The sequence below is a fragment of the Streptomyces misionensis genome (assembly GCF_900104815.1).
GTDB classification, from domain to species: domain Bacteria; phylum Actinomycetota; class Actinomycetes; order Streptomycetales; family Streptomycetaceae; genus Streptomyces; species Streptomyces misionensis.
Genome location: NZ_FNTD01000004.1, coordinates 7,313,837 through 7,371,507, shown reverse-complemented (window position 1 = coordinate 7,371,507; position 57,671 = coordinate 7,313,837). Strand labels below are relative to the sequence as shown.

Annotated in this window: 5 protein-coding genes (2 of these 5 running past the window's edge); all 5 read right to left on the bottom strand. The window is 74.2% G+C overall.

The window, feature by feature from the left end; all coding sequences use genetic code 11:
* Positions 1–4,409: the beginning of a type I polyketide synthase gene (locus BLW85_RS34325; protein WP_074995148.1), read on the bottom strand. 5,755 nt of this gene lie to the left of the window's left edge; 4,409 of the gene's 10,164 nt are visible here — the first part of the coding sequence; it begins with the start codon at positions 4,407–4,409; its stop codon lies off the left edge, out of view.
* A gap of 46 nt (positions 4,410–4,455) precedes the next feature.
* Positions 4,456–22,971, bottom strand: coding sequence for a type I polyketide synthase (locus BLW85_RS34320; protein ID WP_074995146.1), 18,516 nt, complete (start codon positions 22,969–22,971; stop codon positions 4,456–4,458).
* 34 nt (positions 22,972–23,005) lie between these two features.
* Positions 23,006–28,480, bottom strand: coding sequence for a type I polyketide synthase (locus BLW85_RS34315; protein ID WP_143060490.1), 5,475 nt, complete (start codon positions 28,478–28,480; stop codon positions 23,006–23,008).
* Positions 28,481–28,511: 31 nt separating this feature from the next.
* A complete protein-coding gene (locus BLW85_RS34310; RefSeq protein ID WP_074995144.1) occupies positions 28,512–39,203 on the bottom strand; it encodes a type I polyketide synthase in 10,692 nt (3,563 codons plus the stop codon).
* A 71-nt stretch (positions 39,204–39,274) separates the two neighbouring features.
* Positions 39,275–57,671, bottom strand: partial view of a type I polyketide synthase gene (locus tag BLW85_RS34305; protein ID WP_074995142.1) — the 3' portion only. It continues 4,814 nt past the right edge of the window; the window shows 18,397 of its 23,211 coding nt (coding positions 4,815–23,211); its start codon lies off the right edge, out of view; it ends in the stop codon at positions 39,275–39,277.

The window sequence follows — 57,671 nt, the reverse complement described above, 5'->3', positions numbered from 1 at the left end:
TCGACGGCGCCCGCCGTGCGGTGGCCGAGGACGGCGGCGGCGTGCGTGCGCACGAGCTCCACCAGGGTGCGGGTGCGGTCCTCGGGCGGCAGTCCGGCGAGGTGCTCGGCGAGCGCCCCAAAGCCGTGCCCCTCCTCGGGGGCGTCCTCGGCGAGCGTCGCGCGCACCTCGGGCAGGTCGCCGAGGAGCGGGCTGGGCCGGCCGAGGGTGAACGGCACGATGAAGCGGGCCCAGTCGACGTCGGCCACGGTCAGCTGGGTCTCGTCACGGTCGAGCGCGCGCTGTAGCGCCGTGATCGCCGCCGCGGGGGGCATCGTGCGCAGGCCGCGGCGGCGAAGCCGCTCCTCGTCGTCGCCGTCCTCGACCATGCCGCCGTCGGCCCAGGGGCCCCAGGAGACGGCGGTGGCGGTCAGGCCGCGGGCGCGGCGCCGCCGGGCGAGGGCGTCGAGGAAGGCGTTGCCCGCGGCGTAGGCGCCCTGGCCGCCGCTGCCCCAGACGCCGGAGATGGAGGAGAAGAGCACGAAGGCGTCGAGTTCCCGGTCGCCCAGCAGTTCGTCCAGGTGTGCCGCGCCGCCGGCCTTGGCGGCGAGCGCGGCGGTGAAGGCGGCCGGGGTGGTGGCGTCCACGAGCCCGGCGTCGGCGACCCCGGCGGCGTGCACGACGGCGGTGAAGGTGTGCCCGGCGAGCAGGGCGGCGACGGCGGCGCGGTCGGCGATGTCGCAGGCGGCGAGGGTGACCCGGGCGCCGAGCGCCTCCAGTTCGCCGCGCAGGGCGGCGGCGCCCGGGGCGTCCGCGCCCCGGCGGCTGGTGAGGACAAGGTGTTCGGCCCCGCCGCGCGCCAGCCAGCGGGCGACATGGCTACCCAGCGCGCCCGTGCCGCCGGTGACGAGGACGGTGCCGCGGGGCTGCCAGCGGCGGGTGGCGGCGCGGGCCGGCGCGTGGGCGAGCCGCCGGGCGTGGACGCCGGAGGCGCGGACGGCGAGCTGGTCCTCCGCCCACCGGCCCGTCCGGCCCGCGGCCCGTGGGCCTGTCCCGTCGCTCTGCCGTCGGGTCGTCAGCGCGCGTCCCAGTACATCGGCGAGGTGTCCGGCGGCCTGGGCGTCGAGGGTCTGCGGCAGGTCGATCAGGCCGCCCCAGCGCCGGGGCTGTTCCAGGGCGACGGTGCGGCCGAGGCCCCAGACCTGGGCGTGCCGGGCGTCGCGTACGGTGTCGGAGCCGCCGACGGCCACCGCGCCCGAGGTGAGGCACCACAGCGGGGCGTCGGTCCCGGCGTCGCCCAGGGCCTGGACGAGCAGCAGGGTGGGCAGCACCGGGTCATCGGTGAGGAGCAGGGACAGCACGCCGTCCACCGGCCCGATCTCCGCCAACTCCCGTGCCAGTGCGGTCCGTTCATGTGTCGCGTCGACGACCAGTGTCTTCAGGGTGGCGCCGCGAGCGGTGAGCACGGCACGGACGGCGGCGGTCTGCTCGTCCTCCTCTTGCGGCAGGGCCAGCAGCCAGGTGCCGCCGGGGCCGGTGGGGGCGAGCCGGGGCAGGCGCTGCCAGGACTCGTGGTAGCGCCAGCCGTCCACGGCGGCTCGCTCCCTGCGCTGCCGCCGCCAGGACGAGAGCCTGGGCACCACCTCGCCGAACGTGTCCCCCGCATCGACGTCCAGCGTCTGCGCGAGGGCCGCCAAATCCTCACGCTCCACCGTCTCCCAGAACTCCGCCTCCACCGGGTCCACCACGGCGGCGACAGGCTCCGGCGGCTTGACCCAGTACCGCTCGTGCTGGAAGGCGTACGTCGGCAGACCGGTCCTGCGCGCACCCGCGAAGAACACCTTCCAGTCCACCGGCACGCCACGCGTGTGCAGTTGGGCCAGGCCCGTCACCAGCGCCGACCGCTCAGAGCGGTCACCACGAAGGAGGGGCACGGTGACGACGTCCTCCAGGCAGCCCTGCGCCATGCCGCTCAGGACTCCACCCGGACCGATCTCCACATAGACCCGGACTCCGAGGTCGTGCAGGGTCTCGATGCCGTCGGCGAACCGGACCGCCTCACGCACATGCCGCACCCAGTACTCCGGGGTGTACGACTCGACCAGAGCACCCGTCAGGTTCGAAACGACAGGAACCTTCGGTTCGTTGAACACCAGCCCGCCGACGACGCGGGCGAACTCCTCCAGCATCGGCTCCATCAGCGGCGAGTGGAACGCGTGACTGACCTTCAACCGGGACGTCTTACGGCCCTGTCGGGCGAAGTCCCCGGCGATCGCCAGGACCGCCGCCTCGGTCCCGGAGATCACCACCGAGGAGGGCCCGTTGACGGCGGCGACGGTCACCTCCTCGGTGAGGTGGGGCAGCACTTCCGCTTCCGTGGCCTGTACGGCGACCATCGCGCCGCCCGCGGGCAGGGCCTGCATCAGCGCGGCGCGCGCGGAGACCAGCTTCGCCGCGTCGTCCAAGGACAGCGCACCAGCCACGTGCGCCGCCGCGATCTCCCCCACGGAGTGGCCCACGACGACATCGGGCCGCACCCCCCAGGATTCGAGGAGGCGGAACAGCGCCACCTCCACCGCGAAGAGCGCGGGCTGGGCACACCCGGTCCGGTGCAGCGACTCGGCATCCACATCCACCGGTGCGTCCAGACGCGCGCACACCTCGTCGTAGGCGGCGGCGAACACGGGGTACGCCGCGTACAGTTCGCGCCCCATGCCGAGGCGTTGTGAGCCCTGGCCGGAGAAGAGGAAGCCGGTCTTGCCGCCGGTCGGATGCCCCCGCAGCACCCGTGCCGACGGGGTTCCGCCGGCCAACTCCTCAAGTGCGGCGACGAGTTCTGCTCGGTCCTCGCCCACGATCGCGGCCCGGTGGCGCATGGCCGCGCGGGTCGTGGCCAGCGACAGCCCGATGTCCTGCGGCGGGGCCTCAGTCCGCGCGAGGGTCAGCAGCCGGGCGGCCTGGTCCCGCAGTGCCGCGTCGCTCCGGGCGGAGAGCACCCACGCCAGGGGGCCGTCGGCGGGGCTCTGGTCGGGCTCCTCGAACGGGGTCGGCGGTGCCTGTTCGAGGATGGTGTGGGCGTTGGTGCCGCTGACCCCGAAGGACGAGACGGCGGCCCGGCGCGGGTGGTCGGTCTCCGGCCAGTCGACGGCCTCGGTCAGCAGCCGTACCGCGCCCGCCGACCAGTCCACGTGCGGCGACGGCTCATCCGCGTGCAGGGTCCGCGGCAGCACTCCGTGCCGCATCGCCAGCACCATCTTGATCACACCGGCCACACCCGCGGCCGCCTGCGCGTGCCCGATGTTCGACTTCAACGAGCCAAGCCACAGCGGCCGTTCACGGTCCTGGCCGTAGGTCGCGAGGAGTGCCTGCGCCTCGATCGGGTCGCCCAGCGTCGTGCCCGTGCCGTGCGCCTCCACGGCGTCGACCTGGGCGGGAGACAGACCGGCCGAGGCCAGCGCCTGCCGGATCACCCGCTGCTGCGCGGGACCGTTGGGCGCCGTCAGACCGTTCGACGCACCGTCCTGGTTCACGGCGCTGCCCCGCACGACGGCCAGTACCTCGTGCCCGTTCCTGCGGGCGTCGGACAGCCGCTCCACCAGGAGCATGCCCACGCCCTCCGCCCAGCCCGTGCCGTCCGCGCCGGCGCCGAACGCCTTGCAGCGGCCGTCGGGGGCCAGCCCGCGCTGCCGGCTGAACTCCACGAACGCGGTCGGGGTGGTCATCACCATCACGCCGCCGGCGAGCGCCATCGAGCACTCGCCGCCGCGCAGCGCCTGGATCGCCCAGTGCAGGGCCACCAGCGAGGACGAGCAGGCCGTGTCGACGGTGACGGCGGGACCCTCCAGGCCGAAGGTGTAGGCGATGCGACCGGACATCACACTGGCGGAGTTGCCGGTCCCGAGATGGCCGTCGGACTCACCGCCCAGCCCGACCAGGAGGTTGACGTAGTCCTGGTAGCCGGAGCCGACGAAGACACCGGTACGACTGCCCCGCACCGACTCCGCGTCGATGCCCGCCCGCTCGAACGCCTCCCACGTCGTCTCCAGCAGCAACCGCTGCTGCGGATCCATCGCCACGGCCTCGCGCGGACTGATCCCGAAGAACCCCGCGTCGAACTCCCCCGCCTCGTACAGGAATCCACCCCGGCGCGCGTACGTCTTCCCCGCCGCTGCCGGGTCCGGGTCGTAGATGCCGTCCACGTCCCAGCCGCGGTCCGCGGGGAAGTCACCGACCGCGTCGCCGCCGGACACCACCAGCCGCCACAGGTCCTCCGGCGACCGCACCCCACCCGGATACCGGCACGCCATGCCGACGATCGCGACGGGGTCCCGGTCCTTCTCCTCGACCTCGCGCAGGCGCTCCCGGACCTGTCGCAGGTCTCCGGTGACGCGCTTGAGATACTCGAGAAGCCTGTCTTCGTTGCTGCTCATTCGCCTCATCCGTCCTCGGCTGTCGTCAAAGGTAGAGCGCCAAGAACTAGGAAATTTCTAGATCTTGATCGATCAGGTCGAAGATGTCGTCGACCGTCGCGTCCTGGAGCTGCCGCCGCGCTTCGGCCGATTCCGCGGGCTGTTCCTGGGCGGAGTTCACGAGGGCCAGCAGTTCCTGAAGCCGCCTGCGCACCCCGGACCGGACCGTCTCCTCGGCGGCGGTGGCCGTCGAGATGACCGACTCCAGCCGGTCCAGCTCGCTGAAGACCGAGATCTCGTCGGCCCTCGCGTCGCCGGCGAGTTCGGCGTCGAGGTGGCGGGCGATCGCCTCGGGGGTGGGGTGGTCGAAGACCAGCGTCGCGGGCAGAGTCAGGCCGGTGTCGGCGGTGAGCAGGTTGCGCAGCTCCACCGCGGTGAGGGAGTCGAAGCCGAGGTCCCGGAACGCCAGGTCCGGTTCGACCGCGCCGGGTCCGCCGTGGCCGAGTACGGCGGCCGCGTGCGCGCGCACCGTGTCCACGAGCAGGCGTCGCCGTTCGTCCTCGGGCAGCGCCGCCAGCCTCTCCCTCAGGGCCGACGGTTCCGCGGTCCGCTCCCCGGCATCCTCGGCGGGCCGCCGCGCGAGGGCCTCCCCGACCTCGGGGAGATCGCCGAGCAGCGGGCTCGGCCTGCCGAGGGTGAACGGGACGACGAACCGTGCCCAGTCCACGTCCGCCACGGTGAGGGTGCCGTCCCCGCCGCTCAGCGCGCCGTGCAGCGCCCGGAGCGCGCGGTCCGGGCGCAGCGCGGTCAGCCCGCGTCGGCGCAGCCGTTCCTCGTCCCCGGTGTCGGCGACCATGCCGCCCTCGGCCCACGGCCCCCAGGCGATCGAGGTCGCGGCGAGGCCCCGGGCCCGCCGGTGCTGCGCCAGACCGTCGAGGAAGGCGTTCGCGGCCGAGTATGCGGCCTGTCCGCCGCCTCCCCACACCCCGGCGATGGAGGAGAAGAGGACGAAGGCGTCCAACTCCCGTTCACCGAGCAGTTCGTGGAGATGCGCGGCCCCGAGGGCCTTCGCGCCGACCGTCGCCGCGAAGTCGCCGAGGCTCGTCTCGGCGAGCATGCCCGCCTCGGCGGTGCCGGCCGCGTGGACGACGGCGTTCACCGGGTGCTCGGCGAGCAGCGCGGCCAGCGCGGCACGGTCGGCGACGTCACACGCGGCGACGGTCACCCGCACGCCCCCCTGTTCCAGTTCCGCGACCAGCTCCGTCGCGCCCGGCGCGTCGAGGCCCCGGCGGCTGGTGAGCACCAGGTGCTCCGCGCCCGCACCCGCGAGCCAGCGGGCGACATGCCCGCCCAGCGCACCCGTACCCCCCGTGACCAGCACCGTGCCGCGCGGTGACCAGGAGCTGTTGCCGCGGGTCGCGGGCAGCCGCGTCAGGCGCCGCGCGAACACGCCGTGGGCGCGGACCGCGACCTGGTCCTCGGCCGACTGGGCGAGCACCGCGGCGAGACGACCGGCGACCCGCTCGTCCACCGTGCCCGGCAGATCGACCAGCCCGCCCCAGCGCGCCGCGTGCTCCAGCGCCGCCACCCGGCCCAGACCCCAGACCTGGGACTGGTACGGCTCCGCCACCTCGTCGGCGGGGTCCACGCCCACCGCGTTCCGGGTCGCGCACCACAGCGGTGCGTCGATGTCCGCGTCACCGAGTGCCTGGACGAGCAGGACGGTCAGTGCGACACCGACGGTCAGCCCGGCCGCCGCCGGGGCGGCCTCTCCGTCGACGGCGAGCAGCGACAAGACGCCCGCCACGCTCTCGTCGCCGGCCGCGTCGGCGAGTCGGGCGGCCAGGTCCGTACGGTCCGTGGCCGGCTCGACCGGGACGGGCAGCACGGTCAGGCCCCGCTCGGTCAGCGCGCGCAGGCACGCGCCGGCCCAGTCGTCGCCGAGACTCCCGGCGCTCACCGGGACCAGCCAAATCCCTTTCCTTCCGGGCCCGTTGAACGCAGTGTCGGACAGCGCCTTCCAGGTGATGTCGTAGCGCCAGCCGTCCACGGCGGCTCGCTCCCTGCGCTGCCGCCGCCAGGACGAGAGCCTGGGCAGTACCTCGCCGAACGTGTCCCCCGCCTGGACGTCCAGCGTCTGCGCGAGGGCCGCCAGATCCTCACGCTCCACCGTCTCCCAGAACTCCGCCTCCACCGGGTCCACCACGGCGGCGACAGGCTCCGGCGGCTCGACCCAGTACCGCTCGTGCTGGAAGGCGTACGTCGGCAGACCGGTCCTGCGCGCGCCCGCGAAGAACACCTTCCAGTCCACCGGCACGCCACACGTGTGCAGTTGGGCCAGGCCCGTCACCAGCGCCGACCGCTCAGGACGCTCCGCTCGCAGCACCGGCACGGTGACGACGTCCTCCAGGCATCCCTGCGCCATGCCGCTCAGGACTCCACCGGGACCGATCTCCACGAACGTGGTCACACCAAGGCCGTGCAGGGTCTCGATGCCGTCGGCGAACCGGACCGCCTCACGCACATGCCGCACCCAGTACTCCGGGCCGTACGACTCGACCAGACCACCTGTCAGATTCGAAACGACAGGGGTGCGCGGCTTGTTGAACACCAGCCCGCCGACGACGCGGGCGAACTCCTCCAGCATCGGCTCCATCAGCGGCGAGTGGAACGCGTGACTGACCTTCAACCGGGACGTCTTACGTCCCTGTCGGGCGAAGTCCCCGGCGATCGCCAGGACCGCCGCCTCGGTCCCGGAGATCACCACGGACCGGGGCCCGTTGACCGCCGCGACACCGACCCCGTCGGACAAGTGCGGCAGCACTTCCTCCTCCGTCGCCTGCACGGCGACCATCGCACCGCCGCGAGGAAGCGCCTCCATCAGTGCGGCACGCGCCGACACCAACCGCACGGCATCGTCCAGCGACAACACCCCGGCCACGTGCGCCGCGGCGATCTCCCCCACCGAATGACCCGCCACATAATCCGGCCGCACACCCCACGATTCCAGCAGCCGGAACAACGCCACCTCGACCGCGAACAACGCCGGCTGCGCACACCCCGTCCGATGCAGCGACTCGGCATCCACATCCACCGGCACATCCAGACGCGCACACACTCCGTCGTACGCATCGGCGAACACGGGGTACGCCGCGTACAGTTCGCGCCCCATGCCGAGGCGCTGCGAACCCTGGCCCGAGAACAGGAAGCCGACCTTGCCCCCCGGTCGGCCCTGGACGACTGTGGGGGACGGTGTTCCGTCGGTCAGGCAGCGCAGCCCGTGGCGGAAGTCGTCCAGGGTCTCGCCGATGACGGCGGCCCTGTGGCGCAGGGCGGTGCGCGTGGTGGCCAGCGAGAACCCGGCATCGGCCGGTGAGGTGCCGTCGTCCAGGAAGGCCAGCAGTCGTCGTGCCTGGTCGCGCAGTGCGGTGCCGGTCTTGGCGGAGAGTACCCAGGGCACGAGGGCCGGGCCGGTGGCGGGCTCCTCGAACGGGGCCGGCGGTGCCTGTTCGAGGATGGTGTGGGCGTTGGTGCCGCTGACCCCGAAGGACGAGACGGCGGCCCGGCGCGGGCGGCCGGTCTCCGGCCAGTCGACGGCCTCGGTCAGCAGCCGTACCGCGCCCGCCGACCAGTCCACGTGCGGCGACGGCTCGTCCGCGTGCAGGGTCCGCGGCAGCACACCGTGCCGCATCGCCAGCACCATCTTGATCACACCGGCCACACCCGCGGCCGCCTGCGCGTGCCCGATGTTCGACTTCAACGAGCCCAGCAGCAGCGGCCGTTCACGGTCCTGGCCGTAGGTCGCGAGGAGTGCCTGCGCCTCGATCGGGTCGCCCAGCGTCGTGCCGGTGCCGTGCGCTTCCACGGCGTCGACCTGGGCGGGAGACAGCCCGGCCGAGGCCAGCGCCTGCCGGATCACCCGCTGCTGCGCGGGACCGTTGGGCGCCGTCAGACCGTTCGACGCACCGTCCTGGTTCACCGCACTGCCCCGCACGACGGCCAGCACCTCGTGCCCGTTCCTGCGGGCGTCGGACAGCCGCTCCACCAGGAGCATGCCCACGCCCTCCGCCCAGCCCGTGCCGTCCGCGCCGGCGCCGAACGCCTTGCAGCGGCCGTCGGGGGCCAGCCCGCGCTGCCGGCTGAACTCGACGAAGGCTCGTGGGGTGGACATGACCATCACGCCGCCGGCCAGGGCCATCGAGCACTCGCCGCCGCGCAGCGCCTGGATCGCCCAGTGCAGGGCCACCAGCGAGGACGAGCAGGCCGTGTCGACGGTGACGGCGGGACCCTCCAGGCCGAAGGTGTAGGCGATGCGGCCCGACATGATGCTCGCGGAGTTGCCCGTGCCGAAGAAGCCCTCGGAGTCGTCGACGGCGTGGAAGGCCTGGGCGGCGTAGTCCTGGTAGCCGGAGCCGACGAAGACACCGGTACGGCTGCCCCGCACCGACTCCGCGTCGATGCCCGCCCGCTCGAACGCCTCCCACGTCGTCTCCAGCAGCAACCGCTGCTGCGGATCCATCGCCACGGCCTCCCGCGGACTGATCCCGAAGAACCCCGCGTCGAACTCCCCCGCCTCGTACAGGAATCCACCCCGGCGCGCGTACGTCTTCCCCGCCGCTTCCGGGTCCGGGTCGTAGATGCCGTCCACGTCCCAGCCACGGTCCACGGGGAAGTCACCGACCGCGTCGCCGCCGGACACCACCAGCCGCCACAGGTCCTCCGGCGACCGCACCCCACCCGGATACCGGCACGCCATGCCCACGATCGCGATGGGGTCGTCGTCCGCGGCGGGCGCGGCGGCCGTCTCGGGTGTGGTCGTGGCGGTGCGGCCGGTGAGTTCGGTGCGCAACTGCCGTGCCAGGACGTGGGCGTTGGGGTGGTCGAAGACCAGGGTGGGCGGGAGGGAGAGGCCGGTCGCCGTGTTGAGCCTGTCGCGCAGTTCGACGGCGGTCAGGGAGTCGAAGCCGAGGTCCTTGAAGGCGCGGTCGGCCTCGACCTCGCGGGCGCCGCTGTGGCCGAGGACGGCCGCCGCGTGGGTCCGGACGAGGTCCACCAGCAGGGCGTGCTGTTCGGTCTCGGGCATTCCCGCGAGGCGGTCGGCCATGGGTGAGGCGGCGGCCGTGCCGGGTTCGTCGGGGGTACGGATCTGCGCGGCCTCCGGGAGGTCGCCGAGCAGGGCGCTGGGCCGGACCACGGTGAAGGGGGGCAGGAAGCGTTCCCAGTCGACGTCGGCGACGGTGGTGGTCGCCGCGCCGGCGTCCAGCGCCTGTCGGAGGGCGGCCACGGCGAGCGCGGGGGGCATCGGGAGCAGGCCGCGGCGGCGCAGTCGTTCGCCGGCGCCGTCGCCCTCGGCCATGCCGCCGCCGGCCCACGGGCCCCAGGCCACGGCGGTCGCCGGCAGGCCCTGGGCGCGACGGTGTTCGGCGAGCCCGTCGAGGAGGGCGTTGGCCGCGGCGTAGGCGGCTTGGTGGCCGCTGCCCCACACTCCGGCGATGGAGGAGAAGAGGACGAAGGCGTCCAACTCCCGTCCGGCGAGCAGTTCGTGGAGGTGGCGGGCGCCGGCCGCCTTGGCGGACAGCACGTCGGCGAAGGCGCCCGGGGTCATGGTGTCCAGCGGCTCCAGGTGGTCCATGCCCGCCGTGTGGAAGACGGCGTCGACCGGGTGCTCGGCGAGCAGTGCGGCCAGCGCGGCACGGTCGGCGACGTCACAGGCGGCCACGGTGACCCGGACGCCCGTCCCCTCCAGTTCCGCGACCAGCTCCGTCGCGCCCGGCGCGTCGAGGCCCCGGCGGCTGGTGAGCACCAGGTGCTCCGCACCCGCACCGGCCAGCCAGCGGGCGACATGCCCGCCCAGCGCACCCGTACCCCCGGTGACCAGCACCGTGCCGCGCGGTGACCACGAACGGTCGCCCTGCGGATCTCGGCGGGCGGGGGCGTGGGTGAGCCTGCGGCCGAAGACGCCGTGGGCGCGGACCGCGACCTGGTCCTCGGCCGACTGGGCGAGCACCGCGGCGAGACGACCGGCGACCCGCTCGTCCACCGTGCCCGGCAGATCGACCAGCCCGCCCCAGCGCGCCGCGTGCTCCAGCGCCGCCACCCGGCCCAGCCCCCAGACGGCCTGCTGGACGGCGCTGGGCACGGCGTCCGCGCGGCCGGTGCTCACGGCGGTGCGGGTCAGCGTCCAGAGCGGGGCGTCGATGCCCGCGTCGCCCAGGGCCTGGACGAGCGCGAGGGTCAGCGCGGTGCCGGCGGAGAGGGCCGGGTGGGCGGCGTGGGGCCGCTCGTGGGTGCCCAGCAGGGAGATCACTCCGTCGACCGGGGTCTCGTGTACGGCGTCGCCGAGCAGGCGCGGCAGCGTGTCACGGTCGGCGGCCGGGTCGACCGCCAGCCGGATCAGCCGGGCCCCGCGCGCGGCGAGCCCGTCGGCGACGGCGGCGGCCCACTCGACGTCCGAGGGGCCCCCGTCCGTCGGGCGACCCCCGGTGGCCGCGGCCGCCTCGGTGGCCGAAGGGTTCTCGGAGGCCGACGGGTCCTCGGTGGCCGAGACGTCTTCGGGGGCCAGGAGCAGCCAGTGGCCCGTCAGCTCGTGCGTCCGCAGGCCGTCGAGCGGTTGCCAGCCGGTGCGGTAGGTCCAGCCCTGGACGGCGGAGTCCCGGCGCCGCTGCCGGCGCCAGGCGGACAACCGGGGCAGCACCGCGTCCAGCTGTTCGGCGGGCAGGTCGAGGGTGGTGGCGAGGGACTGGGCGTCCTCGCGTTCCACCGTCTCCCAGAATCCGGCTTCCACGGGGTCGGTGTCCGCGGCGGTGGCCGTGGGCGCGGCGGTCCGCAGCCAGTACCGCTGGTGCTGGAAGGCGTAGGTGGGCAGGTGGGTGCGCCGGGCGCCGCGGCCGGTGAAGAACGCCTGCCAGTCGACGGCGACGCCGTGCGTGTGCAGCCGGGCGACGGCGCCGGTGACGGCCTCCGGCTCGGGGCGGCCGGTCCGGGTGGAGGCGATGGTGACCGCGCCGTCCAGGCAGCCCTGGGTCAGGGCGCTGAGCACCGTGCCGGGGCCGGTCTCCACGAACGTGGTCACGCCCAGCTCGCCCAGGGTCCGGATGCCGTCGGCGAAGCGCACGGCCTCGCGGACGTGCCGGACCCAGTAGTCCGCCGTGTACGTGCCGACGAGTTCGCCGGTGAGGTTGGAGACGACCGGTGTCCTGGGCGTGTCGAAGCGCAGCCCGCCGGCGACGCGGGCGAACTCCTCCAGCATCGGTTCCATCAGCGGCGAGTGGAAGGCGTGGCTGACGTTCAACCGGGACGTCTTGCGGCCCTGTCGGGCGAAGTCCCCGGCGATCGCCAGGATCGCCGTCTCGGTTCCGGAGATCACCACCGAGGAGGGGCCGTTGACGGCGGCGACGGTCACCTCCTCGGTGAGGTGGGGCAGTACTTCCTCTTCGGTGGCCTGTACGGCGACCATCGCGCCGCCCGCGGGCAGGGCCTGCATCAGCGCGGCGCGGGCCGTCACCAGGGTGGCGGCGTCCTCCGGCGACAGGGCGCCGGACACGTGCGCGGCCGCGATCTCGCCCACGGAGTGTCCGGCCAGGTAGTCCGGTCGTACGCCCCAGGACTCCAGCAGCCGGTGGACGGCGACCTCGTGCGCGAACAGCGCGGGCTGGGTGAAGGCGGTGCGGTTCAGGTCCGCGCCGTCCTCGTGGTCGTGCTCGCCGAACGCCACGTCCCGCAGCGGCCGGTCGAGGTGTCGGTCGAGGTGGGCGCACATCTCGTCGTACGCCTCGGCGAAGACGGGGAACGCCGCGTACAACTCGCGTCCCATTCCGGTGTGTTGTGAGCCCTGTCCGGAGAACAGGAAGCCGACCTGGCCGGTGTCGGCGCGGCCGAGGACGACTTCGGGGGCGGGCGCCCCCGAGGCAAGGGCTCGCAGGTCCGCGGCGATCCGGTCGCGGTCGGCGCCGAGCACGGCGGCGCGGTGTTCCAGGGCGGTCCGGGTGGTGGCCAGCGAGAAGCCGATGTCGGCGAGGGACGGTCCGGTGTCGTCGGCGGCCAAGGACAGCAGGCGTTCGGCCTGGGCGCGCAGCGCCGCCTCGGTGTTGCCGGACAGCACCCACGGCACGGTCGCGGAGGCGACCTCGACCGGGGCGACGGCGGCCGGTTCGGCCACCGGCGCCTGCTCGATGATCGTGTGCGCGTTGGTGCCGCTGACCCCGAAGGAGGACACGGCGGCCCGGCGCGGGCGGCCGGTCTCCGGCCAGTCGACGGCCTCGGTCAGCAGCCGTACCGCGCCCGCCGACCAGTCCACGTGCGGCGACGGCTCGTCGGCGTGCAGGGTCCGCGGCAGCACACCGTGCCGCATCGCCAGCACCATTTTGATCACCCCGGCGACGCCGGAAGCCGCCTGGGCGTGGCCGATGTTGGACTTGAGCGAGCCCAGCCACAGCGGCCGGTCCGCGGGCCGTTCCCGCCCGTACGTGGCGAGCAGGGCCTGCGCCTCGATCGGGTCGCCCAGCGTCGTGCCCGTGCCGTGTGCCTCCACCGCGTCGACGTCGGTCTCGGTGAGTCCGGCGGAGGCGAGGGCCTGGCGGATGACGCGCTGCTGTGCGGGGCCGTTGGGCGCGGTCAGGCCGTTGGACGCGCCGTCCTGGTTGACCGCGCTGCCCCGCACGACCGCCAGCACCTCGTGCCCGTTGCGCACGGCGTCGGACAGCCGCTCCACCAGCACCACTCCGGCGCCCTCCGCCCAGCCGGTGCCGTCCGCGCCGGCGCCGAACGCCTTGCAGCGGCCGTCGGCGGACAGGCCGCGCTGCCGGCTGAACTCGACGAACGCGGCGGGTACGGCCATGACGTTCACCCCGCCCGCGACGGCCATGGTGCTTTCGCCGCCCCGCAGCGACTGGATGGCCAGGTGCAGGGCCACCAGCGACGACGAGCACGCCGTGTCGACGGTGACCGCCGGGCCCTCCAGGCCGAACGTGTAGGCCACCCGCCCGGAGACGACGCTCGCGGCGCTGCCGGTGAGCAGATGCCCCTCGACTCCCTCGGGGACCTGCGGGAGGCCCGCGCCGTAGCCCTGGTAGGACATGCCGACGAACACGCCGGTGCGGCTGCCGCGCATGGCGGCCGGGTCGATGCCGGCCCGCTCGAACGCCTCCCACGTGGTCTCCAGCAGGAGACGCTGCTGGGGGTCCATGGCGAGCGCCTCGCGCGGGGAGATCCCGAACAGTGCCGCGTCGAAGTCGCCCGCGTCGTGCAGGAATCCGCCGCCGCGCGCGTACGTCCTGCCGGGGGTGCCCGGGTCGGGGTCGTAGAGGTTCTCGACGTCCCAGCCGCGGTCCTCGGGGAAGGCGGTGATGGCGTCGCCGCCGGACGTGACGAGCCGCCACAGCTCCTCGGGGGAGTCGACGCCGCCGGGGAGGCGGCAGCTCATGGCGACGATCGCGATGGGCTCGTCGTCGGCGGCGGCCGTGCGCGGCTCCGGTCCCGCGGTGCCCTGCGCGCCGAGGAGTTCGGCGCGCAGGAACCGGGCGAGGGCGGTGGCGTTCGGGTGGTCGAAGACCAGGGTGGTGGGCAGTTTCAGGCCGGTGTCGGCGCTGAGTTTGTTGCGTAGTTCGACGGCGGTGAGCGAGTCGAAGCCGAGGTCGTTGAAGGCCCTGCCGGGCTCCACCGCGGCCGGTCCGTCGTGGCCGAGGACGGCGGCGGCCTGCGTGCGGACCAGATCGACCAGTGCGCGGTCCTGCTCGCCCGCCGGCAGCCCGGTCAGCCGCGCGGCGAGCGCGTTGCCGGCCCGCGCGCCGTCCGTGGCCGGGGCCGCGAGGGCGTGGCGCGCCTCGGGCACGTCCGCGAACAGGGCGCTGGGCCGGGTGACGGTGAAGGGGCCGATGAACCGTTCCCACTCGAAGTCGGCGACGGTGAGCGTGGTCTCGTCGTCGGCGAGCGCCTGCCGGAGCGCGGACAGCGCGAGGGCGGGCCGCATCGGTGGCAGGCCGCGGCGGCGCAGCATCTCCTCGCCGTCGCCGACCCGCGCCATGCCGCCGTCGGCCCAGCCGCCCCAGGCGATGGCGAGCGCGGAGCGCCCGTGCGCCCGCCGGTGCTCGGCGAGGGCGTCCAGGTAGGCGTTGGCCGCCGCGTAGGCGGCCTGTCCGGCGCCGCCCCAGACGCCGGCGCCGGAGGAGAACATGACGAATGCGTCGAGTTCCCGGTCGGCCAGCAGTTCGTCCAGGTGTGTGGCGCCCGCGGCCTTGGCCGCGACCGTGCCCGCGAACCCGGCCGGGTCGCAGTCCTCGATCATGGCGTGGTCGCCGACGCCCGCGGCGTGGACGACGGCGTTCACCGGGTGCTCGGCGAGCAGCGCGGCCAGCGCGGCACGGTCGGCGACGTCACACGCGGCGACGGTCACCCGCACGCCCCCCTGTTCCAGTTCCGCGACGAGTTCCGTCGCGCCCGGCGCGTCGAGGCCCCGGCGGCTGGTGAGCACCAGGTGCTCCGCACCCGCACCGGCCAGCCAGCGGGCGACATGCCCGCCCAGCGCCCCCGTACCCCCCGTGACCAGCACCGTGCCGCGCGGCACCCACCCTTGGGCGGGGCCGGTGGCGCGGGCGGCCCGGACGAGCCGGCGCCCGTGGACGCCCGAGGCGCGGATCGCCACCTGGTCCTCGGTCGCCTGCCCCAGGACGGCGGCCAGCCGGGCGGCGGCACGGTCGTCCAGCCGGTCGGGAAGATCGACCAATCCGCCCCAGCGCCGCGGGTGTTCGAGCGCGGCCGCCCGGCCGAAGCCCCACACCTGGGCCTGCCGGGGGCGGTCCACGCGGTCGGAGCGGCCGGTGGCCACCGCGCCGCGCGTGGCGCACCACAGCGGCGCCTCGACGCCCGCGTCCCCGAGCGCCTGCACCAGGCAGAGGGTCCCGGCGAGGCCGTACGAGAGGCCGGGGTGCCCGGTCGGGGTGCCGTCGGCCTCGGCGAGCAGGGACAGGACGCCCGCCACCGGGCCGGCGTCGGCCAGCTCGCGGGCGAGGGTGGCGCGGTCGGTGCCGGGCCCGGCGACGAGCGTCACCAGGTCCAGGCCGTGCTCGCCGAGCGCGGTGCGGACCGAGGCGGTCCACTCGCTGTCCTCCGCCACGACGAGCAGCCAGGTCCCGGACGCGCCCGGCCCCGGGAGCGCGCCGAGCGGCTTCCAGGTGACGCGGTAGCGCCAGCCGTCCACTTCGGACTGCTCGCGGCGCTGTCTGCGCCACGCGGACAGCCTGGGCAGAAGCGCGCTCAGCGAGGCGTCCGCGCTGACGCCCAGGGTCGCGGCGAGGGACTGCGCGTCCTCGCGCTCCACGCTGTCCCAGAAGCCGGAGTCCGCCGCGTCCGCCGGGGTGCCGACGGCGGCCGGGTCCTCGTCCCCCTCCAGCCAGAACCGCTCCCGCTGGAAGGCGTAGGTGGGCAGGGGGACCCGGTGGGCGCCGGGGAACAACGCCCGCCAGTCCGGGGAGAGTCCGTGCACGTACAGCTCGGCGAGGGCGCCGAGCAGGGCCTGTGGTTCCGGGCGGTCGCCGCGCAGGGCGGGCACGGTGACGACGTCCTCCAGGCAGCCCTGCGCCATGCCGCTCAGGACTCCACCGGGACCGATCTCCACATACGCCCGGACTCCGAGGTCGTGAAGTGTCTCGATGCCGTCGGCGAACCGGACCGCCGCACGCACATGCCGCACCCAGTACTCCGGGGTGTACGACTCGACCAGAGCACCCGTCAGATTCGAAACGACCGGGATGCGCGGCTTGTTGAGCACCAGCCCGCTGACGACGCGGGCGAACTCCTCCAGCATCGGGTCCATCAGCGGCGAGTGGAACGCGTGACTGACGTTCAACCGGGACGTCTTACGGCCCTGTCGGGCGAAGTCCCCGGCGATCGCCAGGACCGCCGCCTCGGCCCCGGAGATCACCACCGAGGAGGGCCCGTTGACGGCGGCGACGGTCACCTCCTCGGTGAGGTGAGGCAGCACTTCCGCTTCGGTGGCCTGTACGGCGACCATCGCGCCGCCCGCGGGCAGGGCCTGCATCAGCGCGGCGCGCGCGGAGACCAGCTTCGCCGCGTCGTCCAAGGACAGCGCACCAGCCACGTGCGCCGCCGCGATCTCCCCCACGGAGTGGCCCACGACGACATCGGGCCGCACCCCCCAGGATTCGAGGAGGCGGAACAGCGCCACCTCCACCGCGAAGAGCGCGGGCTGAGCACACCCGGTCCGATGCAGCGACTCGGCATCCACATCCACCGGTGCGTCCACACGCGCGCACACCTCGTCGTACGCATCGGCGAACACGGGGTACGCCGCGTACAGTTCACGCCCCATACCAAGCCGCTGCGAACCCTGACCCGAGAACAGGAAACCGACCTTGCCCCCGGCACCGGCGCGGCCCGAAGTCACGTTCGCGGCCGGTTCGCCGGTGGCGAGGGCGGTGAGTGCCTGCCGGAGCTCGTCGGGGTTTCGCGCGACGACGACCGCGCGGTTCTCGAACGTCTCGCGGGAGGCCAGGGAGAGACCGATGTCGGAGGCCGTCCAGCCGTCGTGCGCGTCGAGGTGGCCGGCGAGGCGGGCCGCCTGGGCGCGCAGTGCCGGTTCGCCCTTGCCCGACAGCACCCATGGCACGAGGTCCGCGGAGTCGGGTGTCGGGGCCGACTGGGCCGCGGGGGGCGCCTGTTCGACGATGGTGTGGGCGTTGGTGCCGCTGACTCCGAAGGACGAGATCGCGGCGCGGCGCGGGCGGTCCGACGTGGGCCACTCCACGGCCTCGGTGAGCAGGCGGACGGCTCCGGACGACCAGTCCACGTGCGGCGACGGCTCGTCGGCGTGCAGGGTCCGCGGCAGCATTCCGTGCCGCATCGCCATCACCATCTTGATCACACCGGCCACGCCCGCAGCCGCCTGCGTGTGGCCGATGTTGGACTTCAACGAGCCGAGCAGCAGCGGCCGTTCGCGGTCCTGGCCGTAGGTCGCGAGGAGTGCCTGCGCCTCGATCGGGTCGCCCAGCGTCGTCCCCGTGCCATGCGCCTCCACGGCATCCACATCACTCGGGGTCAGCCCGGCCGAGGCCAGCGCCTGCCGGATCACCCGCTGCTGCGCGGGACCGTTGGGCGCCGTCAGACCGTTCGACGCACCGTCCTGGTTCACCGCGCTCCCCCGCACGACGGCCAGTACCTCGTGCCCGTTGCGCACGGCGTCGGAGAGGCGCTCCACGAGAAGCACGCCGGCGCCCTCGGACCAGCCGGTGCCGTCCGCGCCCGCGCCGAACGCCCGGCACCGGCCGTCGGGCGACAGGCCACGCTGCCGGCTGAACTCCACGAAGACGTTGGGGCTCGCCATGACGGTGACGCCACCGGCCAGGGCCATCGAGCACTCACCGCCGCGCAGCGACTGCATGGCCAGGTGGAGGGCCACCAGGGAGGACGAGCAGGCGGTGTCGATCGTGACGGCGGGGCCTTCCAGGCCGAAGGTGTAGGCCACCCGGCCGGAGACGACGCTGGACGCGCCGCCGACGAGCCGGTGTCCCTCGACACCCTCGGGGGTGTGGCGCACATCGGCGCCGTAGCCCTGGTAGGCCATGCCGACGAAGACGCCGGTGCGGCTGCCGCGCAGCTGTGCGAGGCCGAGGCCGGCCCGTTCGAAGGCCTCCCAGGAGGTCTCCAGCAGGAGGCGCTGCTGCGGGTCCATGGCCAGCGCCTCGCGCGGCGAGATCCCGAAGAAGTCCGCGTCGAAGTCGGTGGCGTCGTACAGGAAGCCGCCGTCGCGCGCGTACGTCTTGCCGGGGCGCTCGGGGTCGGGGTCGTAGAGCCCGTCGACGTCCCAGCCGCGGTTCGCGGGGAATTCCGAGATGGCGTCGCCGCCGGACAGCACCAGGTCCCACAGGGCCTCGGGCGAGTCGATGCCGCCGGGCAGGTGGCAGCTCATGGCGACGATGGCGATGGGCTCGTCGGTGGCGGCCGTGTGCCGCTCCTGCGGCGCGGCGGGCCGGGTGCCGAGCAGTTCGCTCTGGAGGAAGCGCGCCAGCGCGGTGGCGTTGGGGTGGTCGAAGACCAGCGTGGCGGGCAGGCTGAGGCCGGTCACCGTGTTGACCTCGTTGCGGAGTTCGACGGCGGTCAGGGAGTCGAAGCCGAGGTCCTTGAAGGCCCGGTCGGGTTCGATCTCCGCCGCCGAGGAGTGGCCGAGGACGGCCGCGACGTGTGCGCGGACCAGGTCGGTCAGGGTCCGCACGCGTTCGGGCTCCGGCAGTCCGGCGAGCCGGTCCGCCAGGGGCGCGGCGCCGGTGGCGGTGCCGGCCGGTGCGGCGGTGCGGGCGCCGAGCACTTCGGGCAGCTCGGACAGCAGGGCGCTCGGGCGGGCAAGGGTGAACGGCCCGAGGAACCGCGCCCAGTCGATGTCGGCGACGACGACGGCGGTGTCGTCGCGGTCCAGGGCGCGCTGGACGGCGGTCACGGCGAGTGCGGCGGGCAGGGTGAGGACGCCGCGGCGGCGCAGTTGCTCCTCGTCGGTGCCGGAGACCATGCCGCCGTCGGCCCAGGGGCCCCAGGCGATCGCGGTGGCGGTCAGGCCCCGGGCCCGGCGCCGGGCGGCGAGCCCGTCGAGGAAGGCGTTGCCTGCGGCGTAGGCGGTCTGTTGTCCGCTTCCCCATACGCCGGCGATCGAGGAGAAGAGGACGAAGGCGTCCAGTTCGCGGTCGCCCAGCAGTTCGTCCAGGTGCGCGGCGCCGCGGGCCTTCGCCGCGACGGTGCGGGCGAAGTCGTCCGGCGTCAACGCGTCGAAGGGGCCGAACTGTTCCACGCCCGCCGCGTGGAAGACGGAGGTGAAGGTGTGTCCGGTGAGCAGCGCCGCCACCGCGTCGCGGTCGGCGACGTCGCATGCGGCGAGGGTGACGCGGGTGCCCAGTTCCTCCAGTTCGGCCTTCAGCGCGGTCGCTCCGGGGGCGTCGGCGCCACGGCGGCTGGTGAGCACCAGGTGTGCGGCTCCGGCTCCGGCGAGCCAGCGGGCGAGGTGCCCGCCGAGCGCGCCCGTTCCGCCGGTGATCAGGACGGTGCCGCGCGGCGCCCACGGCCGGGCGGTCGCGGTACCGCTGGGGGCGTGGGCGAGCCGGGCGGTGAACACGCCGGTGGCGCGGACGGCGACCTGGTCCTCCCGGCCGTGCGGCGTGGCGGTTCGCTGGCCCAGTACGGCGGCGAGGCGCCCGGCGGCCCGCTCGTCGACGGCGGCGGGCAGGTCGATCAGGCCGCCCCAGCGCGCCGGGTGCTCCAGGGCCAGGGCGCGGCCGAGGCCCCACACCTGGTGCTGGACCGCGCTGAGCGGTGCGTCGTCGACACGGCCGGTGGCGGCGGCGCCACGGGTGACGCACCACAGCGGGGCCTCGACGCCCGTGTCGCCCAGCGCCTGCGCCAGGGCGACCGTCAGCGCGAGTCCCCGGGCGAGCGCGGGGTGCTCGGGCGAGGCGGTCTCGTCGGTCGCGAGCAGGGACAGGACTCCGTCGGGCGCGCCCGCCCCTTCCAGGGCCCGGGTCAGCTCCTCGGCCAGGGTGGCACGGTCGGCGTCGGCGGCGACGGGCAGCGGGACCAGGCGCGCGCCGCGTCCGGCGAGGGCAGCGCGGACCGTCTGCGCCCCCTCGTCGTCCTCGGACGCCGCGAACAGCCATGTGCGGCCGGAGAGGTCGCCGGCGGACAGGCCGTTCAGCGGCTGCCAGACCACTCGGTAGCGCCGGTCGTCCACGGCGGACTGCTCGCGCCGTCGGCGCCGCCACGCGGACAACTTCGGTATGACGACGTTCAGTTCGTCGGCGCTCAGCTCCAGCGTCGCGGCGAGGGACTGGGCGTCCTCGCGCTCGACGCTCGCCCAGAACCCGGCGTCGACCGCGTCCACGGCGGCCGTCTCGGCCTCTGGCGCCTCCAGCCAGTAGCGCTGCTGCTGGAAGGCGTAGGTGGGCAGGTCGACGCGGCGGGCGCCGGGGAAGAAGGCGTGCCAGTCCACTCCGGTGCCCTGGACGTGCAGTTCGGCGAGCGCGGTGACGACGGCCTGCGGCTCGGAACGGCCGGCGCGCAGTACGGGAATGGTGACGATGTCCTCCACACAGCCCTGCGCCATCCCGCTGAGGACACTGCCCGGACCGATCTCCACGAAGGTCGTGACACCCAGCTCGTGCAGGGTACGGACGCCATCGGCGAACCGGACCGCCTCACGGACGTGTCGGACCCAGTACTCCGGGGTGTACGACTCCGCCAAGCGGCCGGTGAGGTTCGAAACGATCGGAATCCGCGGCTCGTTGAAGGACAGGCCCCGGACGACCTGCTCGAACTCGTCCAGCATCGGATCCATCAAAGGGGAATGGAACGCATGGCTGACCTTCAACCGGGAGGTTTTGCGGCCCTGTTCGGCGAAGACCTCAGCGACCGCCGACACCGCGTCCTCGGCACCGGAAACCACCACGGACCGGGGACCGTTGACGGCCGCGATCCCTACCTCTTCGGTCAGATAGGGCAGTACTTCGTCCTCGGTCGCCTGGACCGCCACCATCGCCCCACCGGAAGGCAACGCCTGCATGAGACGGGCCCGCGCGGACACCAACTTCGCGGCGTCCTCCAACGACAGCGCACCCGCCACATGCGCCGCCGCGATCTCACCCACCGAATGACCAGCCACGTAATCCGGCCGCACACCCCACGACTCCAGCAACCGGAACAACGCCACCTCAACGGCGAACAACGCGGGCTGCGTCCAACCCGTCTGGTTCAGCTCCGCGGAATCGACGTCGACCGGCGCCTCCAGCAGCGCACACACCTCGTCGTACGCCGCCGCGAACACCGGATACGCGGCATACAACTCACGCTCCATACCGACCCGTTGGGACCCCTGCCCCGAGAACAGGAAGCCGGTGCGCTCGCCATGGCGGGTCGTGTTCTGGAGGACGGCGGCGGACGGGGTTCCGTTCGCCAGCGCCCTCAACCCGTCGGTGAGTTCGGCGACGCTCGTGCCGACGACGGCGGCGCGGCGGTCCCAGGCGGTGCGGGTGGTGGCGAGGGAGAGGCCGATGTCGGCCGGCCCGCCGTCGCGGCGGCCGTTCAGCAGGGAGAGCAGGCGCTCGGCCTGGGCGCGCAGCGCCGTCTCGGTCCTCGCCGACAGCACCCACGGCAGCGCGACGGCGGCGGCCGGGGGGACCGCCGGCTCGGCGGCGGGCTGCTCGTCGGGGGCCGGGGCCTGTTCGATGATGGTGTGCGCGTTGGTGCCGCTGACGCCGAAGGACGAGACGGCGGCGCGGCGCGGATGGTCCGTCCCGGGCCAGTCGACGGCCTCGGTGAGCAGCTTGACGCCGCCCGCCGACCAGTCGACCTGGGCGGTCGGCTCGGTCACGTGCAGCGTGCGCGGCAGCACGCCGTTGCGGATGGCCATGACCATCTTGATCACACCGGCCACACCGGAGGCCGCCTGGGTGTGGCCGATGTTGGACTTGACGGAGCCCAGCCACAGCGGCCGGTCCGCCGGGTGCTCGCGGCCGTAGGTGGCGAGCAGCGCCTCGGCCTCGATCGGGTCGCCGAGGGTGGTGGCCGTGCCGTGCGCCTCGACCGCGTCGATCTGGGAGGCGGTCAGGCGCGCGTTCTCCAGTGCCTGCCGGATGACGCGTTCCTGCGCGGGGCCGTTCGGGGCCGTGAGGCCGTTGGAGGCGCCGTCCTGGTTGACCGCGCTGCCGCGGACGACCGCCAGCACCTGGTGACCGTTGCGGCGGGCGTCGGACAGCCGTTCCAGCAGGAGCACGCCGACGCCTTCGGACATGCCTGTGCCGTCGGCGGTCGAGGAGAAGGCGCGGCAGCGGCCGTCGGGTGACAGGCCGCGTTGCGCGCTGAACGCGATGAAGGTGTGGGGCGTGGCCATCACGGTCACACCGCCGGTCAGGGCGAGCGTGCACTCGCCGTTGCGCAGCGCCTGGGCGGCCAGGTGGAGCGCGACCAGCGAGGACGAGCAGGCCGTGTCGACGGTGACCGCCGGCCCTTCCAGGCCGAGGGCGTAGGAGACGCGGCCGGACACCACGGCGGCGGTGTTCGCGGTGACGAGGTGGGCCTCGATGTCGCTGTCGCCCTGCCGCTGGAGGTAGGCGTGGTCCTGGCCGTTGGTGCCGATGAACACGCCGGCCCGGGTGCCGCGCGCGGTGGTGGGGTCGATGCCCGCGCGCTCGAATGCCTCCCAGGAGGTCTGCAGGAGCAGCCGCTGCTGCGGGTCCATGACGAGGGCCTCGCGGGGCGAGATCCCGAAGAACGCCGGGTCGAACTCGGCGGCCCCGTCGAGGAATCCGCCCTGGCGGACGTAGGTGCGGCCGGTCCGGCCGGGCTCGGGGTCGTAGATGGTGTCCAGGTCCCAGCCGCGGTCGGCGGGGAACTCGGACACGCCGTCGCCGCCCTCCGCGACCAGCCGCCACAGGTCCTCGGGCGAGCCGACCCCGCCCGGGTAGCGGCAGGACATCCCGACGATGGCGATGGGCTCGGTGTCCTTCGCCTCCAGCTCACCCAGCTGCCTGCGGGTCTGACGCAGGTCCACCATCACGCGCTTGAGGTAGTCCCGGAGTTTGTCGTCGTTCGACATGTTTTACGTCCTCGGTAGCGGTGCGTGAGAAGAGTCAGCGAGACCCGAGCTCTTGGTCGATGAGGTCGAACATCTCGTCGTCGGTGGCGGTGTCGATCCGGTCGAGGTCGCTGTCGCGGTCGGTGCCGGGGCCGGTGTCGGCGGTGTTCGCCGCGGTGCTCCGGTGGGTGTCGGTCCACTTCCAGAGCAGTGCCTTGAGCCGGGCGGTGACCGTGTCCCGTACCGCGTCCTGCGGGGCGAGCGCGGCCAGCCGTGCCTCCAGCCGGTCCAGTTCGGCGAGCACGGGCGGGGGCTCGGCGGCGAGTTCGAGCACCAGGTTCTTGTGCAGGAGCCGGGCGATCGCGACGGGGTTGGGATGGTCGAAGACCAGGGTGGGCTTCAGCCGGAGCCCGGTCGCGGCCTTGAGCCGGTTGCGCAGTTCCACGGCGGTCAGGGAGTCGAAGCCGATGTCCCGGAAGGCGGTGGTGGGTTCGACGCGGGCCGCGGTGGCGTGCCCCAGGGCGGCCGCCGCCTGGTTGCGCACCAGTTCCAGCAGGACCTTCTCCTGGTCGGTCTCCGGCATTCCGGCGAGGCGGCGGGCCAGCGCGGGGATCCCCCCGGCCGTGGTCTCCGCCGGGGCGGCGGTGTCGCCCACGAGGCCGCGCAGGACGGCGGGGAGCATGCCGGTGCGGGACATGGCGCGCAGCCCCGGCAGGTCCAGCCGGACCGGCACGATCACCGGCCGGTCCACGGCGAGGGCGGCGTCGAACAGGGCCAGCCCCTCCGCCGGGGTGAACGGCACGACACCGGCCCGCCCCATCCGGTTGCGGTCGGCTTCGGTGATCCGGTCGCCCATGCCGCCGTTGTCCGTCCACAGGCCCCATGCCAGCGAGGTGCCGGGCAGTCCCGCGGCCCGGCGGCTGTGCGCCAGCCCGTCCAGGAAGGCGTTCGCGGCGGCGTAGCTCGCGGCGCCGGCGCTGCCCAGGACTCCGGCGAGGGAGGAGAAGAGCACGAACGCGGACAGGTCGAGGTCCTTGGTCAGCTCGTGCAGGTGCAGCGCACCGTCGGCCTTGGGCCGCAGTACGGTGTCCAGGCGGTCCGGGGTCAGCGCGGTGATCATGCCGTCGTCCAGGGCCGCGGCCGCGTGCACCACGGCCACGAGCGGGTGCTCGGCCGGGACGGAGGCCAGCAGCGCGGCGAGGGCGTCGCGGTCCGCGATGTCGCATGCGGCCACGTCGACGTGCGCGCCCAACTCTTCCAGCTCGTTGGCGAGTTCACCGATGCCTTCGGCCGCGGGGCCCCGACGGCTGGCCAGCAGCAGCCTGCGCGCGCCGCGTTCGGTGACGAGGTGCCGCGCCAGCGAGCGTCCGAGGCCACCGGTCGCGCCGGTGAGCAGCACGGTCCCCTCGGGGTCCCATACGGCGGCGGTGGGGTCCTCACCGGACCGGGCGGGAACGGTGGGGCCCTCGAAGTTCCTCGCGGAAGCGGCGGGGTCCTCGGGCGGGGTGATCCGGGCGAGGCGCGGCACATACAGCTTTCCGTCGCGCACGGCGGCCTGCGGCTCGTCCAGCGCGGCGAGCGCCGCGGCCAGCGCCGGGGCGATGCCGTCTCCGCTCACCGAGTCGTCCACGTCGAGGAGCAGCAGCCGGTCGGGGTGCTCGCTCTGGGCGGACTTGACCAGTCCGGAGACCGCGGCGTGCGCGAGGTCCACGGCCGTGCCGTCCGGCTCGACGGCTCCCCGCGTCATCACCACGAGCCGCGCGTCGGAGAACCGTTCGTCGGCGACCCACTCCTGGACGAGCGACAGCACATCGGCCAGCAGCCTGCGCGTCGCCGCCGCGGCGTCGCCCTCGCCCGGTGCGCAGGGCAGCAGGACGTGGGCGGGCGCGGCCGCGCCGCCGTCGACCGCCGTGCGGAGCGCGTCGATGCCGGCGCGGGTGTCTTCGAGGACCGTCCACTCGGCCCCCGCATCGGTGGTGGGCACCGCGGTGTGCTCGACCCAGTCGACCTGGAACATCCAGTTCCGGTGGGCCACGCGCGAGGCCAGCACCTGCTGCGGGGACATGGTGCGCGCCCGCACGGACGCGACCGAGGCGACGGGGCCGCCGTCGGCGTCGGACAGCTCGATCGTCACGGCGTCGTCCCCGGCGGGCCGGACGCGGACGCGCACGGTCCCGGCCCCCGGAGCGTGTACGGAGACGCCGCTCCAGGCGTGCGGCAGGAGTACCCCGTCGCCGCGTTCCTGCGACCGCAGGCCGAAGGCTGCGTGCAGCAGTTCGGGGTGCAGGGTGTAGCGGTCCGCCCGGTCCCGCTCGCTCTCGGGCAGGACGGCCTCGGCGTACAGCTCGTCCCCGGCGCGCCAGGCGGCGCGAAGCCCCGGACGGTCCTCGACGTCCACGGGTTCGGCGCCCGTCGGCGGCCAGCTCAGCAGGTCGAACTCCGGCTGTCGGGCGTCGCGGGTCAGTTCTCCGGTGACGTGGCACACCCACGGCTCGCCGGCGTCCGCGGCGGCCCGGCTGAAGACGCGCACCGAGCGCCGGTCGGGGTCGTCACCCGTGCCGATCCGGACCTGGATGCGGACGGCGCCTTGTCCGGCCAGGACCAGCGGCGCGTCCACGTCCAGCCGGTCCAGGTGCGGGAACCCGGTCCGCCGTCCCGCCGCCAGGGCGATGTCCACGAACGCGGCGACCGGGAGCACCGGCACACCGGCGACCGGGTGTTCCGTCACCCAGGGCGTGTCGGCGGGGGACAGCCGGCCGGTGAACAGCACGTCCTGCGCCCCGGCGGTCTCGACGACCGCGCCGAGCAGCGGGTGCCCGGCGGGGTCCAGGCCCGCCGAGGAGACGTCGGGCGCGGCCGTGCCCTTGAGCCAGTAGCGCTCGCGCTGGAAGGCGTAGGTGGGCAGGTCGACCCGCCGGGCGCCGGGGAACAGCGCACGCCAGTCCGGGGAGAAACCGTGGGCGTGCAACCGTCCGAGGGCGAGCGTGAGCGCCTGTGGTTCGGGGCGGTCGGTGCGGAGCGCGGGGATGGCGACGACGTCGTCCACGCAGCCCTGTGCGAGGGCGCTCAGCACTCCGCCGGGGCCGATCTCCACGAACGTCGTCGCGCCCAGCTCGTGCAGGGTCTGGACGCCATCGGCGAACCGGACCGCCTCGCGGACGTGCCGGACCCAGTACTCCGGGGTGTACGGCTCCGCCAGACGACCTGTGAGGTTGGAAACCACGGGGATGCGCGGCTCGTTGAAGACCAGCTCGCCAACGACCGCCGCGAACTCCTCCAGCATCGGTTCCATCAAAGGGGAATGGAACGCGTGGCTGACCGTGAGACGGGATGTCTTACGGCCTCGCTCCCCGAATACCCCGGCGACCGCCAGGACGGCATCCTCGGCGCCCGAAACCACTACAGACTGCGGGCCGTTGACCGCCGCGATCCCTACCTCGCCGGTCAGATATGGCAGCACCTCGTCCTCGGACGCCTGCACCGCCACCATCGCCCCACCGGAAGGCAACGCCTGCATGAGACGAGCCCGCGCGGACACCAACTTCGCCGCATCCTCCAACGACAACACACCCGCCACATGCGCGGCCGCGATCTCACCCACCGAATGACCAGCCACGTAGTCCGGCCGCACACCCCACGACTCCAACAGCCGGAACAACGCCACCTCAACGGCCAACAACGCGGGCTGCGCCCAACCCGTCCGGTTCAACTCCTCCGAGCCGACATCGACCCGCCCCTCCAGCAGCGCACACACCTCGTCGTACGCCGCCGCGAACACCGGATACGCGGCATACAACTCACGTCCCATGCCGAGCCGTTGCGACCCCTGCCCCGAGAACAGGAACCCGATCTTGCCCGGTTCCGCCTCGGCCCGTCCTGTCGCGACCTGTGCCGAGGGTTCGCCCGCGGCGAGGGCGGACAGGCCGGCGCGCAGTTCCTCCTCGTCGGTGCCGACCACCGCGGCCCGGTGCTCCAGCGCCGCACGGGTGACCGCCAGTGAGAAGCCCACGTCGGCCGGGGAGGCGGCCGCGAGGTCCACGGACGACAGCAGCCGTCGTGCCTGGTCGCGCAGGGCTTCCCCGGTCTTCGCGGAGAGCACCCACGGCACCACCGTGGTCCGGGCCCGCGTCTGCTCCTCGGGTGCCTGCTCCTCCGGGGCTTCTTCGAGGATGATGTGCGCGTTGGTGCCGCTGATACCGAACGACGAGATCCCGGCCCGGCGCGGGTGGTCCGTCTCGGGCCACGCGGCCGCCTCGGTCAGCAGCCGGACCGAGCCGGCCGACCAGTCGACCTGCGGGGTGGGCCGGTCCACGTGCAGTGTCCTCGGCAGCAGGCCGTGCCGCATCGCCAGCACCATCTTGATCACGCCCGCGACGCCCGCCGCGGCCTGCGTGTGGCCGATGTTGGACTTCAACGAGCCGAGCAGCAGCGGGAGTTCGCGGTCCTGACCGTAGGTGGCGAGCAGTGCCTGTGCCTCGATCGGGTCGCCGAGGCTCGTGCCCGTGCCGTGTGCCTCGACGGCGTCGACCTCCTCCGCGGACAGTCCGGCTCCGGCCAGCGCTTCGAGGATCACGCGCTGCTGCGAGGGGCCGTTGGGTGCGGTCAGGCCGTTGGAGGCGCCGTCCTGGTTGACGGCGCTGCCGCGGACGACCGCGAGCACCCGGTGGCCGAGCCGGCGGGCGTCCCGCAGCCGCTCCACGAGCAGCAGTCCGGCGCCCTCGGACCAGGAGGCGCCGTCGGCCGCCGCCGCGAAGGACTTGCAGCGGCCGTCGGGGGCGAGTCCGCGCTGGCGGCTGAACTCGACGAAGGCGCTGGGGCCCGCCATGACCGTCACCCCGCCCGCGAGCGCCATGGCGCAGTCACCGGCCCGCAGTGCCTGCACGGCGAGGTGCAGGGCGACCAGCGAGGACGAGCAGGCGGTGTCGACGGTGACCGCGGGGCCCTCGAAGCCGAAGGTGTAGGCGATGCGCCCGGAGGCGACGCTGCCGGAGTTCCCGGTGCTCATCAGCCCCTCGACGCCCTCGGGGAGGACGCCGGGCGTGAAGCCGTAGTCGTGGTACATGAGTCCGGCGAAGACCCCGGTGCGGCTGCCTTTGAGCGTGGCGGGATCGATGCCGGCGTGCTCGAACGCCTCCCAGGCGGCCTCCAGCAGGAGGCGCTGCTGCGGGTCCATGGCCAGGGCCTCGCGCGGTGAGATCCCGAAGAAGTCGGCGTCGAAGTCCGCCGCGTCGCGCAGGAAGCCGCCCTGGCGGGTGTAGACCTTGCCGGGGCGCTCGGGGTCGGGGTCGTAGAGCGCGTCGACGTCCCAGCCGCGGTCCTCGGGGAAGTGCCCGATGGCGTCCTCGCCCTCGGCCAGCAACCGCCAAAGTTCCCCGGGGGAGCCGACGCCGCCGGGGAACCGGCAGCTCATGCCCACGATGGCGATCGGTTCCCGGTCGCGGGCCTCCAGCTCGCGCACGCGCCGCCGGGCCTGGCGCAGGTCGGTGGTGGCCCGCTTGAGGTATTCCCGGAGCTTGTCTTCGTTCATCATCGGTGTTGCCAGCCCCTTTTGGCCTGCGCGGTCAGGAGATGCCGAGTTCGTCGTCGAGGAGGTCGTACAGTTCCTCGTCGCTCGCCGAGCTGAGGTCGTCGTCGGTCCCGGCTCCGCCCGCGTCCGCGGGTTCGGCGGGCTCGTCCCGGTTCCAGCGGGCGAGCAGCGACCTCAGACGCATGGTGATCCTGGTGCGGGTGACGTTGTCGACGGCGTCCGCTGCGGCGCCGTCCAGGGCGGCGGCGAGGCGGTCGAGTTCGTCGAGGACCGGTGCGGACGGGGACGTGCCGCCGGGGAGGTCGTCGAGCACGCGTTGCGCGAGGTCGGCGGGGGTCGGGTGGTCGAAGACCAGGGTCGCGGGCAGCCGCAGGCCGGTGGCCCGGTTCAGCCGGTTGCGCAGTTCCACCGCCGTCAGCGAGTCGAAGCCCAGGTCGCCGAAGGCCTGTCCGGGCCGGACGGCCTTGGCCGAGCCGTGCCCGAGGACCGCGGCGACCTCGGACCGGACGAGGTCGAGGACGGCCGCCGCGCGCTCGCTCTCGGGCAGGCCCGCGATCCGCTGGGCGGCGGGTACGGCGGCCGTCCGGTCGGTGCGCCGCGCCCGGCCGCCGACGAGTGCCCTGAGCAGCGGCGGCACCGGGGCGGTCGAGTTCCGCAGGGCGGCGAGGTCCAGCCGTGCCGCCACCACCACGGCGTCGTCCGACGCGAGTGCGGTGTCGAGGAGTTCGAGGCCGTCGTCGTCGGGCAGCGGCAGCACGCCGCCGCGGGCGAGCCGGGTCCGGTCGGCGCCGCCGAGGTCCCCGGTCATGGTGCCGGTGCGCTGCCACAGTCCCCACGGCAGCGACAGCGCGGGCAGGCCCTCGGCCCGGCGGCGGGCGGCGAAGGCGTCCAGGAAGGCGTTGGCGGCCGCGTAGTTGGCCTGGCCGGGGGTGCCGAGCGTGCCCGCGAGCGAGGAGAACACCACGAACGCCCGGACGTCGCCCGCGAGTTCGTGCAGGTTCAGCACCGCGTCGGCCTTGGGGCGCAGCACTGTGTCCAGGCGCTCGGGGGTGAGCGCGTCGAGGACGCCGTCGTCGAGAACGCCGGCCGTGTGCACCACGGCGGTCACCGGGGTGCCGGACAACACCTGCGCGAGGGCGTCCCGGTCCGCCGCGTCGCAGGCCGCCCAGCGCACGTCGGCGCCCGCGGCGGCCAGTTCCGCCCCCAGTTCCGCCGCGCCCTCGGCATCCGCGCCGCGCCGGCTCATCAGCAGCAGACTCCGTACCCCGTGCTCGGCGACCAGATGCCGGGCGACGAGCCCGCCCAGCGCCCCGGACGCACCGGTCACCAGCACCGGCCCGGACCCGAAATCCGGGGCGGACGCAGGGGTTTCGGCGGTGGCCCGGGCGAGCCGGGGCAGCAGGAGGGTGTCGCCGCGCAGCGCCGCCTGCGGTTCGTCGGCGGCGAGGAGGCGGGGTACGGCCGTCGCGGCGGCGCGCTCCGTGTCGGCGTCGGGGGTGGTGTCGAGGAGGACGATACGGTCGGGGTTCTCCGACTGCGCCGACCGGACCAGGCCCCACACGGCCGCCTGCACCGGTTCGGCCGCCGGATCGTCGCCGGTGGCGACCGCGCCCCGGGTCACCAGCACCAGCCGGGCCGCGCGGTCCTCGGTCACCCACCACCGCAGCAGCCGGAGCACCTCGGCGAGGACGTCCCGGACCCGTACGGCGTCGGCGCCCGATCCGGCCGGGCAGGGGACGACGACGGCGTCCGCGCCGTCCGGTGTCGCCGGAGCGGCGAGGAGGGCGGCGATGTTGTCGCGGACCCGTACGGCCGGGCCGTGCGCGTCGGCCGCGGCGGCGAGCGGTGCCCACTCCACGGTGAACAGGCAGTCCCGGGAGTTCGTGCGCAGCTGCCCGGCCGACACCGGGCGCAGCGTCAGCGAGTCCACGGAGAGGACGGGACGGCCCGTGTCGTCGGCGGCCTCCAGCCGTACGGCGTCCCCGTCGGCCGGGGTGAGCCGTACCCGCAGGCCGGCCGCCGCGGTGCCGTGCAGGGTGACGCGGGACCAGGCGAAGGGCAGCAGGGGGCCGTCGGCGGCCGGTACGAGGCCGCCCGCGCCCAGCGCGTGCAGCGCGGCGTCGAGCAGGGCCGGGTGCAGTGCGAACGTGTCCGCGTCCGGCCGTGCCTCGTCGGTCAGGGCGAGTTCGGCGTAGACCGCGTCGGGGCCGCGCCAGGCGGCGCGCAGCCCCTGGAAAAGCGGGCCGTAGCTCAGGCCGAGGCCGGCCAGCCGGTCGTAGAAGCCGTCCAGGTCCACGGGTTCGGCGTCGGCCGGGGGCCAGTCGCCCAGGTCGGCGCCGTGGGAGGGGGCACCGGTGGCGAGGGTGCCGGTGGCGTTCCGGAGCCAGGGGCCGTCCCCGGCACGCGAGTGCACGCTCAGCGGGCGGCGGCCGGAGTCGTCCTGCCCGCCCACGAGCACCTGGAGCGCGACGCCGCCCTGCTCGGGCAGGATCAGCGGGGCCTCCAGGGTGAGTTCCTCGACCAGGTCGCAGCCGGTCTCTGCGGCGGCGTGGGCGGCCAGTTCCACGAAGGCCGTGCCCGGCAGCAGCACGGTGCCCAGCACCGCGTGCTCGGCCAGCCGGGGCTGGGCCGCCAGGGACAGCAGCCCGGTCATCAAGTGGCCGCCCGCGTCCGGGAGTTCCACCGTGGCGCCCAGGAACGGGTGCCCGGTGGTGTCCAGTCCGGCCGCGCGCACAACGCCCGCCGCGGCGCCCGCCGCCAGCCAGTACCGCTCGTGCTGGAACGCGTAGGTCGGGAGGTCGACGCGGCGGGCGCCCGGCAGGACCGCGTCCCAGTCGACGCGCACGCCGTGCAGCCGGGCCTGGGCCAGGGACAGCATCAGCCGGTGGCGGCCGCCGTCGCCGCGGCGCAGCGTCGGCACGATCGCGGCCCGCGCCTCGGCGGCCTCGATGGCGTCCTGTATGCCCGCCAACTGCACGGGGTGCGGGCTGACTTCGACGAACACGTCGTGTCCGTCGGCCAGTGCGGCCCGGATCGCGTCGTGGAACCGTACCGTCTGCCGCATGTTGCGGTACCAGTAGCCGGGGCCGAGTTCGTCCGGGGACAGTCTGCCGCCCGTCACGGTGGAGTAGAACGGCACGGTGCCGGGGAGCGGTTCGACCGGGGCGAAACCCTCGTGCGCCCGCGCTTCGACGCGTTCGATCTGCGGCGAGTGCGCGGCGTAGTCGACGGCGACCTTGCGGGCCTGGACGCCCTGCTGTGCGCAGTGCGCGAGGAGTTCGTCCAGGGCGTCGGTGTCGCCGGAGACCACGACGGTGCCGGGCCCGTTCACGGCGCCGATGCCGAGGCGGCCGGCCCACCGGCCGATCAGTTCCCGCGCCTCCTCGTACGGGAGCGTCACCGAGGCCATCGCGCCGTGTCCCTGGAGGTCGAGCACCGCGAGGCTGCGCCGCGCCACGACGCGCGCCCCGTCCTCCAGGGAGAGCGCTCCGGCGATCACGGCGGCGGAGACCTCGCCCTGGGAGTGTCCGACGACCGCGTCGGGGGTCACCCCGAAGGAGCGCCACACCTCCGCGAGGGCGACGGTCATCGCCCAGAGCACGGGCTGGAGCACGTCGACCCGGTCCTGTTCGGCGTCGGACGTGCCGCGCAGCACCTCGGTCAGCGACCAGTCGACGTGCGGTGCGAGGGCGCGTTCGCAGGCGTCGATCCGGTCCCGGAAGACCGGGGAGGTGTCCAGGAGTTCCGTGGCCATGCCCGCCCACTGGGAGCCCTGGCCGGGGAAGACGAAGACGGTCCTGCCGGAGGTGTGCGCGGTCCCGGTCAGCACGCCGGGCGGTGTGGTCCCGGCGGCGACACCCGCGAGTCCCTGCCGGAACTCCTCGGGGGTCCGGGCGACGACCGCGGCCCGGTGTTCGAAGTCCGCCCTGGTGGTGGCCAGCGAGTACGCCACGTCGGCCGCGCGGCCCGCGCCTCGGCCGCTGTCGTCGCCGCCGGGGCGGGAGTTGCCGTCAAGGAGGGGATTGTCGTCGAGGTGGGAGGCGAGGCGGGCGGCCTGGGCACGCAGGGCCGCTTCGGTCCTGCCGGAGAGGATCCACGGCACGGGCGTGCCGGGGTCGGACGGCGGCGAGGACGGTTCCTCGGCGGCGGGGGCCTGTTCGATGATCGTGTGGGCGTTGGTGCCGCTGACGCCGAAGGAGGACACGGCGGCGCGGCGCGGGCGGCCCGTGCCGGGCCAGTCGACGGCCTCGGTCAGCAGTCGTACCTCGCCCGCCGACCAGTCCACGTGCGGTGTGGGCTCGTCCACGTGCAGGGTCGGCGGGAGCACGCCGTGCCGCATCGCCATGACCATCTTGATCACTCCCGCCACGCCCGCGGCGGCCTGGGTGTGACCGATGTTGGACTTCAGCGAGCCCAGCCACAGCGGCCGTCCCTCGGGCCGTTTCCGCCCGTACGTGGCGAGGAGTGCCTGGGCCTCGATCGGGTCGCCGAGCCTGGTGCCCGTGCCGTGGGCCTCGACGGCGTCCACATCACTCGGGGTCAGTCCGGCGGAGGCCAGCGCCTGCCGGATCACCCGCTGCTGCGAAGGACCGTTGGGCGCCGTCAGACCATTGGACGCACCGTCCTGGTTCACCGCACTGCCCCGCACCACCGCCAGCACCCGGTGCCCGAGGCGCCGCGCATCAGACAACCGCTCCACCAGCAGCAGCCCGACACCCTCACCCCAGCCCGTGCCGTCCGCACCGGCCGCGAACGCCCTGCACCGCCCGTCCGGCGACAACCCCCGCTGCCGGCTGAACTCCACGAAGACGGTGGGGCTCGCCATGACGGTGACGCCACCGGCGAGCGCCATCGTGCACTCGCCCGTGCGCAGCGCCTGGACGGCCAGGTGCAGGGCGACCAGCGACGAGGAGCAGGCCGTGTCGACCGTGACGGCGGGGCCCTCCAGACCGAAGGTGTAGGACACGCGCCCGGAGGCGACGCTGCCGGAGCCTCCGGTGGTGAGCAGGCCCTCGACGCCGTCGGGCAGTGCGCGCGGGCCCTGCCCGTAGTCGTGGTACATCAGTCCGGTGAAGACACCGGTGCGGCTCCCCCGCACCGTCGCCGGGTCGATCCCGGCGCGTTCGAACGCCTCCCAGGACGCCTCCAGCAGCAGCCGCTGCTGCGGGTCCATCGCCAGCGCCTCGCGGGGGCTGATGCCGAAGAAGCCCGCGTCGAAGCCGGCCGCCTCGTGCAGGAAGCCGCCGTGGCGCGCGTAGGTGGTGCCGAGGTGTTCGGGGTCGGGGTCGTAGAGCCCCTCGACGTCCCAGCCGCGGTCGTCCGGGAACCGGGTGATGCCGTCCTGGCCGGCGGCCACCAGCCGCCACAGGTCCTCCGGCGAGCGCACTCCGCCCGGCAGGCGGCAGCTCATGCCGATGATGGCGATCGGCTCGTCGGCGGCGGCCGTTGGCCGTTCCGTCGTGGTCGCCGTCGTGGCGGCCGGGGCCGCGCCGGGGAGTTCGGTGCCGAGATGCCGGGCGAGGGCGGTGGGGGTGGGGTGGTCGAAGACGAGGGTGGCGGGCAGGCGCAGCCCGGTGGCGGCGGCCAGCCGGTTGCGCAGTTCCACGGCGGTCAGCGAGTCGAAGCCCAGGTCCTGGAAGGCGTGCGTGGGCTGGACGGCGCCGGGCGAGGAGTGCCCGAGCACGGCGGCGACCTCCCCGCGCACCAGGTCCAGGAGGGCGTCGTCGCGGTCCTCGCCGGTCAGCCCGGCGAGGCGTTCGGCCGGGGAGCCGGTGGCGGCGCGCCGGGCCGTGCCGCGCGGGGGGACGCGGACGAGTCCGCGCAGCAGGGCCGGTACGGTCTGCGCCGCCCGGTCGCGCAGGGCCGCGGTGTCGAGGCGGACCGGTACGAGCACGGGTTCGTCGGAGGCGAGCCCGGCGTCGAACAGGCGCAGGGCGTCCTCGGTGGACAGCGGCAGGACGCCGGAGCGCGCCATCCGTGACCTGCCCGCCTCGTCGAGGGTGTCGGCCATGGTGCCCTCCTGCGCCCAGGGGCCCCACGCCAGCGAGACGGTGGGCCGCCCCTGGGCGCGGCGGCGACGGGCGAAGGCGTCGAGGAAGGCGTTGGCGGCGGCGTAGTTGCCCTGTCCCGGGTTGCCGAAGGCGCCCGCGGCGGAGGAGAACAGCACGAACGTCGTGCCGGGGCCGGTGAGTTCGTCCAGGTTGAGTACGGCGTCGGCCTTGGGCGCGAGGACGGCGGCCAGCCGGGGCGGGGTCAGCGCGGCCAGCACACCGTCGTCGAGCACGCCGGCGGTGTGCACGACGGAGTCGACCGGGGTGGTGGCCAGCAGCCGGGCGAGGGCGGCACGGTCGGCCAGGTCGCAGGCGGCCCACGTCGCCTCGGCGCCGAGCGCCGCGAGGCCGGCCACCAGGTCCGTGGCGCCCGGGGCGTCCTCGCCCCGGCGGCTGACGAGCAGCAGCCGCCGTACGCCGTGTCCGGTCACCAGGTGCCGGGCGAGGGTGCCGCCGAGCGCGCCGGAGGCGCCGGTGAGCAGCACGGTGCCGAGGTGGGGGGCCGGACCGTCCGCCGTCGTGGGGGAAGCGGCGCGGGTCAGGCGTGGGGCGCTCGGCTCCCCGGCGCGGACGACGACGTGCGGCTCGCCGGACAGGACGGCGCGGGGCGCGAGGACGGCGGCCTCGTCGGGGCGGTCGGTCTCCAGCAGCACGATCCTGCCGGGGTGTTCCGCCTGGGCCGAGCGCACCAGCCCGCCCGCCGCGGCGTGCGCGAGGTCGTCGGGGTGTGCCACCAGCACGAGGCGCGCGGCCGGTTCGCCGGCGAGCCAGTGCTGGAGCAGCCGCAGCACCTCGCTGGTGACCGCTCGGATCCGCTCGGCCTCGCCCGTTCCTTCCGGGCCGTCGGGGCAGGGGACCACGAGCACGTCGGGCCGTGCCGCTCCGTCGGTCTCCGTGAGTGCGGCGAGGTCCGGGACGTACGCGACGACCGGGCCGTCCGCGTCGCCGGCGGGCAGGGCCAGCGGGGCCCGCTCGACGGTGAACAGCGCGTCGTCGGCGCGCTCGCGCAGCTGCCGGGCCGAGACGGCGCGCAGGGTGAGCGATTGGACGGACGCCACCGGCTCGCCGGTGGCGTCGGCCACCGTCAGGGACACCGCGTCCGCACCGGCCGGGGCCAGCCCGACCCTGACGGTGGACGCGCCCGTGGCGTGCACGGACACCCCGGACCAGGCGAACGGCAGCAGCGGCCCGTCCGCCTCGGCCACCAGGGGGCCGCCCGCGCCGATCGCGTGCAGCGCCGCGTCCAGCAGTGCGGGGTGGAGGAGGAAGGAGCCGGCGTCCGTGCCGTCGGGGAGGGTGGCCTCGGCGAAGATCTCCTCGCCCGCGCGCCAGACGTTCCGCAACCCGCGGAACACCGGTCCGTAGGCCAGGCCGAGGGCGGCCAGCCGGTCGTAGTGGCCGTCGAGGCCGACCGGCGTGGAGCCGGGCGGGGGCCAGGCGGTGAGCGGCCGCCCGGCGGCCGCGGGAGCACCCCGTTCGGCGGTGGGTCCGGGGGCTCCGGTGTCACCGACTGCCGCAGCCAGGGTGTTTTCGGTGACGAAGCCGGTCGCGTGGCGGAGCCACGGCAGGTCGGTGTCCCCCTCGGGGCGGGCGTGGACCGTCAGCGGTCTGCGGCCCGAGTCGTCGGCCGCGCCGACCCACACCTGAACCGCGACACCGCCGTGCTCGGGCACCACCAGGGGCGCTTCGAGGGTGAGGTCCTCCAGCAGTGCGCAGCCGGCTTCGTCGGCGGCTCGCAGGGCCAGTTCGACGAACGCGGTGCCCGGCAGGAGCACGGTGCCGAGCACGGCGTGATCGCGCAGCCACGGGTGCGTGCGCAGGGACAGCCGGCCGGTGAGCAGCCGTTCACCGCCACCGGCGAGGCAGACGGCGGCGGCCAGCAGCGGGTGGTCGGCGGAGCCCAGCCCGGCGGCACGGACGGCGCCGGGAGCGGCGGGTGCGCAGTCGAGCCAGTAGTGCTCGTACTGGAAGGCGTAGGTGGGCAGTTCGACGCGCCGGGCTCCGGGGAAGAAGGCGTGCCAGTCAGGGGAGACGCCGTGCACGTGCAGTTCGGACACGGCGGCGACGAGTGCGGCCCGCTCGGGGCGGTCGGCGCGGAGTGCCGGGATGGTGACGACGTCGTCCACGCAGCCCTGTGCGAGGGCGCTCAGCACTCCGCCGGGGCCGATCTCCACGAACGTCGACACGCCCAGCTCGTGCAACGTCCCCACACCATCCGCGAACCGGACCGCCTCACGGACGTGCCGCACCCAGTACTCCGGGGTGTACGACTCCGCCAGACGGCCGGTGAGGTTCGACACCACGGGAATGCGCGGCTCATTCAAGGACAGGCCCCGGACGACCTGCTCGAACTCCTCCAGCATCGGGTCCATCAGCGGGGAATGGAACGCGTGGCTGACCTTCAACCGGGACGTCTTGCGGCCCTGCTCCCCGAATACCTCGGCGACCGCCAGGACGGCATCCTCGACGCCCGAAACCACCACCGACTGCGGGCCATTGACCGCCGCGACACCCACCTCGTCGGTCAGGTACGGCAACACCTCGTCCTCGGACGCCTGCACCGCCACCATCGCACCGCCCGTTGGCAATGCCTGCATGAGACGGGCCCGCGCGGACACCAACTTCGCAGCATCCTCCAGCGACAACACACCCGCCACATGCGCCGCCGCGATCTCACCCACCGAATGACCGGCCACGTAATCCGGTCGGACGCCCCACGACTCCAGCAGCCGGAACAGCGCCACCTCAACGGCGAACAAGGCGGGCTGCGTCGAACCCGTCCGGTTCAACTCCTCCGAGTCGACGTCGACCGGCGCCTCCAGCAGCGCACACACCTCGTCGTACGCCGCCGCGAACACCGGATACGCGGCATACAACTCACGTCCCATACCGAGCCGTTGCGACCCCTGCCCGGAGAAGAGGAACGCGACGCGCTCGCCGCTGCCGGCGTGGCCGCGTACGACGCCCGGGGCCGGGGTGCCGGCGGCGACGGCTCGCAGCCCCTCGGCGAGTTCCTCGCGCGTCTCGCCCTGGACCACGGCGCGATGCTCCAGGGCCGTGCGGGTCGTGGCGAGCGAGAACGCCACGTCGAGCGGGGCCACTTCGTCGCCCGTGCGGGCCAGCAGGCGTTCGGCCTGTGCGCGCAGGGCCTGCTCGGTCTTGCCGGAGATCACCCAGGGCACCGGTCCGCCCTCGGCCGGACGTGTGACCTGAGGGGCGACGGCTTCGGCGCCGACCGCGTCGTCCTCCGGCGCCTCCGGGTCCTCGGTGTCCGTCGCGTACGCCTCGGCCGACGGGGCTTCCTCGATGATCGTGTGCGCGTTGGTGCCGCTGATCCCGAAGGAGGAGACGGCTGCCCGGCGCGGCTGGTCGGACGCCGGCCAGGGGGTGCGCTCGGTGAGGAGCCGTACGGCGCCCGCCGACCAGTCGACGTGCGGGGTCGGTGCGTCGACGTGCAGGGTGGGCGGCAACTCGCCGTGGCGCAGCGCCATGACCATCTTGATGACGCCCGCCACTCCGGCCGCGGCCTGGGTGTGGCCGATGTTGGACTTGACCGAGCCCAGCCACAGCGGCCTGTCGCCGGAGCGGCCCTGCCCGTACGTCGCGAGGAGCGCCTGTGCCTCGATCGGGTCACCGAGCCGGGTGCCCGTGCCGTGTGCCTCCACCGCGTCGATCTGTGCGGTGGTCAGCCGGGCGGCGGCCAGGGCCTGGCGGATCACCCGTTGCTGGGAGGGGCCGTTGGGGGCGGTGAGGCCGTTGGACGCGCCGTCCTGGTTGACGGCGGAGCCCCGGACGACCGCGAGGACCTCGTGTCCGTTGCGGCGGGCGTCCGAGAGGCGTTCCACGAGCAGCAGGCCGACGCCCTCGCCCCAGCCGGTGCCGTCGGCGCCGGCCGCGAACGCCTTGCAGCGGCCGTCGGGGGCCAGCCCGCGCTGGCGGCTGAACCCGACGAAGGTGGCGGGACCGACCATCGCGGTGACACCGCCCGCGACGGCCAGCGAGCACTCGCCGCCGCGCAGCGACTGCACGGCCAGGTGCAGGGCCACCAGGGACGACGAGCAGGCCGTGTCGACCGTGACCGCCGGCCCTTCGAGGCCGAAGGTGTAGGCGACCCGGCCGGAGGCGACGCTGCCGGAGGTGCCCGTGCCCAGGTAACCCTCAAGGTCCTCGGGGGAGTTCTGGAGGGCGGCGAGGAACTCGTGGTTCATCACGCCGGCGAACACGCCGGTGCGGCTGCCCGCAAGCGAGGCGGCGTCGATGCCGGCCCGCTCGAACAGTTCCCACGACGTCTCCAGCAGCAGCCGCTGCTGGGGGTCCATGGCGAGGGCCTCGCGGGGCGAGATCCCGAAGAGGCCGGCGTCGAACCGCGCCAGGTCGCGGAGGAACGCGCCCTCGCGGGCATAGCTGGTCCCGCGGGCCTCCGGGTCCGGGTCGTAGAGCGCTTCCAGGTCCCAGCCGCGGTCGGCGGGGAACTCGGAGACGGCGTCGTGGCCGCCCGCGACCAACTCCCAGAGATCTTCGGGTGATTCGACCCCTCCCGGGTAGCGGCAGCTCATCCCGATGATGGCCACCGGTTCCCCGGCGGCGTCCTCGTGGTCACGAAGGCGCCGCCGGGTCTCCTGGAGGTCCGCGGTGACTCGCTTCAGGAAATAACGGAGCTTGTCCTCGTTCGCCACCGAAATCGTCCCTCACCCCTGCGAAGACTTACCGGAATTAGGCAAAGGAGCACCGGACGCACCGGAGCCGTTCAGGAAATCCCGAATTCCTTGCCGAGCAGATCGAATACTTCGTCGTCCGTGGCTGATTCCAGATCACTGCCGCCCATGTCAGGGCCTTCCTGGTCCGACGTCCTGCCGGATTCACCGGCGACCGCCAACAGGTTCTGGAGCTTTGACAGGATCAGGTCGCGAGCTCGACTCTCTGACAACTTCGTGACCAATTCTTGTTCGACCCTCTCCAGATCGGCAAGTAGGGAATCCACTAAAGCCGGTTCGGCCGCGTCCGCCGTCTCCGCGCGCACATGCCGGGCGAGGAGAGCGGGTGTCGGATGGTCGAAGACCAGTGTCGCGGGGAGCCTGAGCCCGGTGACCTTGTTGAGCCGGTTGCGCAGTTCGACGGCCGTGAGGGAGTCGAAACCCAGGTCCTGGAAGGCGTGTTCCGGCCGGACCGTACGATCCGACGCGTGCCCCAGGACGGCGGCCACCTCGGCCCGCACCAGGTCCAGCACGGTCTTCTCCCGCTCCGCAGCGGGGAGCCCCGCCAGGCGCTCCGACAGCGGCTTCCCGGTGGAGGCGCCGGTCGGCGGGGTCCTGCGGGCGGCCGTGGCCGGCACGAGGGCGCGCAGCACCGGCGGTGTCTCACCGGCGCGCAGCGCCCCGGTGTCGATGCGCGCCGGGGCGAGAGCCGCCGCGTCCGAGGCGAGTGCCGCGTCGAACAGGCGCAGCCCCTCCTCCGGCGGCAGCGGCAGCACGCCGCTGCGCGCCATGCGCGCCCGGTCGGCCTCCGCGAGGCCGTCCGTCATCGCCCCGGGCTGCTCCCACACGCCCCAGGCCAGCGAGGTGGCGGGCAGCCCCGCACGGCGCCGGTGCGCGCAGAAGGCGTCGAGGAAGGAATTCGCCGCCGCGTAGCTCGCCTGTCCGGCGCCGCCGACCGCCGCGGCGATGGACGAGAACACCACGAAGGCGGCCACGTCCCGGTCCCGGGTGCACTCGTGCAGATTGAGCACGGCGTCCACCTTGGGACGGAAGACCTCCCTCATCCTCTCCGGTGTGATCGAGGCGACCACTCCGTCGTGGAGCACGCCCGCGGTGTGCACGACGGCCGACAGCGCCTGCCCGCCGAGCCCGTCCAGCAGCTCGGAGACGGCCGCCCGGTCCGCGACGTCGCAGGCCGCCCAGGTGACCTCGGCGCCCGCTGCGGCGAGTTCGGCCGCCAGCTCGGCCGCACCGGGCGCGTCCGCGCCCCGGCGGCTCGCCAGCAGCAGCCGGCGCACCTTGTGCCGGGCCACCAGGTGCCGGGCGACGAGCGCGCCCAGCGATCCGGAGGCGCCGGTCACCAGGACCGTGCCCCCGGCGAGGTCCGGTGTGCCGGTGCCGGTGCCGGTCTCCTCGACCAGGCGCGGTACGAGCACCTTCCCGTCGCGGACCGCGAACTGCGGCTCACCGGAGGCGAGTACGGCGGGCAGCGCGCCGACCACGTCGTCGGTGTCCTCGGCCTCCGCCAGCACGAACCGGTCCGGATGCTCCGACTGCGCCGACCGCACCAGCCCCCACACCGCGGCATGCGCCAGGTCGTCCGGACGCGTCACCAACGCCAGCCGCCCCGCACGCTCCTGCGCCACCCACCATTGCAGCAACGCCAGCACCGCACTCGCCGTACCGTGCACACGGTCGGCGGACTCCGTACCGGACCCCACCGGGCACGGCACGACCGTGACCACGGCGACGTCGGGCAGGTCCGGCTCGGCGGACAGGGCGGCCAGGTCCGCGTAGCGCCGCACATCGAGGGCGGTGGCGGCCTCGGTGAGGGTCGCCGGCCGCCATGCGAGGGCGAACAGCGCGTCGTCGGCGCGGCCGACGGAGCCGCCCGCCGCCCGTAGTTGCTCCCGCGACACCGGCCGCAGCGACAGCGAGCCGGCCGTGGCCACCAGAGCGCCGGAGGCATCGGCCACGGTCAGCGACACCGTGTCCGTGCCGGTACGGGAGACCTTGACCCGCAGCGCCGTCGCGCCCGTGGCCCGGACGCCCACCTCGGACCAGGCGAAGGGCAGCAGCGGCCCGTCGCCGACGGGGACCAGCCCGCCCGCGCCGATCGCGTGGAGCGCGGCGTCCAGCAGCGCCGGGTGCACGGCGAACCCGTCCGCGCCCGTGCCCTCGGGGAGGGCGACTTCGGCGAGGACGTCGTCCCCGCTGCGCCACACCGACCGCAGCCCTTGGAAGACCGGCCCGTAGTCCAGCCCCACGCGGGCCATGTCCTCGTAGAACGCGCCCAGTTCGACGGCCTCGGCGTCCGCCGGCGGCCACACGCCGAGGTCCGCGCCGCGCGGCGGCTGGGGCGGCTCGTCCCTCAGGAAGCCGACCGCGTGCCGCACCCACGGTACGTCGTCGGGGGCGTCCTCCGGTCGCGCGTGCACGCTCAGCGCGCGCCTGCCCGGCTCCTCCTCGGCGCCGACCCACACCTGTACGGCCACACCACCGCGCTCCGGCACGAGCAGCGGCGCCTCCAGCGTCAGGTCCTCGACCTGTGCGCAACCGGCCTCGTCGCCCGCGCGCACCGCCAGCTCCACGAGCGCGGTGCCCGGCAGCAGCACGCTGCCCATCACCGTGTGGTCGGCGAGCCACGGATGCGTCCTGAGCGAGAGCCGCCCGGTGACCAGGAACCCGCCGGCACCGGGCAGCGCGACGGCCGCCCCGGCCAACGGGTGCCGCGCCGCGCCCAGCCCGAGCCCGGTGGCGGCGTCGGCGCCGGTGAACTCCTCGGGGGGTTCGAGCCAGTAGCGCTCGTACTGGAAGGCGTAGGTGGGCAGGTCGACGCGGCGGGCGCCGGGGAAGAAGGCGTGCCAGTCCACTTCGGTGCCCTGGACGTGCAGTTCGGCGAGCGCGGTGACGACGGCCTGCGGCTCGGAACGGCCGGCGCGCAGTACGGGAATGGTGACGATGTCGTCCACACAGCCCTGCGCCATCCCGCTGAGGACACTGCCCGGACCGATCTCCACGAAGGTCCTCACGCCCAGCTCGTGCAGGGTACGGACGCCATCGGCGAACCGGACCGCCTCACGGACGTGCCGCACCCAGCACTCCGGGGTGTACGACTCCGCCAGACGACCCGTGAGGTTCGAGACGACCGGAATTCGGGGGTCGTTGAAGACCAGCCCACCGACGACCTCCTCGAACTCCTCCAGCATCGGATCCATCAGGGGGGAATGGAACGCGTGGCTGACCTTCAGACGGGATGTCTTACGGCCCCGCTCCCCGAATACCTCGGCGACCGCCAGGACGGCACCCTCGGCGCCCGAAACCACCACCGACTGCGGGCCGTTGACGGCCGCGATACCCACCTCATCGGTCAGATAGGGCAGTACTTCGTCCTCGGACGCCTGCACCGCCACCATCGCACCGCCGATTGGCAACGCCTGCATGAGACGGGCCCGCGCGGACACCAACTTCACGGCGTCCTCCAACGACAGCACACCCGCCACATGCGCCGCCGCGATCTCCCCCACAGAATGACCAGCCACGTAATCCGGTCGGACACCCCACGACTCCAGCAGCCGGAACAGGGCGACTTCGACCGCGAACAACGCGGGCTGCGTCCAACCCGTCCGGTTCAACTCCTCGGAATCGACATCGACCGGCGCCTCCAAGAGCCCGCACACCTCGTCGTAGGCCGCCGCGAACACCGGATACGACGCGTACAACTCGCGCCCCATACCGACCCGTTGCGACCCCTGCCCCGAGAACAGGAAGCCGGTCTTCCCCCTGGTGGCCGGTTCGCCCAGGACGACCCGGGTGGAGGGAGACCCGGCGGCCAACGCACGAACGCCTGCCATGAGTTCGTCCCGGTTCACCCCCACCACCGCGGCCCGGTGCTCCATGGCCGAGCGGGTGGTGGCGAGCGAGAAGCCGATGTCGGCCGGCCGCGGGTTCGCCTCCGGGGCCAGGGACAGCAGGCGCTCCGCCTGGGCCCGCAGCGCCGCCTCCGTACGACCGGACAGCACCCACGGCACGACCGCTCCGGGCTCGGGACCGAGCGGGGGCTCCACCGTGTCCGGGGACTGTTCGACGATCACGTGGGCGTTGGTGCCGCTGATACCGAAGGACGATACGGCGGCTCGGCGCGGCCCGTCCCCCGGGGACCACTCGACGGCCTCGGTCAGCAACCGGACGTCACCGGCCGACCAGTCCACGTGCGGGGTCGGCTCGTCCGCGTGCAGGGTCCGCGGCAGCACACCGTGCCGCATCGCCATCACCATCTTGATCACACCGCCGACACCGGCGGCGGCCTGGGCGTGGCCGATGTTGGACTTGAGGGACCCCAGCCACAGCGGCCGCTCCGCCGGCCGGTCCTGCCCGTAGGTGGCCAGCAGTGCCTGTGCCTCGATCGGGTCGCCCAGCTTCGTGCCCGTGCCGTGCGCCTCGACCGCGTCGACCTCGGCGGGCGACAGGCCCGCGTTCTCCAGTGCCTGCCGGATCACCCGCTGCTGGGATGGCCCGTTGGGCGCCGTGAGCCCGTTCGAGGCACCGTCCTGGTTCACCGCCGTACCCCGGACCACCGCCAGCACCCGGTGCCCGTTCCTCCGGGCATCGGACAGCCGCTCCACCAGCAGCATGCCCGCGCCCTCGGCCCACCCGGTGCCGTCCGCCCCGGCGCCGAACGCCTTGCAGCGGCCGTCCGCGGACAAGCCGCGCTGCCGGCTGAACTCCACGAACGTCGAGGGCGTCGCCATGACGGTGACGCCGCCGACCAAGGCCATGCCGCACTCGCCGCCGCGCAGTGCCTGGGCGGCCAGGTGCAGCGCCACCAGCGAGGACGAGCACGCCGTGTCCACCGTGACCGCCGGGCCCTCCAGACCGAAGGTGTACGAGACCCGGCCGGAGGCGATGCTGCCCGCGCTCCCGCTGCCCAGGTAGGCGTCCATGCCGTCCGGAGCCGTTTTCACGCGTCCGCCGTAGTCGTGGTACATCACCCCGGCGAAGACACCGGTACGGCTGCCCCGCACCGTCGCCGGATCGATCCCGGCCCGCTCGAACGCCTCCCACGCCGTCTCCAGCAGCAACCGCTGCTGCGGGTCCATCGCCAGCGCCTCACGCGGGGAGATCCCGAAGAAGGCCGGATCGAACTCGGCGGCCCGGTGGAGGAAGCCGCCGTGGCGCACGTACGACTTGCCGGAGCGGTCGGGGTCGGGGTCGTAGAGGTTCTCGACGTCCCAGCCGCGGTCCTCGGGGAAGCCCGAGATCGCGTCGCCGCCGGAGGCGACGAGCCGCCACAGGTCCTCGGGCGAGCGCACGCCACCGGGGAACCGGCAGGCCATGCCCACGATCGCGATCGGCTCGTCCGCCGCGTCGACCGCGGCGACCGGAGCCTTTGCCCCCTCCTGGACGCCCAGTGTTCCGGCCAGCAGGAAGCGGGCGAGCGCGACGGGCGTGGGGTGGTCGAAAACCATGGTCGCGGGCAGCCGCAGTCCGGTCGCCGCGTTCAGCCGGTTGCGCAGTTCCACCGAGGTGAGCGAGTCGAAACCGGCGTCCTGGAAAGCGTGTTCGGGCCGCACGGCCTGTGCCGAGGCGTGGCCGAGCACGGCGGCGGCCTCGGTGCGCACCAGGTCCAGCACCACCTGCTCGCGCTCGGCTTCCGGCAGCCCGGCCAGCCGCTCGCCCAGCGATCCCTTCGGCGCGGTCCGCGCGGTACGCCGTACCGGCGCGACCCGGGCCAGGGCGCGCAGTATCGGCGGCGCCGTCTCCCGCAGCCCGCTCAGGTCCAGTCGCAGCGGGGCGACGGCGGCCCTGTCCAGGGCGGACGCCGCGTCGAACAGCCGCAGGCCCTCGTCCACGGCGATGGGGGCGAGGCCCACCCGCTTGAGCCGGACGAGGTCCGTCTGGTCGAGGCGGCCTGCCATGCCGCCGCCCTGCTCCCACAGGCCCCACGCCAGCGATGTGGCGGGCAGCCCCCGGGCACGGCGGGCTTCGGCGAAGGCGTCGAGGAAGGTGTTGGCCGCCGCGTAGTTGCCCTGTCCGGCGCTGCCCAGGATGCCGGACACCGAGGAGAAGACCACGAACGCCGACAGGTCGCCCGTCAGCTCGTCGAGGTTGAGCACGGCGTCGACCTTCGGGCGCAGCACCTTCGCCAGGCGCTCGGGGGTGAGCGTGTCGAGGACGCCGTCGTCGAGGACGCCGGCCGTGTGCACCACGGCGGTCACCGGGGTACCGGACAACACCTGCGCGAGAGCGTCCCGGTCCGCCGCGTCACAGGCCGCCCAGCGCACGTCGGCGCCCGCGGCGGCCAGTTCCGCCCCCAGTTCCGCCGCGCCCTCGGCGCCCGCGCCGCGCCGGCTCATCAGCAGCAGACTCCGTACCCCGTGCTCGGCGACCAGATGCCGGGCGACGAGCCCGCCCAGCGCCCCGGACGCACCGGTCACCAGCACCGGCCCGGACCCGAAGTCCGGTGTTTCGGACGCGACTTCGGGAGCCTTCAGCAGACGCGGTACGAGCACCTTCCCGTCGCGGACCGCGAACTGCGGCTCACCGGAGGCGAGTACGGCGGGCAGCACACGGACCACGTCCTCGGTGTCCTCGGCCTCCGCCAGCACGAACCGGTCCGGATGCTCCGACTGCGCCGACCGCACCAGCCCCCACACGGCTGCGTGTGCCAGATCGCCCCGACGCGTCACCAACGCCAGCCGCCCCGCACGCTCCTGCGCCACCCACCATTGCAGCAACGCCAGCACCGCACTCGCCGTGCCGTGCACACGGTCGGCGGTCTCCGTGCCGGGGTTTGTCGGGCACGGCACCACGACGACGTCCGGTGTCCCTTCCGACTCCCGCAGCGCGTCGAAGTCCGCGGCCGTCCCGATCACCGGTTCCTCGGTGACGGAGACAGGCGTGAACGGCGTCCACTCCAGCCCGTACAGCCCGCCTTCGCGACCGATACCGCGCACCTGCTCCGCCGGGACGGCCCGCAGCGACAGCGCCTCGATCGAGGCCACCGGGTCACCGGCGCCGTCGGCCACGGCCACGGTCACCGCGCCGTCGGCCGTCCGCGACAGCTTCACCCGCACCATCGCGGCACCGGCCGCCTGCACGAAGACGCCGGACCACGCGAACGGCAGGACCGGACCGTCGTCCAGTGACACCAGCCCACCGGCGGCCAGTGCGTGCAGGGCGGCGTCCAGCAGCGCCGGGTGGAAGGCGAACGCCCCTGCCTCGGCGGCGGGTTCCGCCGGCAGCTCGACCTCCGCGAAGACGTCGTCCCCGCCCCGCCACACCGAGCGCAGCCCTTGGAAGACCGGACCGTAGTCCAGCCCCGCGCGGGCCATCTCCTCGTAGAACGCGGTCAGTTCGACGGCCTCGGCACCCGTCGGCGGCCACACGCCGAGATGCGTGCCCTGCGGTGCCTGCGCCGGGGACAGCACACCCGTCGCGTGCCGCAGCCACGAGCCGTCCTCGACGCGCGAGTGCACGCTCAGCTGTCGTCGGCCCGACGCGTCCTCCGCGCCGACCGCCACCTGGAGGGCGACACCGCCGCGCTCGGGCACGACCAGGGGAAGCTCAAGGGTGAGGTCTTCGACGCATCCGCACCCCGCCTCGTCGCCCGCCCGGATCGCCAGCTCCACGAACGCGGCACCGGGCAGCAGCACGGTCCCGTTCACGGTGTGGTCGGCGAGCCATGGGTGGGTTCCGAGGGACAGCAGCCCGGTGAGCAGGACGCCGTCGCTGTCGGCCGTCGCGATCGACGCTCCGAGCAACGGATGATCCGCCGGCCCCTGGCCGACAGCCCGGACGTCACCGGACGCCCGGGGGACGTCCAGCCAGTAGCGCTCGCGCTGGAAGGCGTAGGTGGGCAGATCGACCCGCCGGGCTCCTGGGAGAAGGGCGTGCCAGTCCGGGGAGATGCCCTGGGTGTACAGCTGTCCAAGTGCGGTGACGAGTGCGTACGGCTCGGGGCGGCCGGCGCGGAGTGCGGGGACGGCTACGACGTCGTCCACACAGCCCTGCGCGAGGGCGCTCAGCACTCCGCCGGGGCCGATCTCCACGAACGTCGACACGCCCAGCTCATGCAGGGTACGGACACCGTCCGCGAACCGGACCGCCTCACGGACGTGCCGCACCCAGTACTCCGGGGTGTACGGCTCCGCCAGGCGACCGGTGAGGTTCGAGACGACCGGGATTCGGGGGTCGTTGAAGACCAGCCCACCGACGACCTCCTCGAACTCCTCCAGCATCGGGTCCATCAGCGGGGAATGGAACGCGTGGCTGACCTTCAACCGGGAGGTTTCGCGGCCCTGTTCGGCGAAGACCTCAGCGACCGCCGACACCGCGTCCTCGGCACCCGAAACCACCACGGACCGGGGACCGTTGACGGCCGCGATCCCTACCTCTTCGGTCAGATAGGGCAGTACTTCGTCCTCGGTCGCCTGGACCGCCACCATCGCCCCACCGGCAGGCAACGCCTGCATGAGACGGCCCCGCGCGGACACCAACTTCGCCGCATCCTCCAGCGACAGCACACCCGCCACATGCGCGGCGGCGATCTCCCCCACCGAATGGCCAGCCACGTAGTCCGGTCGGACACCCCACGACTCCAGCAACCGGAACAACGCCACCTCAACGGCGAACAACGCGGGCTGCGTGCAACCCGTCTGGTTCAGCTCCTGCGAATCGACAGCGACCCGCGCCTCCAAGAGCCCGCACACCTCGTCGTAGGCCGCCGCGAACACCGGATACACCGCATACAACTCACGCCCCATCCCAAGCCGTTGGGAACCCTGCCCGGAGAACAGGAACCCGACCTTCCCCCCGACACCACCACCCACCGACCCGCCACCGGAAGCAACCGCCTCCAAACCCTCCCGCAGTTCCTCAAGCCCCTCCCCCACCACCGCCGCACGACGCTCCAGCACCGCACGCGACGCCCCCAGGGAGAACGCCACATCCTCCGGACGGGCTCCCGCACCCCCCGCACCGTCCAAGAAGGACAGCAACCGAACCGCCTGCGCCCGCAGCGCCGCGTCACTCCTCGCCGACAGCACCCACGGGACGACCGCGCCCGAATCCGGCGCCCAGGTCTCCTCGGGCGCGCCGGGGGCCTGTTCGACGATCACGTGGGCGTTGGTGCCGCTGACCCCGAAGGAGGACACGCCTGCCCTGCGCGGGTGATCCGTCTCCGGCCAGTCGACGGTCTCGGTCAGCAGCCGTACCTCGCCCGCCGACCAGTCCACGTGCGGGGTCGGCTCGTCCGCGTGCAGGGTCCGCGGCAGCACACCGTGCCGCATCGCCATCACCATCTTGATGATCCCGCCGACACCGGCCGCGGCCTGCGCGTGCCCGATGTTCGACTTCAGCGAGCCCAGCCACAGCGGCTGCCCCTCCGGCCGCTCCCGGCCGTACGTCGCGAGGAGCGCCTGTGCCTCGATCGGGTCGCCCAGCGTCGTGCCCGTACCGTGCGCCTCCACCGCGTCGACCTGGGCGGGAGACAGTCCCGCGTTCGCCAGTGCCTGCCGGATCACCCGCTGCTGGGATGGCCCGTTGGGCGCCGTGAGCCCGTTCGACGCACCGTCCTGGTTCACCGCCGTACCCCGGACCACCGCCAGCACCCGGTGCCCGTTCCTCCGGGCATCGGACAGCCGTTCCACCAGCAGCATGCCAGCGCCCTCGGCCCACCCGGTGCCGTCCGCCCCGGCGCCGAACGCCTTGCAGCGGCCGTCGGCGGACAGGCCGCGCTGCCGGCTGAACTCCACGAACACGGACGGGCCCGCCATCACCGTGACGCCGCCGACCAGCGCCATGCCGCACTCGCCGCCGCGCAGCGCCTGGGCGGCCAGGTGCAGCGCCACCAGCGAGGACGAGCACGCCGTGTCCACCGTGACCGCCGGGCCCTCCAGACCGAAGGTGTACGAGACCCGGCCCGAAGCGACGCTGCCCGCGCTGCCGTTGACGAGGTAGCCCTCCAGCCCGGCCGGCGAGGTGCGCACCCGTCCGCCGTAGTCGTGGTACATCACCCCGGCGAAGACACCGGTACGGCTGCCCCGCACCGTCGCCGGATCGATCCCGGCCCGCTCGAACGCCTCCCACGCCGTCTCCAGCAGCAACCGCTGCTGCGGGTCCATCGCCAGCGCCTCACGCGGCGAGATCCCGAAGAACTCGGCGTCGAAGTCAGCCGCGTCGTGGAGGAAGCCACCCTCGCGGGTGTAACTGGTGCCCCACTGCTCGGGGTCGGGGTCGTAGAGGTTCTCGACGTCCCAGCCGCGGTCCTCGGGGAAGCCCGAGATCGCGTCGCCGCCGGAGGCGACGAGCCGCCACAGGTCCTCGGGCGAGCGCACGCCACCGGGGAACCGGCAGGCCATGCCCACGATCGCGATCGGCTCGTCCGCCGCCGTGGCGGCCGGGGCGAACGTCGCGGGCACGGCTGCCGCCGCCTCGCCGGTGCCCGCGGCCTCGGCGGTGAGGAAGCGGGCGAGGGCGAGCGGGTTCGGGTAGTCGAAGACCAGGGTGGCGGGCAGGCGCATGCCGACGGCCGCGTTGAGGCGGTTGCGCAGTTCGACGGCGGTCAGCGAGTCGAATCCGATGTCCTGGAACGGGTCGTCCGCGCCGACCGATCGTGCGCCCGCGTGACCGAGCACGGCGGCGACCTCGGTGCGCACCAGGTCCAGCACCACCTGCTCGCGCTCGGCTTCCGGCAGCCCGGCCAGCCGCTCCCCCAGCGATCCCTTCGGCGCCGTCCGCGCCGTGCGCCGTACCGGTGGGACGCGCACCAGGGCGCGCAGCACCGGCGGCACGGGCTGTGCCCGTCCGTCGCGGAAGACGGACGTGTCGAGACGGACCGGGGCGAGGGCCGCCCGGCCCGTGGCCAGTGCCCGGTCGAACATCCGCAGGCCGTCGGCCGCCGGGATCGCGGCGAGGCCCATGCGCCCGATGCGGGCGAGGTCCGTGTGGCCGAGGCCGCCGGTCATGGTGCTGTCGCCGTCCTGCGCCCACAGGCCCCACGCCAGCGACGTGGCCGGCAGGCCCGCCGAGCGGCGGTGCTCGGCGAGGGCGTCGAGGAAGGTGTTGGCCGCGGCGTAGTTCGCCTGGCCCGGTGTGCCCAGGATGCCCGCCACCGAGGAGAAGAGAACGAACTCGACGGTCCTGCCGGGGAGTTCGGCCGTCAGGTCGTGCAGGTTCAGTGCAGCGTCCACCTTCGGGCGGAACACGGCGTCCAGTCGCTCGGGGGTCAGCGAGCCGATGACTCCGTCGTCCAGGACGCCGGCGGTGTGGACGATCGCGGACAGGTTCTGCCCGGGCCCGGACAGCAGTGCGCGGACGGCGTCACGGTCGGCCATGTCGCAGGCCGCCCAGGTGACCTCGGCGCCCTGCGCGGTGAGTTCGGCGGTGAGTTCGGCGGCGCCGGGCGCGTCCCCGCCGCGGCGGCTGACGAGCAGCAGGCTGCGGACGCCGTGCTCGGCGACCAGGTGCCGGGCGAAGAGCCCGCCGAGGCCACCCGAGGCACCGGTCAGCAGGACGGTGCCGGAGCCGAGTCCGGACGGCTCGGGTCGCGCGTCCGGCGCGGCGACACGGACCAGCCTCGGCACTCGTACCTCGCCGTCCGCGGCCACCCGGGCCTGCGGCTCGCCCGACGCGAGCAGGCCGGGCAGCACCCGGCCGAGCCCGCCGTCGGCGTCGGCACCGGCACCGGCACCGGCACCGGCGGGAGTCTCGACCAGCGTGACGCGGTCGGGGTTCTCGGTCTGCGCCGAGCGCACCAGTCCGTGGACCGCGGACTGGGCGAGATCGCCCGTGCGCGTCACGAGGACCAGCCGCGCCGGACGTTCCTCGGCGAGCCACCACCGCAACAGCTCCAGCACGGCGTGGGTGACCTCACGGACCCGGGTGGCCAGGTCCGCGTCCGTCCCGCTCGGACAGGGCACCACCACGGCATCCGCATCGGCGTCCGCCTCCGCCTCCGTCTTCGTGTCCGCGTCGGTGGACGGGGCGGCGGCCCGCAGGGCGGCGAGGTCCGCGTACGTCTCGATCCTCGTGCCGGCCGGCGCGGCCGGCAGGTCGACCCGCGTCCACTCCAGGCCCAGCACCGCGTCGTCGCCGCGCGAGCCGGCGTGGAACTGGTCGGGGGCCACCGGGCGCAGCGTCAACGCATCGACCCCGGCGACGGGTTCACCGGTGCCGTCGGCCAGCAGCAGGGACACCGTGCCGGTGCCGACGCGCGAGACCTTCACTCGCAGGCCGCAGGCTCCGGCCGCCGCGAGGCGCACCCCGCTCCAGGCGAACGGCAGCAGCCCGTTCCCCGTCCGGGCCTCGGGCTCGACCGCGCCCAGCCAGACGGTGTGCAGGGCGGCGTCGAACAAGGCGGGGTGCAGGCCGTATGCGCCCGCGTCCGCTCCCTGCGCGCCGGGCAGTTCCACCTCGGCGAAGAGGTCGTCGCCGTTCCGCCATGCGGCGCGTAGCCCCTGGAAGAGGGGGCCGTAGTCGAGGGCCATGCCGGCGAGGCGGTCGTAGAACCCTTCGACGTCGACCGGCCGCGCCCCCGCGGGCGGCCACACGGCGAGCGAGCCGCCCAGGGGCCCTTCCGTGGCGACCGTCAGCGAGCCGGAGGCGTGCCGGACCCATGCCCGTGGGGAGTCGTCTGCGTCGTCCTCCCGCGAGTGCACGGTCAGTGGTCTGCGGCCCGAGCCGTCGTCGGCGCCGACGCGCACCTGGAGGGCGACGCCGCCGCGCTCGGGCACCGGCAGCGGTGTCTCAAGCGTCAGTTCCTCCAGCAGGTCGCACCCGACGGCGTCGGCGGCGGTGAGCGCCAGTTCGACGAACGCGGTGCCCGGCAGCAGGGCGACCCCGCCGACGCGGTGGTCCACCAGCCACGGGTGCGTGTGCGCCGAGATCCGCCCGGTGAGCAGGTGCCCGTCACCGTCGGCCAGCGGCACGGCGGCGCCGAGGAGCGGATGACCGGCCTCGCCCTGCCCCACCGCGCGCAGGTCCCCGGCGGAGGTGGGGGCGTCGAGCCAGTACCGCTCGCGCTGGAACGCGTACGTGGGCAGGTCGACGCGGCGGGCGCCGGGGAAGAAGGCGTGCCAGTCCACTTCGGCGCCGTAGACGTGCAGTTGGGCGAACGCGGTGGTGAGCGCCTGTGGTTCGGGGCGGTCGGTGCGGAGCGCGGGGATGGCGACGACGTCGTCCACGCAGCCCTGTGCGAGGGCGCTCAGTACTCCGCCGGGGCCGATCTCCACGAAGGTCGTGACACCCAGCTCGTGCAGAGTCTGGACGCCATCGGCGAACCGGACCGCCTCGCGGACGTGCCGGACCCAGTACTCCGGGGTGTACGGCTCCGCCAAGCGGCCGGTGAGGTTCGAAACCACCGGAATGCGCGACTCGTTGAAGACCAGCTCGCCAACGACCGCCGCGAACTCCTCCAGCATCGGTTCCATCAAAGGGGAATGGAACGCGTGGCTGACCTTCAAGCGGGACGTCTTACGGCCCTGCTCCCCGAATACCTCGGCGACCGCCAGGACGGCATCCTCGGCGCCCGAAACCACCACGGAGTGCGGGCCGTTGACCGCCGCGATCCCTACCTCGTCGGTCAGGTACGGCAGCACCTCGTCCTCGGTCGCCTGCACCGCCACCATCGCCCCACCGGCAGGCAACGCCTGCATGAGACGGGCCCGCGCGGACACCAACTTCGCAGCATCCTCCAGCGACAGCACACCCCCCACATGCGCCGCCGCGATCTCACCCACAGAATGACCGGCCACGTAATCCGGCCGTACACCCCACGACTCCAACAGCCGGAACAACGCCACCTCAACGGCGAACAACGCGGGCTGCGTCGAACCCGTCCGGTTCAGCTCCTCCGAGTCGACGTCGACCGGCCCCTCCAGCAGCGCACACACCTCGTCGTACGCCGCCGCGAACACCGGATACGCGGCATACAACTCACGCCCCATACCGACCCGTTGCGATCCCTGCCCGGAGAACAGGAACCCGACCTGGCCCGCCGGTTGGGCGCGTCCGGAGACGGCGTTCGCCGCCGGTTCGCCCGCCGCGAGGGCCGCCAGTCCCGCCCGCAGCTCGGCCGGTTCGGCGCCGATCACCGCGGCCCGGTGCTCCAGTGCCGACCGGGTGGTGGCCGAGGAGAATCCGGTGTCGACGGGCGACACGTCATCGGTCGCGAAGGCCAGCAGGCGCTCCGCCTGGGCCCGCAGTGCCACGTCGCTCTTCGCCGACAGCACCCACGGCACGGGCACCGGGCGGTGGGTGCGGACCGGTTCGCCCGGGGCCGTGGGGGGCGCCTCTTCGATGATCGTATGGGCGTTGGTGCCGCCGATGCCGAAAGACGAGATCGCGGCCCGGCGGGTCCTGGCGGTCCGGGGCCAGGGCACCGGCTCGGTCAGCAGCCGTACGGCGCCCGCCGACCAGTCGACATGTGTGGTCGGCTCGTCCACGTGCAGGGTCGGCGGCAGCACGCCGTGCCGCATCGCCAGCACCATCTTGATCACACCGGCGACGCCCGCGGCGGCCTGGGTGTGCCCGATGTTGGACTTGACCGAGCCGAGCCATACGGGCCGGTCGTCGGAGTGTTCCTGCCCGTACGTGGCGAGGAGTGCCTGGGCCTCGATCGGGTCGCCGAGCCTGGTGCCCGTGCCGTGGGCCTCGACGGCGTCCACGTCGGCCGGCGTCAGTCCGGCGGAGGCCAGCGCCTGCCGGATCACCCGCTGCTGCGAAGGACCGTTGGGCGCCGTCAGACCATTGGACGCACCGTCCTGGTTCACCGCACTGCCCCGCACCACCGCCAGCACCCGGTGCCCGAGGCGCCGCGCATCAGACAACCGCTCCACCAGCAGCAGCCCGACACCCTCACCCCAGCCCGTGCCGTCCGCACCGGCCGCGAACGCCCTGCACCGCCCGTCCGGCGACAACCCCCGCTGCCGGCTGAACTCCACGAACAGATCCGGTGTGGTCATCACGGTGACGCCGCCGACCAGGGCCATCGTGCACTCGCCGCCCCGCAGGGCCTGCGCGGCGAGGTGGAGGGCGACCAGCGACGAGGAGCACGCCGTGTCGACCGTGACCGCCGGGCCTTCGAGCCCGAACGTGTAGGAGAGGCGTCCGGAGACCACCGAGGCCGCCTTGCCGGTGAGCGCGTACCCCTCGGTCTCCTCGGGAGCGTTGCGCAGCGCGCCCGCGTAATCCTGGCCGTTGGTGCCGATGAACACGCCGGTACGGCTGGCGCGGACGGACGCGGGGGCGATGCCGGCGCGTTCGAACGCCTCCCACGCCGTCTCCAGCAGCAGCCGCTGCTGCGGGTCCATGGCCAGCGCCTCGCGCGGGGAGATCCCGAAGAGGCCGGCGTCGAAGCGATCGGCGCCCTGGAGGAAACCGCCCTCGCGCGCGTACGTCTTGCCGGGCCGGTCGGGATCGGGGTCGTAGAGCGCGTCGATGTCCCAGCCGCGGTCGGTGGGGAAGCCGGAGATCGCGTCCCGGCCGGAACCGAGCAGTTCCCACAGGTCCTCCGGCGACTGGGCGCCGCCGGGGAAGCGGCAGCTCATGCCGACGATCGCGAGGGGTTCGTCGGCCGCGGCGACGGCGGTCGACCGCTCGGTGTCCGCCGTCTGCCCGGACCCGCCGAGGAGTTGCTCGCCCAGGTGCCGGGCGAGGGCGGCGGGGGTCGGATGGTCGAAGACCAGGGTGGTGGGCAGTTTGAGGCCGGTGGCCGTGCCGAGCCGGTGGCGCAGTTCGACGGCGGTGAGCGAGTCGAAGCCGGTCTCGCGGAACGTCCGGTCCGCGTCGAAGGCTCCCCTGCCCGAGTGGCCGAGCACGGTGGCGGCCTGCTCGCGGACCAGGTCCAGCAGGATGCGGGCCTGGTCCCCGGGTGTGGCGTCGAGGAGCCGCCGGACCAGCGCGGACGCGGGCACGTCGGCGGTTCGCGCCTGCCTGGCCCGGGCTTCCAGTGCTTCGCGGGCCTCGGGGACGCCGCGCAGCCACGGACACGGGCGCGGCCCGGCGAAGGCCGTGACGAAACGGTCCCAGTCCACGTCCGCGACGGTCACGGCGGTCTCGCCGTGGGTCAGCGCGTCGTGCAGTGCGGCGATCGAGGACGGGGCGGTGATCGGCCGTACGCCGCGCCGCCGCAGGTGGTCGCCGGCGGCGCCGTCGGCCATGCCGCCGTCCGCCCACGGTCCCCAGGCGACGGCCAGCGCGGGCAGGCCCTGCGCACGGCGCTGCTCGGCCAGGGCGTCGAGGAAGGCGTTCGCGGCACCGTAGGCGCCCTGTCCGCCGTTGCCCCAGACACCGGTCATCGAGGAGAAGAGCACGAAGGCGTCGAGGTCCGGGCGGTCCCGGGTCAGTTCGTGCAGGTGGCGTGCCGCTTCCACCTTGGGGCGCAGCACGCGGTCGAGGCGCTCGGGGGTGAGGGATTCGACCAGGCCGTCGTCGAGTACGCCCGCGGTGTGCACCACGGCGTCGACGGGGTGCCGGGCGAACAGGTCGGCGAGTGCGTCCCGGTCGGCCGCGTCGCACGCGACGACCGTGACCCGTGCCCCCAACTCCTCCAGTTGTGCCCTGAGTTCGGTGGCGCCGGGAGCGTCCGGGCCCCGGCGGCTGGTGAGCAGCAGGTGCTCGGCACCGGCCCCGGCGACCCAGCGGGCGACGTGCCCGCCGAGCGCCCCCGTGCCCCCGGTCACGAGCACGGTGCCGCGCGGCGACCAGGGTGCGGCCGGCGATGCCGTGCGCTGCGGGGCGCGCACGAGACGGCGGCCGTGGACACCGGAGGCGCGCACGGCGAGCTGGTCCTCGTCGCCCTGGCCGAGCAGGCCGGCCAGGCGCTCCAGCGCGCGGGGGCCGGGCTCGGCGGGCAGGTCGACGAGCCCGCCCCAGCGCTGCGGCTGTTCCAGGGCGACGATCCGGCCGAGGCCCCAGAGCAGGGCCGAGCCGGGGTCGGTCAGCGGGTCCGTCGGGCCGGTCGACACCGCGCCGCTGGTCAGGCACCACAGCGGGGCCTCGATCCCGGCGTCGCCGAGCGCCTGGACGAGCAGGACGAGCCGCTGGAGGGCGCCCGCCCCCGCTTCTCCCGGTGGCGCGGCGAACACGATGCCGTCGGCCTGCTCGTGCCCGCCGTCGGCCAGCGTCCGGGCGAGCGCGTGGCGGTCGGTGTCCTCGGCCACGGCGAACGGCACGAGGGCGACACCGAGTCCGGTGAGTCCGGCACGGATCTCCTCGGTCCAGGCGGTCTCCCCGCAGACCGCGTAGAGCCAGGTCCCCGAAGGTACGGTCCCGACCGTGCCGCCGAGCGGCTGCCAGCTGATCCGGTACCGCCGGCCGTCCACGGCGGACCGCTCGCGCCGCTGCCTGCGCCAGGCCGACAACCTGGGCGCGACGGCTTCCAGTTCGCCGGGCTCCAGACCCAGCAGCGCGCCGAGGGACGCCGGGTCCTGGCGTTCGACGGACTCCCAGAACTCGGCGTCCTCCGGAGCCCCGCCGGGCGCGGTCCGGGGCGCGTCGAGCCAGTAGCGCTCGCGCTGGAAGGCGTAGGTGGGCAGATCGACCCGCCGGGCTCCTGGGAGAAGGGCGTGCCAGTCCGGGGAGATGCCCTGGGTGTACAGCTGTCCGAGGGCGGTGACGAGTGCGTACGGTTCGGGGCGGCCGGCGCGGAGTGCGGGGACGGCTACGACGTCGTCCACGCAGCCCTGTGCGAGGGCGCTCAGTACTCCGCCGGGGCCGATCTCCACGAACGTCGACACACCCAGCTCGTGCAGCGTCCGGACACCGTCCGCGAACCGGACCGCCTCACGGACGTGCCGTACCCAGTACTCCGGGGTGTACGGCTCCGCGAGGCGACCGGTGAGGTTCGAGACGACCGGGATTCGGGGGTCGTTGAAGACCAGCCCACCGATGACCTGCTCGAACTCCTCCAGCATCGGGTCCATCAGCGGGGAATGGAACGCGTGGCTGACCGTGAGACGGGATGTCTTACGGCCCTGCTCCCCGAATACCTCGGCAATCGCCAGGACGGCATCCTCGACGCCCGAAACGACCACCGACTGCGGGCCATTGACCGCCGCGATACCCACCTCTTCGGACAGGTACGGCAACACCTCGTCCTCGGACGCCTGCACCGCCACCATCGCACCGCCCGTTGGCAACGCCTGCATGAGACGGGCCCGCGCGGACACCAGCTTCGCAGCGTCCCCGAGCGACAACACACCCGCCACATGCGCGGCGGCGATCTCCCCCACCGAATGGCCAGCCACGTAGTCCGGTCGGACACCCCACGACTCCAGCAACCGGAACAACGCCACCTCAACGGCGAACAACGCGGGCTGCGTCGAACCCGTCTGGTTCAGCTCCTCGGAATCGACATCGACCGGCCCCTCCAAGAGCCCGCACACCTCGTCGTAGGCCGCCGCGAACACCGGATACACCGCATACAACTCACGCCCCATCCCGAGCCGT

Bases quoted from the DNA above. Each gene is read 5' to 3' on its own strand.
- BLW85_RS34320 (WP_074995146.1), bottom strand. From the start codon at position 22,971: ATGTCGAACGACGACAAACTCCGGGACTACCTCAAGCGCGTGATGGTG.
- BLW85_RS34315 (WP_143060490.1), bottom strand. From the start codon at position 28,480: ATGATGAACGAAGACAAGCTCCGGGAATACCTCAAGCGGGCCACCACC.